Annotated in this window: 44 protein-coding genes (1 of these 44 running past the window's edge); 30 read left to right on the forward strand and 14 right to left on the reverse strand. The window is 63.9% G+C overall.

What is annotated here, in order from left to right:
* The first annotated feature begins 9 nt into the window (after positions 1-9).
* The 4 genes from HV711_RS14265 to HV711_RS14280 all read left to right on the forward strand — a co-directional run bounded on the left by HV711_RS14265 (position 10) and on the right by HV711_RS14280 (position 5,544).
* Complete coding sequence (locus tag HV711_RS14265; RefSeq protein WP_035477655.1) at positions 10-1,248, forward strand: mechanosensitive ion channel family protein; 1,239 nt, start codon at positions 10-12, stop codon at positions 1,246-1,248.
* 304 nt (positions 1,249-1,552) lie between these two features.
* A complete protein-coding gene (otsA, locus tag HV711_RS14270; protein ID WP_035477653.1) occupies positions 1,553-2,962 on the forward strand; it encodes an alpha,alpha-trehalose-phosphate synthase (UDP-forming) in 1,410 nt (469 codons plus the stop codon).
* A gap of 85 nt (positions 2,963-3,047) precedes the next feature.
* Entirely contained in the window at positions 3,048-4,211 is a 1,164-nt protein-coding gene (locus HV711_RS14275; protein WP_035477652.1) for an AAA family ATPase, read from the forward strand.
* Between the two features lie 265 nt (positions 4,212-4,476).
* Positions 4,477-5,544: a glycosyltransferase family 4 protein gene (locus HV711_RS14280; RefSeq protein WP_013588331.1), complete on the forward strand. Its 1,068-nt coding sequence runs from the start codon at positions 4,477-4,479 to the stop codon at positions 5,542-5,544.
* Between the two features lie 180 nt (positions 5,545-5,724).
* On the opposite strand, the gene HV711_RS14285 is transcribed toward HV711_RS14280, so the two are convergent.
* The 3 genes from HV711_RS14285 to HV711_RS14295 form a co-directional block, all read right to left on the reverse strand.
* Complete coding sequence (locus HV711_RS14285; RefSeq protein WP_013588330.1) at positions 5,725-6,312, reverse strand: BPSL1445 family SYLF domain-containing lipoprotein; 588 nt, start codon at positions 6,310-6,312, stop codon at positions 5,725-5,727.
* 364 nt (positions 6,313-6,676) lie between these two features.
* The gene (locus HV711_RS14290) at positions 6,677-7,129 is read right to left on the reverse strand and encodes a membrane protein (protein ID WP_035482612.1); all 453 of its coding nucleotides are present in this window, start codon (positions 7,127-7,129) and stop codon (positions 6,677-6,679) included.
* Positions 7,130-7,408: 279 nt separating this feature from the next.
* Positions 7,409-7,702, reverse strand: a complete 294-nt coding sequence (locus HV711_RS14295) for a PsiF family protein (RefSeq protein WP_013588328.1) — start codon at positions 7,700-7,702, stop codon at positions 7,409-7,411.
* A gap of 467 nt (positions 7,703-8,169) precedes the next feature.
* Between HV711_RS14295 and HV711_RS14300 the strand changes: the two genes are divergently transcribed.
* Both HV711_RS14300 and HV711_RS14305 read left to right on the forward strand, forming a co-directional pair.
* A complete protein-coding gene (locus HV711_RS14300; RefSeq protein ID WP_028363153.1) occupies positions 8,170-8,466 on the forward strand; it encodes a YciI-like protein in 297 nt (98 codons plus the stop codon).
* Between the two features lie 624 nt (positions 8,467-9,090).
* Positions 9,091-10,614, forward strand: a complete 1,524-nt coding sequence (locus HV711_RS14305; protein ID WP_035482608.1) for a DUF6566 family protein — start codon at positions 9,091-9,093, stop codon at positions 10,612-10,614.
* Between the two features lie 130 nt (positions 10,615-10,744).
* Here HV711_RS14305 and HV711_RS14310 read toward each other — a convergent pair whose 3' ends face one another.
* Complete coding sequence (locus tag HV711_RS14310; protein WP_035482606.1) at positions 10,745-12,292, reverse strand: mannose-1-phosphate guanylyltransferase/mannose-6-phosphate isomerase; 1,548 nt, start codon at positions 12,290-12,292, stop codon at positions 10,745-10,747.
* Positions 12,293-12,988: 696 nt separating this feature from the next.
* Between HV711_RS14310 and HV711_RS14315 the strand changes: the two genes are divergently transcribed.
* The 10 genes from HV711_RS14315 (at position 12,989) to HV711_RS14360 (ending at position 26,130) form a co-directional block, all read left to right on the forward strand.
* A complete protein-coding gene (locus HV711_RS14315; RefSeq protein WP_035482604.1) occupies positions 12,989-14,386 on the forward strand; it encodes an undecaprenyl-phosphate glucose phosphotransferase in 1,398 nt (465 codons plus the stop codon).
* A gap of 30 nt (positions 14,387-14,416) precedes the next feature.
* The gene (locus tag HV711_RS14320; RefSeq protein ID WP_035482603.1) at positions 14,417-15,883 is read left to right on the forward strand and encodes a UDP-glucose dehydrogenase family protein; all 1,467 of its coding nucleotides are present in this window, start codon (positions 14,417-14,419) and stop codon (positions 15,881-15,883) included.
* 76 nt (positions 15,884-15,959) lie between these two features.
* Entirely contained in the window at positions 15,960-16,424 is a 465-nt protein-coding gene (locus HV711_RS14325) for an arsenate reductase/protein-tyrosine-phosphatase family protein (protein WP_035482600.1), read from the forward strand.
* Positions 16,418-17,647 (forward strand): polysaccharide biosynthesis/export family protein, encoded by a 1,230-nt coding sequence (locus tag HV711_RS14330; protein WP_035482599.1) that lies wholly within the window; start codon positions 16,418-16,420, stop codon positions 17,645-17,647. The genes HV711_RS14325 and HV711_RS14330 overlap by 7 nt, the downstream gene beginning before the upstream one ends.
* Positions 17,648-17,690: 43 nt before the next feature.
* Complete coding sequence (locus tag HV711_RS14335) at positions 17,691-19,889, forward strand: polysaccharide biosynthesis tyrosine autokinase (RefSeq protein WP_035482596.1); 2,199 nt, start codon at positions 17,691-17,693, stop codon at positions 19,887-19,889.
* Between the two features lie 57 nt (positions 19,890-19,946).
* Entirely contained in the window at positions 19,947-20,879 is a 933-nt protein-coding gene (locus HV711_RS14340) for a glycosyltransferase family 2 protein (RefSeq protein ID WP_015002587.1), read from the forward strand.
* A gap of 75 nt (positions 20,880-20,954) precedes the next feature.
* Positions 20,955-22,151, forward strand: a complete 1,197-nt coding sequence (locus HV711_RS14345; protein ID WP_035482616.1) for a glycosyltransferase — start codon at positions 20,955-20,957, stop codon at positions 22,149-22,151.
* A gap of 63 nt (positions 22,152-22,214) precedes the next feature.
* Entirely contained in the window at positions 22,215-23,672 is a 1,458-nt protein-coding gene (locus tag HV711_RS14350; protein WP_244142644.1) for a glucose-6-phosphate isomerase, read from the forward strand.
* Complete coding sequence (locus HV711_RS14355; RefSeq protein ID WP_035482591.1) at positions 23,669-24,898, forward strand: glycosyltransferase family 4 protein; 1,230 nt, start codon at positions 23,669-23,671, stop codon at positions 24,896-24,898. The genes HV711_RS14350 and HV711_RS14355 overlap by 4 nt, the downstream gene beginning before the upstream one ends.
* A gap of 65 nt (positions 24,899-24,963) precedes the next feature.
* Positions 24,964-26,130: a glycosyltransferase family 4 protein gene (locus tag HV711_RS14360; protein ID WP_035482588.1), complete on the forward strand. Its 1,167-nt coding sequence runs from the start codon at positions 24,964-24,966 to the stop codon at positions 26,128-26,130.
* A gap of 149 nt (positions 26,131-26,279) precedes the next feature.
* Here the strand turns inward: HV711_RS14360 and gmd are convergent, their stop codons facing one another.
* The 3 genes from gmd to HV711_RS14375 are packed head-to-tail and all read right to left on the reverse strand — an operon-like array spanning position 26,280 to position 29,221.
* Positions 26,280-27,323, reverse strand: a complete 1,044-nt coding sequence (gene gmd, locus HV711_RS14365) for a GDP-mannose 4,6-dehydratase (protein ID WP_015002582.1) — start codon at positions 27,321-27,323, stop codon at positions 26,280-26,282.
* A 39-nt stretch (positions 27,324-27,362) separates the two neighbouring features.
* Complete coding sequence (locus HV711_RS14370; protein ID WP_035482586.1) at positions 27,363-28,115, reverse strand: SGNH/GDSL hydrolase family protein; 753 nt, start codon at positions 28,113-28,115, stop codon at positions 27,363-27,365.
* Entirely contained in the window at positions 28,112-29,221 is a 1,110-nt protein-coding gene (locus HV711_RS14375; RefSeq protein ID WP_035482584.1) for an acyltransferase family protein, read from the reverse strand. Before HV711_RS14375 ends, HV711_RS14370 begins: the two co-directional genes overlap by 4 nt.
* Before the next feature lie 533 nt (positions 29,222-29,754).
* Here HV711_RS14375 and HV711_RS14380 point away from each other — a divergent pair.
* From HV711_RS14380 to HV711_RS14390, 3 genes are all read left to right on the forward strand, one after another.
* Positions 29,755-31,956 carry an NHL repeat-containing protein gene (locus tag HV711_RS14380; RefSeq protein ID WP_035482581.1) on the forward strand — a complete coding sequence of 734 codons (2,202 nt, stop codon included), beginning with the start codon at positions 29,755-29,757 and terminating at the stop codon, positions 31,954-31,956.
* Positions 31,957-32,052: 96 nt separating this feature from the next.
* Complete coding sequence (locus tag HV711_RS14385; RefSeq protein WP_028363137.1) at positions 32,053-33,519, forward strand: flippase; 1,467 nt, start codon at positions 32,053-32,055, stop codon at positions 33,517-33,519.
* Positions 33,516-35,960 carry a glycosyltransferase family 4 protein gene (locus HV711_RS14390; RefSeq protein ID WP_035482579.1) on the forward strand — a complete coding sequence of 815 codons (2,445 nt, stop codon included), beginning with the start codon at positions 33,516-33,518 and terminating at the stop codon, positions 35,958-35,960. Before HV711_RS14385 ends, HV711_RS14390 begins: the two co-directional genes overlap by 4 nt.
* Before the next feature lie 179 nt (positions 35,961-36,139).
* Here the strand turns inward: HV711_RS14390 and HV711_RS14395 are convergent, their stop codons facing one another.
* Positions 36,140-37,393, reverse strand: a complete 1,254-nt coding sequence (locus tag HV711_RS14395) for an acyltransferase family protein (RefSeq protein WP_035482578.1) — start codon at positions 37,391-37,393, stop codon at positions 36,140-36,142.
* 223 nt (positions 37,394-37,616) lie between these two features.
* Between HV711_RS14395 and HV711_RS14400 the strand changes: the two genes are divergently transcribed.
* Together HV711_RS14400 and galU are read left to right on the forward strand one after the other, a co-directional pair.
* The gene (locus tag HV711_RS14400; RefSeq protein ID WP_156946671.1) at positions 37,617-37,787 is read left to right on the forward strand and encodes a hypothetical protein; all 171 of its coding nucleotides are present in this window, start codon (positions 37,617-37,619) and stop codon (positions 37,785-37,787) included.
* A gap of 284 nt (positions 37,788-38,071) precedes the next feature.
* On the forward strand, positions 38,072-38,998 hold the full coding sequence (gene galU / locus HV711_RS14405; protein ID WP_051224440.1) for a UTP--glucose-1-phosphate uridylyltransferase GalU: 927 nt from the start codon (positions 38,072-38,074) through the stop codon (positions 38,996-38,998).
* A gap of 82 nt (positions 38,999-39,080) precedes the next feature.
* On the opposite strand, the gene HV711_RS14410 is transcribed toward galU, so the two are convergent.
* Together HV711_RS14410 and HV711_RS14415 are read right to left on the reverse strand one after the other, a co-directional pair.
* Complete coding sequence (locus HV711_RS14410; RefSeq protein ID WP_035482577.1) at positions 39,081-41,252, reverse strand: malate synthase G; 2,172 nt, start codon at positions 41,250-41,252, stop codon at positions 39,081-39,083.
* A gap of 158 nt (positions 41,253-41,410) precedes the next feature.
* On the reverse strand, positions 41,411-41,815 hold the full coding sequence (locus HV711_RS14415) for a heme-binding protein (RefSeq protein WP_013588304.1): 405 nt from the start codon (positions 41,813-41,815) through the stop codon (positions 41,411-41,413).
* Between the two features lie 235 nt (positions 41,816-42,050).
* Between HV711_RS14415 and HV711_RS14420 the strand changes: the two genes are divergently transcribed.
* Complete coding sequence (locus HV711_RS14420) at positions 42,051-42,932, forward strand: MOSC domain-containing protein (protein WP_035482576.1); 882 nt, start codon at positions 42,051-42,053, stop codon at positions 42,930-42,932.
* Between the two features lie 88 nt (positions 42,933-43,020).
* Here HV711_RS14420 and cobA read toward each other — a convergent pair whose 3' ends face one another.
* Entirely contained in the window at positions 43,021-43,800 is a 780-nt protein-coding gene (cobA, locus tag HV711_RS14425) for a uroporphyrinogen-III C-methyltransferase (RefSeq protein ID WP_035482575.1), read from the reverse strand.
* 1,009 nt (positions 43,801-44,809) lie between these two features.
* On the opposite strand from cobA, the gene HV711_RS14430 reads away from it, so the two are divergent.
* From HV711_RS14430 to HV711_RS14455, 6 genes are all read left to right on the forward strand, one after another.
* Complete coding sequence (locus HV711_RS14430; RefSeq protein ID WP_035482573.1) at positions 44,810-46,177, forward strand: MFS transporter; 1,368 nt, start codon at positions 44,810-44,812, stop codon at positions 46,175-46,177.
* 121 nt (positions 46,178-46,298) lie between these two features.
* Positions 46,299-47,009, forward strand: coding sequence for a type IV pili methyl-accepting chemotaxis transducer N-terminal domain-containing protein (locus HV711_RS14435; protein ID WP_035482571.1), 711 nt, complete (start codon positions 46,299-46,301; stop codon positions 47,007-47,009).
* Between the two features lie 250 nt (positions 47,010-47,259).
* Positions 47,260-48,714, forward strand: coding sequence for an aldehyde dehydrogenase (aldA, locus tag HV711_RS14440; protein WP_035482613.1), 1,455 nt, complete (start codon positions 47,260-47,262; stop codon positions 48,712-48,714).
* 161 nt (positions 48,715-48,875) lie between these two features.
* The gene (locus HV711_RS14445; protein ID WP_035482570.1) at positions 48,876-50,246 is read left to right on the forward strand and encodes an MFS transporter; all 1,371 of its coding nucleotides are present in this window, start codon (positions 48,876-48,878) and stop codon (positions 50,244-50,246) included.
* Positions 50,247-51,464: a mandelate racemase/muconate lactonizing enzyme family protein gene (locus tag HV711_RS14450; protein WP_035482567.1), complete on the forward strand. Its 1,218-nt coding sequence runs from the start codon at positions 50,247-50,249 to the stop codon at positions 51,462-51,464. It abuts the gene before it with no gap.
* Between the two features lie 65 nt (positions 51,465-51,529).
* Complete coding sequence (locus HV711_RS14455) at positions 51,530-53,191, forward strand: GMC family oxidoreductase (protein WP_035482564.1); 1,662 nt, start codon at positions 51,530-51,532, stop codon at positions 53,189-53,191.
* A 104-nt stretch (positions 53,192-53,295) separates the two neighbouring features.
* Here HV711_RS14455 and HV711_RS14460 read toward each other — a convergent pair whose 3' ends face one another.
* Together HV711_RS14460 and HV711_RS14465 are read right to left on the reverse strand one after the other, a co-directional pair.
* Positions 53,296-54,228, reverse strand: a complete 933-nt coding sequence (locus HV711_RS14460) for a LysR substrate-binding domain-containing protein (protein ID WP_035482560.1) — start codon at positions 54,226-54,228, stop codon at positions 53,296-53,298.
* Between the two features lie 215 nt (positions 54,229-54,443).
* Positions 54,444-54,809 carry a hypothetical protein gene (locus tag HV711_RS14465; protein WP_015002563.1) on the reverse strand — a complete coding sequence of 122 codons (366 nt, stop codon included), beginning with the start codon at positions 54,807-54,809 and terminating at the stop codon, positions 54,444-54,446.
* A 328-nt stretch (positions 54,810-55,137) separates the two neighbouring features.
* On the opposite strand from HV711_RS14465, the gene HV711_RS14470 reads away from it, so the two are divergent.
* The gene (locus HV711_RS14470) at positions 55,138-55,761 is read left to right on the forward strand and encodes a glutathione S-transferase family protein (RefSeq protein ID WP_035482558.1); all 624 of its coding nucleotides are present in this window, start codon (positions 55,138-55,140) and stop codon (positions 55,759-55,761) included.
* 142 nt (positions 55,762-55,903) lie between these two features.
* On the opposite strand, the gene fabV is transcribed toward HV711_RS14470, so the two are convergent.
* Positions 55,904-57,100, reverse strand: coding sequence for an enoyl-ACP reductase FabV (gene fabV / locus HV711_RS14475; protein ID WP_035482557.1), 1,197 nt, complete (start codon positions 57,098-57,100; stop codon positions 55,904-55,906).
* A gap of 265 nt (positions 57,101-57,365) precedes the next feature.
* On the opposite strand from fabV, the gene HV711_RS14480 reads away from it, so the two are divergent.
* A protein-coding gene (locus HV711_RS14480) for a penicillin-binding protein 1A (protein WP_035482555.1) crosses the window boundary here: on the forward strand, positions 57,366-57,671 show its 5' end (the start). 2,238 nt of this gene lie beyond the right edge of the window; the window shows 306 of its 2,544 coding nt (coding positions 1-306); the start codon lies at positions 57,366-57,368; the stop codon falls past the right edge of the window.

The following is a 57,671-nucleotide window of genomic DNA, read 5'->3' on the forward strand; positions in this document are numbered from 1 at the left end:
CTGTCCTATATGGCTTTTCTCGATCGACTCGACCAGCTGGACCACATCGCTGAAGCGCCGTTGCACAGCTGGCCCGGCGCGTTGCTGGTCACTGTCCTCGCCGTGCTGATCGGCATTGGCGTGCACCGCGTGGGCGCGCGCGTCGTCACGCGGATCGCGCGGCCTTATCCGCTCACGAGCGTGGTGCTGCGCTATATCGACAAGCCGTCGCTGTTCGTCGTTCTGATTCTGGCGCTGGAAGCCGTATGGTGGGAGGCGCCGGACGCGCTCACCTTCATCGCGCCGCTGCGCGACGCCGCGGCCATTGCGCTGATCGGCGCGCTGACGTGGCTTTCCGTGCGTTCGGCGGCCGCCATCGGCGAGGCGATCATTCAGGCCCATCCGCTCGATACCGCCGACAATCTGCACGCGCGCCGCATCCACACGCAGGCAAGGGTGCTGGCGCGCTCGGTCATGTTCGTGATCGTGATTGTCGGCGTCGGCGGCGCCTTGATGACGTTTCCGAATGTCCGGCAGATCGGCGCGAGCCTGCTCGCCTCCGCTGGCGTGGCCGGGCTGGTCGCCGGTATTGCCGCGCGCCCGGTGCTCGGCAATCTGATCGCGGGTTTGCAGATCGCGCTGTCGCAGCCCATCCGGCTCGACGACGTCGTCGTCATTCAGGGCGAGTGGGGGCGCATCGAGGAAATCACCGGGACCTATGTGTCGGTGCGCCTGTGGGATCAGCGGCGCCTGATCGTGCCGCTGCAATGGTTTATCGAAAATCCCTTTTCGAACTGGACGCGCAGCAGCTCGCAGATCATCGGCACGGTGTTTCTTTATGTCGATTACCGGATGCCGCTCGCCCCGCTGCGCGAGGAGCTCGCGCGCATCGTCGAGGCGGCGCCCGAGTGGGACCGGCGCGTACAGGTGCTGCAGGTGACAGAAGGCACCGAGCGCTCCATGCAGTTGCGCGCGCTCGTCAGTTCGCTCGATTCGGGCCTGAACTGGGACTTGCGCTGCCGTGTGCGCGAGGGGTTGATCGACTTCATCCAGAAGCACTATCCGCAGTATCTGCCGCGCACACGCGCCGAAGTGTCGGCGGAACTGGAGAACGGCAAGGGCGAGCCGCTCGACTGGGTGCCGCGCGGCGCGCGCGCACCGGCTGGCAGCACGGCGGCGCATACCGAGGCGGACCCGGTGGCGAGCCGTCCGGGCCCCGGCGCGGCGCCCGCGGTGCCGTTGCGCGATGAGGCGAAGGAAACGGCTTAGTAGGCCGTAGGGGTTCGCGCGACCTTGCTGCTAAAAGGCGAAGCCCGGCCACGAACGGGTGGAGCGGGCGGCCGGAACAGGCTGAAAGTGACCGCCGCCGCCCTTCGAGACCTGGCCGATTGGCCAATCGACGCAACCGATCGATGCAACCGATCGCTCGTCAAAGGGTCGAACCGTCCACTCACTGAATCAATCCGGCGCGGCATGGCGTGCAGCCCGCGCGACGTTGTCGAGGCGCCCGTTGCGTGGCGGGCGTTGGCTGCATGCATGGCAGATGCCGCGCGAAACAAGGAGGACTTGCAACATGGGCCGACTGATCGTCGTGTCGAATCGCGTCGCAACGCCGACGGAAACCAAAGGGTCGGCGGGCGGCCTCGCTGTCGGCGTGTTCGGCGCACTGAAGGATGCGGGAGGCGTGTGGTTCGGCTGGAGCGGCGACGTGGTGAGCGAGACTGTCGCCAACGCGGGGCCGACGCTCGAGCAGGACGGCGCCGTCACCTTTGCGACCGTGGGTCTCACGCGTAAGGACTACGACCAGTATTACCGCGGCTTTTCGAACGCGACGCTATGGCCGGTGTTCCACTATCGCAACGACCTCGCCCGCTATGAGCGCGAGGAGTATGCCGGCTACCGGCGCGTCAACGCGTGGCTCGCGCACAAGCTCATCAAGCTGCTCGAGCCCGACGACGTGATCTGGATTCACGACTATCACCTGATCCCGTTTGCCGAGGCGTTGCGCAGCGAAGGCATCACGAATCGCATCGGCTTTTTCCTGCACATTCCGTTTCCGTCGCCGCAGATCCTGCTCAACATTCCGCCGCATGAAGAGCTGGTGAAGTCGCTGTCCTGCTACGACCTGCTGGGCTTCCAGACCGCGACGGACGAACAGGCCTTTCACGACTACGTGACCCGCCACGCGCGCGGCACCGTGTCGAAAGGCGTGGTGGAAGCGTTCGGGCGCAAGCTGCGCACGGGCGTCTATCGCATCGGCGTGTTTCCCGACGAAATTGCCGAGCAGGCCAAGCGCTACGAAAGCCGTCAGCACGTGCTCGATCTGAAGCAGAGCCTGGAAGGCCGCAAGCTGATCATGAGCGTGGATCGGCTCGACTATTCGAAAGGGCTCGTCGAGCGATTTCGCGCGTTCGAGCATCTGCTGGAGCGCTCGCCGGAATGGCGCGGCAACGTCACGCTGGTGCAGATCGCGCCGCCCACGCGCTCGGACGTCGCCACCTATCAGAAGATCCGTCAGGACCTGGAGTACGAAGCAGGGCGCATCAACGGGCGCTATTCGGGCCTCGACTACACGCCGATCCGCTATCTGAACCAGCAATACGACCGCTGGAAACTCATGTCGCTGTTTCGCGAGTCGCAGATCGGCTTTGTCACGCCCTTGCATGACGGCATGAACCTCGTCGCGAAGGAATATGTCGCCGCACAGAATCCGGACGATCCGGGCGTGCTGGTGCTGTCCATTTTCGCGGGCGCCGCAGCCGAGCTCTCGGGCGCGCTGCTCGTCAATCCGCATGATGCGATCGGCATGTGCGAAGCCTTGCAGCGTGCGCTGCAAATGCCGCTCGACGCGCGCCAGCGGCGTCACGAGATCAACATGGCCGCGTTGCGCAAGAACGACCTGGGCGTATGGCGCGACAGCTTTTTGCGCGACCTGCGCAGCATGCCGGTGCAGAGACCGGCCGCGGGCGGCGGCCACGCATGATGAGGGCGCCGAAAGGGCAAATCATGCGCGCAGCCGGCGACGGTCCCCGCGCGCCCCGGCATGCGAACCACCCGCGGATAGTCGCGTGCTGAGCGCACTCGCCATCGCCGGTTACCGGTCCCTGCGCGAGCTGATCGTGCCGCTCGGGCGGCTGAATGTCATCACGGGCGCCAACGGCAGCGGCAAGTCGAGCGTCTATCGTTCGCTGCGTCTCGTCGCCGAAACGGCGCGCGGCGGCGTCATCCCGTCGCTCGCGCGCGAAGGCGGCTTGCCTTCCACCTTATGGGCCGGTCCCGAACGCTTTTCGCGCGACATGCTGAGCGGCGCAGCCGAGGTTCAGGGCACGAGGCGCAACGCGCCCGTCAGCCTGCGGCTCGGCTTCGCGGGCGAACCGTTCAGCTACGCGATCGATCTAGGGTTGCCGGTTCCGGGTGCGAGCCGCTTCACACTCGACCCGGTGATCAAGCGCGAGTGCATCTGGAGCGGCCCGTTGCTGCGGCCCTCGGCGCTGCTCGTCGACAGGCAGGGCGCGGCGCTCCGTACGCGCGATGAAAGCGGCGAGTGGCAAACGGTCCCCCAGCCGGTCGCGAGTTTCGACAGCATGATGACGGAGTTTGCCGACCCGCGCACGGCGCCTGAGATGATCGCGGTGCGCGAACAGATCCGCTCATGGCGTTTTTACGATCACTTCCGGACGGACGTCGACGCGCCCGCGCGCATGCCGCAAGTGGGAACGCATACGCCGGTGCTGGCGGACGACGGCGCGGACCTTGCCGCCGCGCTGCAAACCATCCGCGAGATCGGCGATCCGACCGCGCTCGACGCCGCTATCGACGACGCGTTTCCAGGGGCCCGGCTCGAGATTGCCGCGCAGGACGGCCGCTTTGAGGTACTGATGCATCAGCACGGCCTGCTGCGTCCGCTCAAGGGGGCGGAGCTGTCGGATGGCACATTGCGCTATCTGCTGCTCGTGGCCGCGCTGCTAACGCCGCGGCCGCCGGCGCTGCTGGTGCTGAACGAACCTGAAACGAGCCTGCACCCGGACCTGTTGCCGGCGCTCGCGCGGTTGATCGCGCGAGCCGCGGCGCACTCGCAGATACTCGTCGTTTCGCATGCCGCGCGCCTCATCTCCGCGCTGGAGCGCGAGGAGGCGAGCGAGTCGCTCGTGCTGGAGAAGCACTTCGGCGCCACGCGCCTTGTGGATGCCGACGAGCGCGACATGCCGGCGTGGAAGTGGCCGTCGCGCTGAACTGCGCGCTGAAACACGCGGTGTGCGATGCGTCCTTTATTTCGTTGCGCTGCAGCTTGTAAGCTGACTGTAACAGCGCCCAGGAAATGCAATAACGGGCGCTTTTTAGCCCTCGCCAGGGAATAATGCTTCGATGCCGGCTGCGCACGCGTGCGGCACAGTGCATTGGATCGTAGACCGGCGCCTACAGGGCGCCACTGACGGCGCCTTACAGCGCGAGCTCGGAACAAGCCGGGCCGCGGGCCGTCAGTTCATGGAGACAACTATGAAGATTGCGCAGATCGCCCCGCTGACCGAGTCCGTGCCGCCGAAGCTTTATGGCGGCACCGAGCGCGTCGTGTCGTACATCACCGAGGCGCTTGTCGAGCTCGGCCACGACGTGACGCTGTTCGCAAGCGGCGATTCCGAAACCAGCGCGAAGCTCGAGGCCGTATGGCCGCGCGCGCTGCGCCTCGACCCGGGCATTCGCGATCGCGTCGCGCCGCACATGCTGCTGATGGAACTGGTGCGCCGCCAGGCCGAACAGTTCGATGTCCTGCATTTCCACCTCGACTATTACTCGTTCTCGGTGTTCCAGCGGCAGGAGACGCCGTTCGTCACGACGATGCACGGTCGCCTCGACCTACCCGAGCAGCAGCCCGTGTTCGACACGTTCAGCACCGCACCGGTGATTTCCATTTCGAATGCGCAGCGCCACCCGCTGCCGCAGGCGCGCTGGCTCACCACGGTCTATCACGGCCTGCCGGAGCAGCTCTACACGCCGCAGCCGGTCGAGCAGAAATACCTGGCGTTTCTCGGGCGCATATCGCCGGAAAAACGGGTCGACACCGCGATCCGGATCGCCGGCCGCTGCGGCATGCCGATTCGGATCGCCGCGAAGGTGGACGCCGCGGACCGCGAATATTTCGAACGCGATATCCGGCCGCTGCTCGACTTGCCGCATGTCGAGTTCATCGGCGAGATCGCGGATCACCAGAAAGCGGAGTTTCTCTCGGGCGCGCACGCGCTGCTGTTTCCGATTGACTGGCCCGAGCCGTTCGGCCTCGTGATGATCGAGGCGATGGCGTGCGGCACGCCGGTCGTGGCGTTCAACCGCGGCTCGGTGCCGGAGGTGCTGGAGGACGGCCTGACTGGCTTTATCGTCGAAGACGAGATCGGCGCGGTGGCGGCTGTCAACCGTCTGCACAAGATGCCGCGCGCGGGCGTGCGGCGGCGCTTCGAAGAGCGCTTCACGTCACACCGCATGGCGCAACAGTATGTCGATGCTTATCAGTCGGTGATTCGCGCGCAGAAACGCTCGCGCTTCAAGGTCGTGGATAGCTCGGGGCGTTGACGCCCGCGAGCGCAGGCGAGCCGGCTTCACGGAGTCGGCCCGCCGACAGTCCGTAAAACATCGGCTCGCCCGGCCGGCGCCTGTGATGAGCGCCGGCCTTGCTGCAAGAGCTCAGGTCGCGAGCCGCCTGAATGGCGTCGTCGCGACGGTTACGCGGAAGTCGCGTTTTTCACGCACCTCTCAGATCTTCAGGCGCGAAACCTTCGTGCCTTGCAACGACAGATCGCCCATCAGCCCGGCGTTGGTCAACACGAATACCTCGACCGGAGCCGTGGCCGTGTTCGAATCGATCGCGCCGTTGGCGCCCATTTTCACGAGTGCGACGGACGCGTCGCCGCCCACGGACCAGCCGTCTGCGTTGCGGAATTTGTCGAGCGCGTCCTGCGTCATGAACAGGAAGATGATCGCCTTCGACTGCGCGCCTGCCTGCAGTCCGAACGAGCCGGAAATCGTGCTGTAGTAGCCGACCGTGCTGCCGCCCACGCGGAGCGCGCCTTCGCCGTACTGACCGCCGACAATAAAGCCCGCCTGCAGCACCGACGGGAACACGAGCACGCCGCGCGCCTTGGAGACGAGTTCGCGCGAACCCTTCACGGTCGTGTACAGCCGCGACAGGGTGCCGTCGACGTCTGCGTCGATCGAGCGGCGTTTGGAGGAATCGGTGGCGGCGGTGTCGTGGCCGCCGGTGTTGGTGGTACATCCGGCGAGAGCAAGGCCTCCGAAAGCGAGCGCAGCGGTTGTCTTCAACATGAAGTGTCGTCTTTGCATCGTTTTTCTCCGTATGGTTCCGGGTCGCAACCGCGAGAAAGCGCGTGGTTGCCTTTGAGTTATATCACACGGGAGGTCAAAAGGCGCCCTCGCTCACAGGGCGAAAGCCTTATGGGGCGGGGCTTTGCGGCACATCGAAAAAGCACGCTGTAAATTTGACCGGCCGCGCGGCAACCGTGGCTGGCGGCGCGCGGGCATGGTCGAGCGCGGTTTTGTGCAGTGAATTTTCAGCGGGCGAGTCGCCGGAAGGTGAACCGCGGCACGGGTCCTCGCCCATTTTTACCGACTCGGGCGTGCGGCGTATCGGCTTCGCATCGGCTCAAAAGTGTTGCCTGCATGCCGCACAAGGAGCGACTCGCGCGGACTATCCGCCGTGGTTGGCCGGCCTCTTGACTGCGGGCGGGCGTCTCAGCGCGCGGCGCACTCCGCCGATCAATACGCCGATGACGAGTAGCGTGAGCGCCGGTACAACCCAATAGCCGACGAACGCATGCCACAGATAAACCATCAGGGTAGAGCGGCGCACGCTGTATTCGTTGCGGGCGTCCTGCTGGCGCGGCGCGTTAGCCGCGAGTACGTCGGCGGGACAACCGGCGGCCTGCGCCTCGTCCGGCTTGCCATGGCAGCGCGCAGGGGCGCCGGCCGCACGTTGCGCGTCGGTGAAATTCCAGGTGGTCAGCGCGCGGTCCAGGTCGACGGTGTTGTAGGCCATCTCCTCGCGAATTTCGCTGACTGCAACGATCGCCACGGGCACCGCCCAGAACACGATGACGACCAGCCACCGCCTCAACCAGCGGTTTTTATGCTTCGATACCATCCTTGCCTCCGATCGATGCTTTGCGGCATCAACGACAAGATGGCGGCCCGTATGAATGTTGTGTGGGGTGGGCCGTCTCCGCAGCCATCATAGAAGAAAAACGGCGCGTTCGGGCGGGAGCACGGCGAAGGGGGGCGAAGCGCTCAACGGAAAAGCGCAAAGGGACGACGTAAAACGAGGCGACGTAAAACGAAACGATGTGAGCGGAGCGATGCAAAGCGAAGCAACGTCGGTATGCAGCGCCGCGCAAGTCGCGCGGCGCGTGGGCGATGCCGCGGATCAGTTGGCCGGAGCCGACGAGAGGCAGCTCTTCATGAACGCCTTGCGCTCGTCGCCTTTCTTGCCGGCGGCTTGCGTGTTGCAGGCCTTCATCTTGTCCTGCTGGCTCATGGGCGCGGCAGCCGGTTTCGCCGACAGGCAGCTCTTCATGAACGCCTTGCGCTCGTCGCCTTTCTTGTCGCCGGCCTGCTTGTTACAGTCGGCCATTTTCGTCTGCTGGCTGTTCTGCGCGAACGCGGGCGAAACGAGGACGGCGCCGAGTACCATGGCAGCGATTGCGGATTGGATTTTCATGTGACACTCCATCGGTGTGGAAACGTTTTTGGGTCGTCATGCACGTGGGCGTCGACGGCATCCGGCCCTCGGCAAGTCCATTATGGCAAATGCTGTCTGCATCAACGGTCAAAACTGCGTTCCCGTTGACAACGGCGCCCGCTGGTTTTCCCTGACGATGCAGCGTGCGCCGAAATTGGATGGATGAAATTGCCGAATGCGGGCAGGCAATAATGTTATGCATTGCAGATTAAATGACGATGCAATTCGACTGTAATTCGCGGCCTGCGCCGGCCGTCAGCAAGGGTGTGGAAATTCGCCCTGCATTGTTCCGCACGCGCGAACATTTGCTGCGAGTGCACATGAATGAGAATTGGTAAGGAAATCCTGAGGGAAATCCTTAACGAGAATCGCTCTCCCGTCACGTCTTTTTGCGGTTTAGGCGCTGCGCGGTGTGATTAAGCTGTATTAACCCGGAGGACCTTGCCATGCACTTTTTGTTGACCTATGAGCTCGTGCCGGACTACCTGGAGCGGCGCGGCGAGTACCGCGACTCGCATCTGAAACTCGCATGGGCGGCGGCGGAGCGCGGTGAACTCGTGCTTGCCGGTGCACTGACCGAACCGGTGGATACAGCAGTGCTGCTTTTCACCGGCGACACGCCTCGCGCCGCCGAGGCCTTTGCCCAAGCCGATCCTTATGTGCAAGCGGGCCTCGTCACACGCTGGCGCGTGCGCGAATGGACCACAGTGGTGGGCGAGGGCGCGGCGACGCCGGTCCGTTAGAAGGCTCGCCCCAAGCCCGCTAGCCGGCAAGCAAACGAGCGCCAGCCTGCGGCGCGGCGGTATCCTTGCGACAAGCCGCGGGCCCGCATTGCCACATCGGTGTCATCGGCCGGGCGCACCGTGGACTCAGTGCGCACGCAACGAAGTCGCGCATGCGGGCGCCCGAGAAATTCGCAGGAATGTATCGCATCATGGTGCTGTCGAATTCGAGCCGGCCATTCATTGCCTTTGCCGTTTTTTTTGGCAGGTATTTGCGGCGTTTTTGCCGGTCCGATGTTCCGCATTAGCCATTCCGTCGCTATGACAAGAAGCATTTCCGTTACGGCATGACGTGAATTAAGCGAGTGAAAACGACAAGTTTGTTTCTATCCGTAACACTTGTCGCAACGATATTCACGCAAACCCTGGTGATGGTATGCTTCGTGCACAATTCTCCCATGCACGAGTGAGACCACGTTTTGTGCTTCGCAATAGGGATAAACCGCACTAACCCGGGGCGGTGTTTGCCAGCCAACAGAACGTACAAAACATATTTGTGCAACCGAGGGTGACACACGGATCGTGAAGGTTGAATCCGTGGTCCACCCAACGCCGCGGCCCGGCCAGGCTGCGTGGAGAAAATCCATGTTTTTCGATGAGCTAAGCAATGACGAATGGGCGCTGCTATCAGCGCTTGTCTCCGATGAGCCGGCCGTCCGTCTGAACCGACGCGGGCGGCCCCGCGCCGACCCACGTGTCGTGGCCAATGCCGTTTTGTGGATCCTGACCACCGGAGAGCCCTGGTCGAAGCTGCCGGGCCGCTATCCATCGGGCCCGACCTGCCGGCGCCGTTTCGAGGAATGGCAACTGAACGGCACGCTGCTGGAGATGGTGCGGCTTCTGTCGAGCAAGGGCCGCACGTTCGCTTATATCCCGCAGCCGGCGCCGCCTGTCGCGGCCAAGCCCGCCGCAGCCGTCGTGGAAGCGCCCAGCACGCGCGAGGAGAGTGCCCGCGGCGTGTCGTGGCGAAGCCCCGAGTCGTGGCAGGCACCGGGCTCGGGCGGCAACCGGTCGAGCGCGTTTGACCCAGGCCATATGTCCAACATGTCCAATATGCCCCATGCGTCGCTTGCGTCGGATACCTCGCCGGCGCGCGCCTGGGGGGCGGCCGATCCGATTGCGGACATCACGCGTCAACTGGCAGGTTTCGATCATGCCGCGCCCGGCGCAGCGCAGGCCACCCGGGCATCGCAGGCCACGCACGCCATACCGCGCGCGCCGGCCTTGCCCACGCCGTCCGTCGCTTATGCACCGCGCCCTGCGCTGCGGACCGACTTGCGAGCCATGAACGAAGCGGGCGCGGTCGGCGCGGCAATGCAAGGCCTTGATGCAGCCATTGCATCGGCACGCGCTGGCTCACAGGCAGCGCTGCCACATAGCCCGCTGTCGACCGCTCTCGCGCCGCGCGGGAGGCAGGTCGCCGAGCGGCATGGCTATCTGATCTATGTGGCCGCCGAGCGCGTGCCCAATGCGATGTACCGCGCGTGGGCGGAGATCATGAAAGACGGCAGGCGCGTCGAACGCTCGGGCCTCGTCGGTCCGCGCTTCGCGGACGCCGCCGCGGCCGAGCATTATGCGTTCGAATGGGCGGCGCAGTGGATCGAACGCGAATGCGCGACGCGGTCGGCATCGCAAGCAGTCCGAACCACCCACGCAGCGGACCCAGCGCCGCAAGTCCGCGTAACGCATGTGCAAGCGCACGCGCACACTCACGCCACGTCGCTATACGCGCAGGCGCACAAGCCGGCAGCCATGCAGAATGTCCCTGCCACTCACGCGTCTTATGCAGCGGCGCCGTCCCGTCTCATGGCGGGCATGCGTCATGTGCCCGAGCCGGTTGCCACGCCTCACGGCGCGCCTTTGCATGGTGCGTTGAATGCGTTTCGTGGACCGCTGCGTCGCTATACAGGCGAACCGGCAGCGGGCGCGAGCGGCGCAGGGAAGGGCTTCAATGAGGCGGGCTTCAACGAGGCGGCAAACTTTGCACGCAGCCCGGCAGCAAGCGCAACGACTTTGATCAATGGCGCACCGGCAGCACTCGCGGGCACCGAGCGCGACAAGGCCGAGCGTTATCCGTCGCACACAGAGCTCATCTCCCATGCGGGATGAGCACAAGGCTTAAGCGCAGTACCCCGCGGCTGTCGGAGCAACCGCCGCAGGTTCCCGCTTCATTTGCTGTATTGCAACGCTGTAATGCAACGCTGTTCCTGCAACTGACTCGCGTGCCTGATTCAGGGCTTTACTCGCGCCCGTAGGTGTCGTCGAAACGCACGATGTCGTCTTCGCCGAGATACGAACCGGATTGCACCTCGATCATTTCGAGAGGCATCTTGCCGGGGTTCTCGAGACGGTGCGTGACGCCGAGCGGGATATAAGCCGATTCGTTTTCGGAGACGATAAAGCGCTCTTCACCTCGCGTGACGAGCGCGGTGCCGCGCACGACGATCCAGTGCTCGGCGCGGTGATGGTGCATTTGCAGCGAGAGGCGGGCGCCCGGTTTCACGACAATGCGCTTCACCTGGAAACGCTCGCCCGTGTCGACGGAATCGTAGTTGCCCCACGGGCGATGCACCTTGCGATGGTTGGCCGCTTCCATGCCGCCTTCGCTGCGAATGCGTCCCACGATCTTCTTGACGTCCTGCACACGCGATTTGTCCGCGACGAGAATCGCGTCGGCAGTTTCGACGACGACGAGGTCCTGCGTGCCCACGCAGGCAATCAGGCGTCCTTCGGAATGCGCGAAGGTGGAGGCGGCGCCTTCGAACATCACGCGGCCGCGGCCCACGTTGTCCTCCGCGTCTTTCTCGGAGATGTCCCAGATCGCGTCCCACGAGCCCACGTCCGACCAGCCCGCCTGCAAGGGCACGACCACGCCCGAGGCGACGTTCTGATCGTGGCCGAGCTGTTCCATCACCGCGTAGTCGATCGAATTGGAAGGCGACGCACCGAATGCATCGCGCTGCAGGCGGAAGAAGTCGCCGTCTGCCTTGCCACCCTCGTAGGCCGCAGCACAAGCTTCATAAATGGCCGGCTGGAAGTGGCGGATCGCCTTGATCCATGTCGATGCCCGCATGATGAAAATGCCACTGTTCCACCAGTATTCGTGCGATTGCACATAGCGCTGCGCAAGTTCGAGATGCGGCTTTTCGACGAAGCGATCCAGCTTATGCGCGGTGACAGAGACGTCCTGTCGAACTTCATCAGGATTGCCAGGCGTAGCGATCGCGTCGCCGATCCGGATATAACCGTAGCCCGTTTCCGCGCGGGTCGGCACGATGCCCATCGTGACGATCTCGCCTGCCGCTGCATGTTGCACGCCTGCTGCGACTGCGGCGTGAAATCCTTCGATGTCGGTGACCGCGTGGTCCGCGGGCATGACCACCATGATGCCGTCCTCGTCCTGCGCGGCGATCGACAGCGCGGCCACCGTCAGCGCGGGCGCTGTATCGCGGCCCACCGGCTCGAGGATCAGGCGGGTCGGCTTGCCGCTCGTGCGCAGCTGCTCAGCGGTCGTGAAGCGTTGCTCTTCGTTGGCGACCACGACGAGTTGACCGGTGAGCGGATAGCCGGCGTCCAATCCGTCGAGACGGCGCGTGGTGGATTGCAACAGCGACTCGTCGCCGAGCAGGCCGATCAACTGTTTGGGGTGCTGTTCGCGCGACATCGGCCACAGCCGCGTGCCCGAGCCGCCCGCCAGAATCACAGGATGAATCTTCAGTTTGACGTGTGCGAGCGTGGCTTCTCTCGGCAGAGTGTTGGCGGACGCGACCGTAACCGGAGCGGTCATGATGGACTCCTCAGGACTGGTTGAATGCGTCGAGTTTTATCACGAACATTCAAGTCAATAAAAGCTCGTTAAATGAAAACTAGATGGATTGTCGGATAAGGCGATACCTTGATGAATCAAAAATGTCGCCATTAATTTCATAAAAAGATAAATTAGGTTGAAAAAATTCGTGGGCATTTTTTTACACCACCGCTTGCGTGAGCAATGGATGAGAGGGGTGGCGTGGCGACAACCCGAAATCCCATGCGCAACGCCACATTTTGCCGCGGAAAGACCGCAAAAAGCGTCGTTCGCCTCTCGGCTCCGGTAAAACTTGCCACATAAAATCCATCAAAAATAGTGTAATTTCGCCCGATACATTTTGAGATTTTTGCGGCCTTGCGGCGCGAATTTTAATAGCGCTTTATCTATACCTGTAGAAAGACATTCACTCATTCCGAGACACGTTTTTCGCAAGCGGTCGAGCGGCCGGTTTAGCAAAGCGGAATACGTAAATTGCAATTAGCACAGCTTCTATCGGCTTCGCGTCCGGCAATGGCATCGCCGGCGCGCATGCCGGCGTGGCGCGTGCGGCAACCGGAACGACTGATCCTGGGGATTCAGCTGGGCGGCCAGATGGATGGTCCACTGAATGCCGAACTGAAGAGCGGACTAACGAACGGGATGGCACTTGACTGACGAACTGAGGGGCAGCGCATGCTGAGCGTTCTATCGAGACTCATCGACGTCGCGATGGTCGCGCTCGGCGCCGCCATCGCGGCGGCCGTGCACAGCGGAAAAGCGGTGTGGCTGGACGACATGCAAAGCGTGTCGCTCGCGTTCGACGTCCTGCTCGTGGTCGTGTTTTTTCCGGCGCTCGGCATCTATCGGTCATGGCGGGGCAAGCCGCTCTACGACCTGCTGTGCCGCGTCGCGGGCGGCTGGGCAATGGTCGAGGTGACCGGCGTGCTGATCAGTTTCAGCCTGCATCGCGCGGACAGTCTGTCGCGGTTGTGGCTCGTCTATTGGGCGCTCGCCACGATCGTGCTGCTGATCGTCACGAAGATGATCGTCTATTCGATCCTGCGCGGACTACGCCGCGAGGGCTTCAACCAGCGCGCTGTGGCGATCGTGGGCGGCGCGCCCTACGGACGCTTTTTGATCCAGCAGATGCGCAGCCGTCCGGAAGCCGGTTTCAGCCCCGTCGTCGTGTTCGACGAGGACGGCACGATCAACCCTTACGAAGACCCCGACGCGGCCGATGCAATCGAAGGCGTGCCCGTCGAGCGCGACTACGGGCGCATGATCCAGCTCGTGCGCCAGCGCGCGATTCGCGAATTGTGGCTCGCCTTGCCGATCTCGAAGGAGAAGGAAATACATCGCATTGTGATGGACCTGCGCAACGACTTCGTCAATATCCGCTTCATACCGGACGTGCGCAGCCTCACGCTCTTCAATCAGCCGATGGTCGAGCTGCTCGGCGTGCCGGCGATCAACCTGGCGGCATCGCCGATCACCGATCTGCACGTGCTGCCCAAGCGCATCTTCGACCGGCTCTTCGCGCTCGCCGCGTTGACGGCGCTCGCGCCGCTCATGCTCGTGATCGCCGTGCTCGTCAAGCTGAGCTCACCGGGGCCGGTGTTTTTCCGCCAGAAACGCAAGGGTATCGACGGAAACGAGTTCGAGATCTACAAATTCCGCTCGATGAAAGTGCACAAGGAAGAGGCCGGCAGGCTCACGCAGGCCACCCGGCGCGATCCGCGCATCACCGCTGTCGGCGCGTTCCTGCGGCGCACGAGCCTCGACGAACTGCCGCAATTCATCAACGTGCTGCGTGGCGAGATGTCGGTGGTCGGGCCGCGCCCGCATGCGCTGGAACACGACGACATCTACAAGGATCTGGTGAAAGGCTATATGCATCGCTACCGGATCAAGCCGGGCATCACCGGATGGGCACAGATCAACGGCTATCGCGGCGAGACGGACCGCATCGAAAAAATGATGGGCCGCGTGAAGCTCGACCTGTACTACATGCAGCACTGGACCTTCTGGCTCGACATCAAGATCGTCGTGCTGACGCTGTGGAAGGGCTTTGTCGGCAGCAACGCATATTGAACACTTACTCAAACTCCTGCGAGGTAATACATGAACCTGACGATCATCGGTAGCGGCTACGTAGGCCTCGTGACGGGCGCCTGTCTGGCCGACATCGGCCACGACGTGTTCTGTCTCGACGTCGATCAGCGCAAGATCGACGTGCTCAACGGCGGCGGCGTGCCGATTCATGAGCCGGGTCTGCAGGAGATCATCGCGCGCAATCGCAAGGCCGGCCGCCTGACGTTTTCGACGGACGTGGAAGCCGCCGTCGCGCACGGCGACATCCAGTTCATCGCGGTCGGCACGCCGTCGGACGAAGACGGCTCGGCGGACCTGCAATACGTGCTCGCCGCGGCGCGCAACATCGGCCGCCACATGACGGGCTTCAAGGTGATCGTCGACAAATCGACGGTGCCGGTCGGCACCGCCTCGCGCGTACGCGAAGCGATTGCGCAGGAGCTGGCTGCGCGCAATGCGAGCCACATGTTCTCCGTGGTCTCGAATCCCGAGTTCCTGAAGGAAGGCGCGGCTGTGGAAGACTTCACCCGGCCCGACCGCATCGTGCTCGGTTGCGATGAGGACGTGCCAGGCGAAAAGGCGCGCGAGTTGATGAAGCGTCTCTACGCGCCGTTCAATCGCAATCGCGAACGCACGCTGTATATGGACGTGCGCTCGGCCGAATTCACCAAGTACGCGGCCAACGCCATGCTCGCCACGCGCATTTCGTACATGAACGAACTCGCGAATCTGGCCGACCGCGTCGGCGCGGATATCGAGGCCGTGCGCCGCGGCATCGGCTCGGACCCGCGCATCGGTTACGACTTTCTGTACGCAGGCTGCGGCTACGGCGGCTCGTGCTTCCCGAAAGACGTGCAGGCGCTGATTCGCACGGCCGCCGATCACAACGCGAACCTGCGCATTCTCGAGGCCGTGGAAGCAGTCAACGACACGCAGAAGAAGGTGCTTGGGCAGAAGATCGTCGCGCGTCTGGGCGAGGACCTGTCGGACCGCACGTTCGCCGTGTGGGGCCTCGCGTTCAAGCCGAATACCGACGACATGCGCGAGGCGCCGAGCCGTCCGCTGATCGCCGAACTGCTGCGCCGCGGCGCGCGCGTGAAAGCCTACGACCCGGTCGCGATAGACGAATCGAAGCGCGTATTCGCGCTCGACCTGAAGGACGTGCCGCAGCAGCACGCGCGCCTTGAGTTCATGAACGAAGAGATGGAAGCGGCCGAAGGCGCCGATGCGCTCGTGATCCTGACGGAGTGGAAAGTCTTCAAGAGCCCGGACTTCAATGCATTGAAAACGATGCTGAAAACGCCGCTTATTTTCGACGGACGCAATCTGTATGAGCCGGACGCGCTGCTGGAACTCAGCATCGAGTATCACGCGATCGGGCGGCAGCATGCGCTGCGCAATGCACCGGCGCGGGTCGGTGCAAGCGGCCTAAGCGGCGCAAGCGGCGCGCCGCTCATGCATGCCGATGCGCGCGCCGCGGCTCACGTCGGCCAGTAGGGCGCTCGCGATGTCCTGTGCCGGCCAGCTCGCGAGGCAATTTGCAGGCACGCCGCCCATTGCTACGGATTTCTAAATGTTCGCCAACGTTCTGATCGTCTGCCACGCCAACGTGTGCCGCTCGCCTGCCGCCGAAATGCTGTTCAAGGCGCGGCAGGCGGCGCAAGCGCCCAGCGCGCAGACGTCATCAGTGCCGATTGCGTTTCATTCGGCGGGCATCCGGGCGATGAACGGCCATGGCATGGACCCGGTCATGCGGCGCCTGCTCGCCGAGCGCGGCGTCGCATCGGGGTCGCATCATTCGCGGCGTCTCGACCGGCAACTGGTGAGATCCGCGGATCTCGTGCTCGTGAGCGAGCGCGCGCAGGTGAGCGAAGTCGAAGCGCTCGACCCGGCTTCGCGCGGCAAGGTCTTTCCGCTCGGCAAGTGGGACGATCTGCCCGACGTCGCCGATCCGCAGGGCGGCGAGGAATCCGCTTATAGGGAAAGTCTCGTGCTCATCGAACATCTGGTCATGGGATGGCTGAAAAAAATATGCTGAAGAAAACACTCGCTACACACTGCTCCACCAACCCGAAAGCGAACTTCACAACGAAGTTCGCGGCCACGCTCGTGCTGACGTCGCTGTTGCCGGCCTGCGCCACCGCACCCGGCAACTACCTAGACACATCGCGGCTGAAAGACGACGGCCAGCATGAAAGCCAGGCCGCCGAAACCTATCCGGTTCACGTAATCGACGCGAGCGTCGTCGCCGCGCAGGCGCAAGCCGAGGCGAGTGCGCCGCCGCGGCCGCTGCCCACGTCGGTGTTCGCCGATCCGTCGCAATACGTGTACCGGCTCTCGCCGCAGGACATTCTCGGCATCACCGTGTGGGATCACCCTGAACTGACCACGCCGCAGGGCAGCACGCTCTCGGCGGGCGGCACCAGCACGCAGACCATCGCCGGCGCGCTGCAGCAGCCGTACACGGCCGCGTTGCCCGGCGAGGCCGATCCCTACGGACAGACCATTGCCGCCGACGGCACGATCTATTTCCCCTTCGTCGGCCGCATCAGGGCCGCGGGCAAGACCGTCGGCGAACTGCGCGATCAGCTTGCAAGCGGCCTCGTGCGCTATATCCGCAATCCGCAGGTCGACGTGCGCGTGCTGTCGTATCGCGGCCAGAAAGTGCAGGTCACGGGCGAGGTGAAGACGCCGGGACCGCTCGCGGTGAGCGATGTGCCGCTCACGCTCGTCGACGCGCTCACGCGCTCGGGCGGCACGACCGCCGACGCGGACATCCAGCGCGTGCGCCTCACGCGCAATCACAAGCTGTATGTGCTCGACGCGAACCGCATGCTGGATGCCGGCGACACGACCCAGAACGTGATGCTGCAAAACGGCGACGTGATCAACGTGCCGGACCGCAGCAACAGCCGCGTGTTCGTGATGGGCGAGGTGAAGACGCCGATCCAGGTGCCGATGTTAAAGGGCCGTCTGACGATCGCGGACGCGCTCACGCAGGCCGGCGGCATTCTCGACACCGACGCCAATCCGCGTCAGATCTTCGTGATGCGCGGCATGCGCGAGCATCCGACCACGCCGGACGTGTACCGCCTCGACATGACGCAGCCCGACGCGATCATGCTGTCCGCGCAGTTCCAGTTGCAGCCGATGGACGTCGTGTATGTGGGCACCGCCGCATCGACCACGTTCAACCGCGTATTGCAGCAGGTGTTGCCGAGCGTGCAGACGCTCTTCTACCTGAAACAGCTGACGCGCTAACCAGACCCGGGATCGAATTGTGAGCAATCAAATCTCTCCACACATGGCCGGTCCGCTCAGGACCGAAGAAGAGGACGTGGTCCTCGGGCAACTGGTGCAGGTGATCCTCGACGACATCTGGTGGCTGATCGCGATCGCGGCGACGGTCGTCGCGATTGCAGGCGCCTACTGCGTGCTCGCGAAGCCGATCTATTCGGCCGATGCCCACGTGCGCGTCGAGCAGGCGGACAACACTTCGCAAGCGCTCACGCAGACGCAGACCGGCGCCTCGATCATGAGCGGCTCGAGTTCGTTGCCCACCGACGCCGAAATCGAAATCATCAAGAGCCGCGGCGTGGTCGGCCCCGTCGTCGAGCAGATGAAGCTGAACTTCAGCGTCACGCCGAAAACCATACCGCTTCTCGGCAGCATCGCCGCGCGTATGGCGACGCCCGGCGAGCTCGCGAAACCGTGGCTCGGCCTGTCGTCGTATGCATGGGGCGGCGAGGTGGCCGATGTGGATTCCATCGACGTGCTGCCCGCGCTGGAAGGCCAGAAGCTGACGATGAAAGCGCAGGCGGGCGGCCGCTATGAACTCTACGCGGAGAACGGCGCGCTGCTCTTGCGCGGCGAGGTCGACCGGCAGGCGCAGGGCGGCGGCGTGACGATGCTCGTCAACAGGCTGGTGGCGCGGCCCGGCGAAGAGTTCACCGTGATCCGCGCGAACGACCTCGACGCCATCAGCGCATTCCAGTCGGCGATCACCGTGCAGGAGCAGGGCAAGCAGACCGGCGTGATCCAGATCTCGCTGGAGGACAAGAACCCCGAGCATGCCGCGCTCATCGCCAATGCGCTCGCGCAATCGTACGTGCGCCAGCACATTTCGAACAAGCAGGCCGATGCGAGCAAGATGCTCGACTTCCTGAAAAGCGAGGAGCCGCGCCTGAAGGCCGATCTCGAACGCGCCGAGGCCGCGCTCACCGCGTACCAGCGCCAGTCGGGCTCGATCAACGCGAGCGACGAGGCCAAGGTGTATCTGGAAGGCAGTGTGCAATACGAACAGCAGATCGCCAGCCTGCGTCTGCAGATGGCGCAATTGACCGAGCGTTACGGCGACGATCATCCGATGCTCAAGGTCGCGCGCGAGCAGATGGCCGAGTTGCAGGCGCAGCGCGCGAAATATGCGGACCGTTTCCGCGATCTGCCCGCCACCGAAGTGAAGGCCGTGCAATTGCAGCGCGACGCGAAAGTGGCGGAAGACATCTACGTACTGCTGCTGAATCGCGTGCAGGAGTTGTCGGTGCAGAAGGCCGGCACCGGCGGCAACGTGCATATCGTCGACGCCGCGTTGCGCCCGGGCTCGCCCGTCAAGCCGAAGAAGGCGCTGATCCTGTCGGCCGCGACGATTCTCGGCTTGATCGCGGGCACGGGCTTCGTGTTCCTGCGCCGCAACATGTTCAAGGGCATCGACGATCCTGAGCATATCGAGCGTGCGTTCCATCTGCCCGTATTCGGTCTCGTGCCGTTGAGCGCGGAGCAGGCGCTGCTCGAGAGCGGCATGCAGCGCGGCGGCGAGCGCCTGCGCTCGGTGCTCGCGAACGCGCGGCCGAAGGACGTCACGGTGGAAAGCCTGCGCAGTCTGCGCACGTCGATGCAGTTCACGATCATGGACGCGAAAAACCGCATCGTCATGTTGACCGGTCCAATGGCGGGCGTCGGCAAGAGCTTCCTCACGGTGAACCTCGCGGTGCTGCTCGCGCATTCGGGCAAGCGCGTGCTGATGATCGACGGCGATATGCGCCGCGGCGTGCTGGAGCGCTATCTGGGCGGCGCGCAGGAGAACGGCCTGTCCGAATTGTTGAGCGGCCAGATCTCGCTGGAAGAGGCTGTGCGCACGTCGAATGTCGAGAATCTCAGCTTCATTTCATGCGGGCGCCGCCCGCCCAACCCGTCCGAACTGCTGATGTCGCCGCGCCTGCCGCAATACCTCGAAGGTCTCGGGAAATGCTACGACGTGATCCTGATCGATACGCCGCCCGTGCTGGCGGTGACCGATGCGTCGATCATCGGCGCATATGCCGGTTCGACCTTCTTCGTGATGCGCTCGGGCATGCACAGCGAAGGCGAAATCATCGACGCGCTAAAGCGCCTTCGCGCGGCCGGCGTGCACGTGCAGGGCGGCATCTTCAACGGCATGCCGGCGCGCGCGCGCGGCGGCTATGACCGCAGCTATGCCGCGGTCCAGGAGTACCTGAGCACCTGAGCGCAGCTGGCTTCGCCCGACGAACCCACGAAGAACATCGCAACAAGGACATTTGCAATGAAAGTGACGGTACTGGTTCCGACATACCGCCGCCCGGCCGACCTCGCGCGCTGCCTCGCGGCGCTGCAACGACAGTCGCGCGCGCCGGATGAGGTGGTGGTGGTCGCGCGTCCCGACGACGACGCGACCCACACCTGTCTGCGCGATCCGGCGGTGCCGGGCAAGCTGCCGCTGTCGGTGGCGCTCGTCGACGTGCCCGGTCAGGTCGCGGCGCTCAATCGCGGACTGGACGCGGCGAGCGGCGACGTGATCGCCATCACCGACGACGACGCCGCGCCACATGCCGACTGGCTGCAGCGCATCGCCGCTGCGTTCGAGAGCGATGCGCGGCTCGGCGCGCTCGGCGGACGCGACTGGGTGCATGAAAAAGGCCGCGTGCTCGACGGCGCACGCCCGCTGGTGGGCAAGGTCACGGCCCACGGCAAGATCATCGGCAACCATCATCTCGGCGTGGGCGGCGCGCGCGAAGTCGACATTCTGAAGGGCGCGAACATGAGCTACCGGCGCGACGCGGTGCACAACATCCGATTCGATGCGCGGCTGCGCGGCGCGGGCGCTCAGGTCCACAACGACATGGCGTTCAGCCTCGCGGTAAAAAACGCAGGCTGGAAACTGATGTACGACCCGCGCGTCGCGGTCGATCATTTTCCCGCCGAACGTTTCGACGACGACCGCCGCGACGCACAAACCATGGCGGCACTGCGCAACGCCGCATTCAATTTCCATCTGATCTTGCGCGACCAGTTGCCGCCACTGCGCCGCGAAACCGCGTGGTGGTGGTGGACGCTCGTCGGCACGCGCGTCTATCCGGGCCTCTTGCATGCGGCGCTCGCGCTGCTGTCGAGGCAGGCGCGCCTGAAGCTGTCGCGCTGGCGCGCGGTGCGCAGCGGCGCGCACGAGGCGCGCCGCGCGCTCTCGCGCATGGCCTGAGGAGGCGGCGCAAGCCGCAGGCAGCGGGTTATACGCTAATGCATCGGCAACGGGAGTCTCTGCATGACGACAACGGTGGCGACAAAAGTCCACGTTCATCTGTTTTACGGCGCCGATCCGCGCTTTTATCGGCAGGGCGACAATATCGGTTGCCTATATGGCTATCACCACGCCGAATCCGACGCGTTCGCGCTCACGTATTCGAAGGACGCGCGTGAAAGTAAGCCTGTGCGGCTCGTGCGCCGCGCGCTGAAAGCGGTGCTCGGCTTCGATTTCATTCACACGTGGCGCAATCGCGCGGAGATGCTCGGCTCTGACGTGATCTGGACGCACACCGAGCAGGAATGGCTATCCGCCGCGCTGATGCTGCTGCTCTGCGGCAGGAAGAGCGGCGCGCGCGCGGCGCCGCTGCTGCTCGCGCAGAGCGTGTGGCTGCTCGACAAATGGCCTTCGTACGGAATCCTGCGTAGTTGGCTGTATCGCAAGCTGATGAAACGCGCCGATCAGTTGACCACGCTTGCGAGCGAAAACGCCGCGTTGTGCAAGCGCTATTTCGATCGCGAGGCGAAGCCCTTGCTGTACGGCCTGAACACGCGCGACTTTCCGGTGAAGGCGCCGACCGAATGGAAACCGCATTCGCCGATCCGCATTGCCGCCATCGGCAATGACCGCGACCGCGACTGGGAAACGCTCATCAAGGCATTCGGCCACGACGCGCGCTACACCGTGAAGCTCGCCACGCGGCGCCGGATTCCTGCCTCGCTGCGCGCGCCGAATGTCGAAATCGCGCTCTTCTCGGGGATCAGGAAACAGCACGAGCTGTATGACTGGGCCGACGTGATCGTCGTGCCGTTGCGGCCGAATACGCATGCGTCGGGAATCACGGTGATGCTCGAGGCAGCGGCGGTCGGCAAGCCGATGGTCGTGACCAACGTCGGCGCGTTGCAGGACTATTTTCCGGCGAGCGAGGCTTGCTACATTCCGCCGTTCAATCCGCCCGCGTTGCGCGATGCGGTCGATCAGCTCGCCGCCGCGCCGATGGACGCGCTGCGTCAGGCGCAGGCAGCCGCTGCGGGTCTGCTTGCGCGCGACCTGACCACCGAGCATTACGCCATGCAGCATGTGCGCATCACCGAGGAGATGCTGCGCGCCCGGGCCGCCGCGCGTGGGCGTGTCGCAGCCGACGACACGGCCGCGGGCACGGGCAGCGTCACCCATGCGCGCGCACATGCCCAGGGCGGCGCCGCGCAAGAATCGCGCGGAGGTGTCTGAACGATGGCGAGCTTTCCGCGAGCCGGCGTGCCGCCCGCGCCCGGCATGCCGGGCCTGGGAGCCATGCCAGGAACCACGCGCGCCCGCACCGCCTCGCGTGGTCGGCGCGAGTGGCTTCCGTCGGCCACGTTGTGGCTGATCACGGCGCTGCTGATCGTCGCGCATCAGGGCACGGTGCTCACGCTCGCGTTTCCGGTGCTCGCGATTCTCACGGGGCTGTGGCTCTACTTCAAGAGCCCGGCGCGCTACATCGGCTTCATGTGGTGGCTGTGGTTTCTGAGCCCGGAAGTGCGGCGTCTCGCCGACTGGTCGAAAGGATCGTTCACGCCGACAAGCCTGATCCAGGTCGCGCCGCTTGCGGTCACGATGATCAGCGCCTTCTCGCTGCTGCGCTATTACCGGCTGCTCGGCCAGCGGCGCGGGCTGCCGGTGCTGCTGATCCTGCTCGGGCTCGTCTACGCGTATCTCGTCGGCGTGGTGTCGAGCGGGCCGCTCGCCGCGACCTACGACCTCGCGAACTGGCTTTATCCGATCCTGATCGGCTTTCACATCATGGCGAACACGCGCCAGTACCCGCAGTATCGCGACACCATTGTCAATACGTTTATCTGGGGCATGCTCGTGATGGGCGGCTACGGCCTGATCCAGTTTTTCGTCATGCCGCAGTGGGATGCGCTGTGGATGCTCGGCTCGCAGATGAACTCGCAGGGCGACGCCGTGCCGATGGGCGTGCGCGTCTTCAGCACGATGAATTCCTCGGGACCGTTCGCGTTCGCGATGATGGGCGCGATGGTGTTCGTGATGGCCGCCACCCATCGCGTGCGCTGGGTGGCCGCGGCGCTCGGCTTCTTCTCGTTCGCGCTGAGCCTCGTGCGTTCGACCTGGGGCGGCTGGGTCATCGCGCTGCTGATCCAGTTGGTGAAATCGAACAACAAGGTGCGCGTGCGCATCGTCGCGAGCGCAGTGCTGCTCGCCGGGCTGTGCGTGCCGTTGCTCGCGGTCGGGCCAGTGGCCGAGCGGATGCAGGCGCGTCTCTCGACCATCGTCAATCTGAACGACGACCAGAGTTACGCGGCCCGCAACGAGTTTTACGCGACGTTCGCGAAAACCGCCTTCACCGACGTGTCCGGCGAAGGCATGGGCGCGACCGGCACCTCGACCAAGCTCTCGAACGACGGCGGCCAGCTCGGCCAGTACGGCAACTTCGACAGCGGCGTGATGAACATACCCTTCGTGCTCGGCTGGCCCGGCACGCTGCTCTATATGTCGGGCATTGTCTGGCTGCTGACGCGCGCAGTACTGGCGTCGTTTCGCCTCGCCGGCGACAAATACGTCTCCGCCTGCTTGAGCCTGAGTCTCGCGACCTTCGCGATGCTGGTGTTCACCAATTCGCTCGTCGGCACCGGCGGGCTGCTGCTTTTCATGAGCGTTTTTTCGATTCTTTCCGCGGTGCACTACGAAAAGCTGAACCGCGCGAGCGCGTCGTTACGCACGTCCATTTTCCACGGAGGCACTGATTGAGAGTCGCCATTGTCACGCACGTTGTGCGCCATAACGACGGCCAGGGGCGCGTCAACCACGAGATCGCGCGCGCGGCGCTCGACGAAGGCATCAACGTCACGCTGATCGCCTCGCATGTGGCGCCCGATCTGCTGGTTCATCCGAACGTCCGCTGGGTGCCGATCAGAATCGGCCGCTGGTGGCCCACCAATCTGCTGCGCCAGCAGGTGTTTGCATTGAAGAGCGCGTTATGGCTGCGCGCGCATCGCCGCGACTATGACGTGCTTCACGTGAACGGCTTCATCACGTGGATGCCGGCCGACGTCAACACATCGCACTTCGTGCATAGCGGGTGGCTCGACAGCAAGTACTACCCGTTTGGACTGACGAAGGGCGTGTGGTCCGCGTATCAGTCGATCTATACGCGCTGCAACGCGCTGCTGGAGCGCTGGGCATACCGGCGCTCGAAGGTGATCACGGCCGTCTCCCAAAAGGTCGCCGATGAAATCCGCGCCATCGGCCTCACGCCGGATAACCGCGTCGACGTGATTTACAACGGCGTCGATACGCGAGGCTTCGCCGCGGCCACGGGCGATCGCGCGAGATTCGGCCTGCCGCACGAGGCTTTTTTGCTGCTCTTCGTCGGCGATCTGCGCACGCCGCGCAAGAACCTCGGCACCGTGCTGGCTGCGCTCAGGCATTTACCTGAGCACGTGCATATCGCGGTGGCCGGTTTCCTGCCGGGCAGTCCATATCCCGACGAAGCGAAAGCGCTCGGCATTGCGCACCGCGTGCATTTTCTCGGGCTCGTGAAGGAGATGCCCGTGCTGATGCATTCCGTCGACGCGTTCGTGTTTCCGTCGCGCTACGAGGCGATGAGTCTGTCGCTGCTGGAAGCGATGGCGGCCGGACTACCGGTCGTCACCGCGCGCACCGCGGGCGGCGCCGAAATCATCACGTCGGAATGCGGGATCGTGCTCGACGATCCGGACGATCCGCGGGCGCTTGCCGCCGCAGTTGCGCGCCTCGCCGCCGACGAGCCCGCGCGGCGCAAGATGGGCGTGGCCGCCAACGAACTCGCGACCGGCTTCGGCTGGGCGCGCATGGCCGCGCAATACATCGCGCTATATCGGCAACTGGAAGGGCAGCAGAAAGATCGCCGGCGTAGCGAGGCACAGGCCGCGGTGACCGCGAAGACCGACGCGCTGACGCTCAACACGCTGGCCGGACACGAGAACGTGGAATGACGCGCGTCGCACCCGGCCACCACCATTCACCAAATACCTCACGGAACAGAGAAGGGGCAATGACAATGACGACGAGCTCAATCAAATCGCTGCAGATCGGGATGCACTGGTTCCCCGAGCGGGCGGGCGGCCTCGACCGCATGTATTACTCGCTGGTCGGCGCGCTGCCGGGCGCGGGCGTGGCGGTGCGCGGCGTCGTCGCCGGCTCGCCGAAGGTGGCCGCCGACACGGGCGGCGCAATCAACGGTTTCGGCTCCGCCGGGCAATCGCTGCCATTGCGCCTGATGGCAGCACGCCGCGCGCTGCGCGAGGAAATCCGCCTCTCGCGTCCCGACGTGATTTCGTCGCACTTCGCGCTGTACACGTTTCCCGGGCTCGACGTGACGCGCGGCATTCCGCAAGTCTCGCATTTTCAGGGACCATGGGCCGACGAAAGCCACGTCGAAGGCGCCGATTCGCTCGGCCAGCGCGCGAAGCGCTATCTCGAACAGTCGGTCTATGCGCGCTCGTCGCGGCTCATCGTCTTGTCCGAGGCCTTCGGCAAGATTCTGACTTCGCGTTATCGCATCTCGCCGGAGCGCGTGCGCGTGGTGCCCGGTTGCGTCGACGTCGAGCAGTTCAACCTGCCCATCACGCCCGCCGAGGCGCGCCTGAAACTGCAACTCCCGCAGGACCGGCCGATCGTGCTGGCGGTGCGGCGCCTCGTACGGCGCATGGGGCTGGAAGATCTGATCGACGCGGTCAAGCTGCTCAAGCCGAAGCATCCGGACGTGCTGCTGCTGATCGCGGGCAAAGGCCGCCTCGCGGACGAATTGCAGGCGCGCATCGACGAGGCCGGCCTGCAGGACAATGTGAAGCTGCTCGGCTTCGTGCCCGACCAGCATCTCGCGACCTTGTACCGCGCGGCGAATATCAGCGTGGTGCCGACGGTGGCGCTGGAAGGCTTCGGCCTCATTACCGTCGAATCGCTCGCGTCGGGCACGCCGGTGCTGGTCACGCCGGTCGGCGGCCTGCCGGAAGCGGTGGCAGGGCTCTCGCCCGATCTCGTGCTGCCGGAGACGGGCGCGCAAGCCATTGCGGCGGGCCTTGCCGGCGCGCTGAGCGGCACACTGAAGCTGCCTGAGGCCGACGCCTGCCGCCGCTATGCGCGTGAGCACTTCGATAATTCGGTGATCGCAAAGCGCGTCGCTTCGGTGTATAGCGAGGCGATCGCCGCGGGCGGGGTGCACTGAAGCCTGGCATAACGAACGAAAAAAGCGCCGGCTCCTGTAGCAGAGAGCCGGCGCTTTTTTTTTGCGCTAATTCTTGCGTCGACGTTTGAGCGTACAACAGCCGCTTTGGCCCGCATCATCCGCCATGCAGGCGCACAAGCGGCAGGTGCTCAGAACGTCTCGTGATGCTGATTGCGGCCGAGATCTGCATGAACCATCATGTGGCACAGCTGTTCGAGACTGGTTCGCGGCTCCCAGCCGAGCTTCTCGCGCGCCTTGTCCGCACAGCCGATCAACAGGTCCACTTCGGCCGGCCGGTAGAACTTCGGATTCACGCGCACAAGGGTCTTGCCGGTGGCCACGTCGATGCCGGTCTCGCGCTCTTCCTTGCCCGACCACTCCAACTGGTAGCCCGCCGCGGCGAACGCCATGCGCACGAAATCGCGGACCGTTTCAGTGCGGCCGGTCGCGAGCACGAAGGTGTCGGGCTCATTGGCTTGCAGCATGCGCCACATGCCTTCCACGTATTCGAGCGCGAAGCCCCAGTCGCGCTTCGCGCCCAGATTGCCGAGCTCCAGCACGTCCTGTTTGCCGAGTTTGATCTTCGCGACGCTGTCGGTGATCTTGCGCGTGACGAATTCGCGGCCTCGCAGCGGCGATTCGTGATTGAACAGAATGCCGCTGCTCGCAAAGAGGCCATACGACTCGCGATAGTTGATCGTCGACCAATGCGCGAAGAGCTTGGCGACGCCATACGGGCTGCGCGGATAGAAGGGCGTGTCCTCGCGCTGCGGCACCGCTTGCACGAGGCCGAACATTTCCGACGTCGACGCCTGGTAGTAGCGCGTTGTGGGGCTGAGAATGCGAATGCCTTCCAGCAGGTTCAGTGCGCCGATACCGGTGACCTCGGCAGTGGTCGCCGGCTGGTCGAACGACACGCCCACGAAGCTTTGCGCGGCGAGGTTATACAACTCGTCGGCCTGTGCGCCTTCGAGCAGACGCAGCGTCGAGCCGAGATCGGTCAGATCGTGCTCGACGAGACGCAGATTCGGATGGTCGAGCACGCCCAGCTCGCGCATGCGCCAGAAATTCACGGAACTCGTGCGCCGGTAAGTACCGGTCACGTGATAGCCCTTGTCGAGCAGCAGCCTCGTCAGATAGGCGCCGTCCTGTCCCGACACACCGGTGATGATCGCTTTGCGTGGTTGGCTCATAGCTTGCCTTCGATGATGGGTAAAAGAAAAAAGAGCACCTCAGAGCGTGCCGTCGAGGAGCCGCCGCACCAAAGGTTCGACGACCTGAAAATCCTGCTCGGCCTTCAGCCTGTACAAACCCGGCTTGGGGTGCGCGCCGTCGGACATCAGCGTCTTCCAGTCCGGCAAAGTGCTGATGTACGCGAACTGGTCGACGAGCGGCACGTGCTGCTCGGCGGCGACACGGCGCGTCATCGCGACCATCGCCGCGAGCCGCGCGTTGAGCCGGTTATCCGGCATCGGATTCGACGTCTCGAGCACAGGCTCCTTGCCGAGCGACCGAGCGGTCTGGACGAGCGTGGTTTGCGCTGCGTAGAACTGCCCGGGCGTCTGGTTCTGCATCACCTCGTTGATGCCGTAGTTGATAAGCACGATCTGCGCGGGCGATGCCGCGAGCCTTTCCCGCCACGGCAAACCGGCGGTGGGCCCGGCGCGGCGATTGCCGGTGCCGTCGCGCAATTGCACGGCCATCGTGCCGCCCACGCCATAGTTGACGACGCGCACGCGCTTGCCGTGATGCATCTGCAACGCGTCCTGCAGGAAGGCCACGGCGTTTTGCGCTTGTGGTGCGCAATGGCCTTCGCTGCAGGAGATCCCGAGCGTCGTCGAGTCGCCGTAGGCGTCGATCAGGACTTCGGGCTCGACTGTTTGTGCTGCGGCATCGGCCGCAGTTGTCGAGCCGCTCGCCTCGGTCCCGGACGCGATGAGCGACGCGAGCATTGCCGCCGCGGCGGGCCATGCACGGCCTCTCATGCGCGGCTTTGCGGCACTTGCCGCGCGGTGCCGGGCACGCTTGCAGCCGCGCCGGCAGCCGGGTGCGGGTGCGGCTGCCGTTGGTCGCGCGAACCGAAGATCAGACGCTTTTCAAACGCGAACCATGTGAGGCTCGCATAAGCGATCGTGATCGCGAGCGCGAGGGCCGCCGTGGCATAACGGCTCATCCCGAGCGGCCACAGCGCATACAGCACGCTCAGGTGAATCAGATAGATCGTGTAGCTGATCGTGCCGATGTAGACCAGCACCGGATTGCACAGCAGCCGTTTGACGATGCCCCGGCTTTGCAGGGCGATGACCACGACAGACGTGCAAAGCACCAACGAAATGCTATAAAGCCCCGCGTTCGACAGCGGCGTATTGGCCGCGCGAAACCGCGGAAAGTGCAGATGCAGCCACGCCAGCATCACAAGCGCGGCGACGACACCCAGCACCGCGGCGCCCCTGAACGGCTCGAGCGCGTTGCGATCGCGCCGCACGGCGACCGCGAGCAACGCGCCTGCCGCGAGCAGATCCATGCGAAACGGCGTGAGGTAATAAATCGGCCAGAATGAGTCGAACCACGGCGTGGCCACGGCGCGCAGCACGGGCACGAGCAGAATCAACGCACCGGCGACCCACGCGAGCACGCGCTCGGGCACGAGCAGAATGACGAACGGCCAGACAATATAGAACTGCTCTTCGACGGCGAGCGACCACAGCACGTTCAAGCTGTCGTGGCCGCTCTGATTGAGCGCATCGCCGATATTGGTGGCGAAGAACGCATACCACTGCCAGTGCTGCGCCCAGCCGAAACCGAACAGGACCGACGACACCGCCATCAACAGCAGATACGGCGGCAGGATGCGCCGCGCACGGCGCGCGTAGAAGTAGCCGAAGTACGACTGCCGCTGGGCCTTGCGCTCGAGCAGGATGCCGGTGATCAGAAAGCCGCTCAACACAAAAAACAGATCGACGCCCATCCACAACGGCGCTTTCAATGCGTGCTGCGCGAACACGGCGAGCACGGCGATCGCGCGCAAGCCGTCGAGCTGCACGATGCGGCGTGAATGAGAAGGCGCAGTGGGCAGGGCGCTGGCAGTCATGAACCGTCCATGGTGTGAAGCGAAAGAGCCGCAAGGCATCAAACGAGGCAGGTCGCGCCGCACTGGCCGCGACCAGGATTGCAGTCGATTCTAGGCAAAAGAAAATCGCCAGAAAATGCGAATGAAATAGATAAATGAATCAGATTGCAACAGGGTGTTTCGTTAAGCATTGGCACGTGGATTTCGTGCTTCACGCGCGGGCATGGCGCCGGCGTGAAACCATCGCGCGAATTTGCCGGAGCATGGGTTTTGCCGGCCTGAACAGAGAAACTTCCGGGTGGCGAGCCTGGGCCTCATATACCACGCAACGGGCAAATTTTCTTTTAATCTATTTTTAAATTGATTTATTCGGCGCATTCAAAAATATCGAATATTTTTGAATTATTTTCGATTTTCGTCGCGGCGTTTTTTACGCGTAATGTGAGCCGTGCGGATTGGGCGGCCAAGGACCGCGCGTGCGCGCGTCTCAGCATCTGCGTTTCAGCACCAGCGTTTTAACCGGGCATCGATCCGCATCGACTGGAGGACCTATCTTGCCCCGCTTCATGTTCAAAAGCCGTTTCGCGGTATTCGCGTGCGCCCTCGGCCTGGCCGCTTTATCGGTCGGTGTCGGCGCGCGCGCAGAAACGGTGTTGGACGCGAAAACGTCGTGGATCGGCAATACATTCGGTTTCGGCGACGGCACGTGGACGCAGATCAACATCACGGCAGTCGCGGTGGCGCCCGACGGCAAGGTCTACACGAATGCACCGTGGGACGAGAGCGGTGCGGAGGCGAGCGTCTATCAGAACGGCAAGATGCTCGGCTTCGCGGGCGGCACGCACGGCTGGGGCAACAGCGGGGGCAATGCCATCGCGATCAATCGCAAGTATGTGTTCGTGGCGATTGCGGTCGGCAACGAGAAGGGCCGCCTTGTCGAGCAGGGCGTGTGGCCGGAAAAAGGCAAGCAATGGTTCGGCATTTCGCGCCGGCAGATCGCCGATCCGAAACAGGCCGCGCCGTTTCAGCCCGCGGCGAAGCGTGCGGATGCGCATGCGCAACTCGCAGCCGGCTTCCTGATGATGAACGAAGTGCCCACCGGCACGAGCGCCGAGATCGGCGGACTCGCGGCGAGCGACACGACGCTCTATGCAGCCAACACGGCGCGCGATCGCATTGAGGTGTATGACGCGGAATCGATGCAACAGAAAGCCACGTGGAGCGTGCGCGAGCCTGGGCGCCTCGCGTTGGCGCCCGACGGCACTCTGTGGGTGCTGAGCGGCACGCGCAACGACCACGCGCCGCATGTAGAGCACTACACGTCAGGCGGAAAACGCATTGACGAGAACTTCGAGCTGCCTGCCGATACGCTCGCGGTGGACATCGCCGTGGATGCGAAAGGCCGTGTTCTCATTGCCGATAACGGGCCCCGTCAGCAGGTGCTGTTCTTCAGCAGGAACGGCGGCCGCTACGAGCAATCCGGTTCGCTCGGCGAGCGGGGCGGCATTTTCAGCGGCGTCGCGGGAAAGCCGGGGCCGCAGCGGTTCAACGGACTGACCGGCGTGGGCGTGGATGCGCGCGGGAATGTCTATGTGTCGACCAATGGCATCGGGCCGCGCTACGAGCCGATCGGGGCGGGCCTCGGTGCGACGCTCGAAAGCTACGCGCCCGACGGCAAGCGCAACTGGCTTGTGGAGGGGCTGCTTTTTGTCGACGGCGCGTGGATCGATCCGGCGCGCCCAGACAGCGTGTATACCGGCAACAAGCGCTTCGAACTCGATTTGTCGAAGCCGGCCGGGCAGGACTGGAAATATGTCGGATTCCTGTCTAATCGATTCAGGTATCCGGACGACCCTGTTTTTCACACCGACCAGTACCCGGGCTTGCCGATCGCCCGCAAGCTGAAAGGACACACGTTCCTGTATCTGACGGACATGTACGCGGATCATCTGAAGATCTATCGCTTCGATCCGCAACATGACGGTGAAACGGCGATTCCGTCGGGCTTGATCGCGGGCCGCGAGCGGGCGGTGGCCCAGGTGCCGAACGCACCGCCCGGCGGCGACTGGATCTGGCGCGACGCCAACGGCGACGGCAAATTCAACCCGGACGAGTTCGCGCTCAACACGAGCGGCACCAGGCTCGCTGGCGGGTGGGGCTGGTGGGTCGATACAGCCGGCGACATCTGGCGCACACGCGATACGAAGGGCATCTACCGCTTTCGCTTCGGCGGACTCGATGCGAAAGGCAACCCTGTCTATTCGTATTCGGACATCGCGCAGTACCCGGTGCCGCAACCTTTTGCCGAGCTGCATCGCGCGATCTACGAGCCTGATACCGATACGCTCTATGTGGCCGGCTATACGCCCGAGGCGCCCGGCGACCGCGGTTTCTGGAAGGAAGTGGGCCGTGTGCTCACGCGCTACGACAAATGGTCGAGCGGCAAACCGGTGCAGCGCTATTCGATCGCGTTGCCATGGCAGACGCAGAGCAAGCCCATCGCAACGATTATCGGCGTGACGGTCGAAGGGCAATACATTTTCGGCGTCGAGCCGGTGGGCGCGGTGCATGTGTGGGACAAGGACAACGGCCGCGAAGTCGGCGTGATCCGGCCCGGTCCTGAAGTGGGCCGCGCGTCCGGCTGGGTCGACGTGCCGAACGGCATCAGCGCGGCAAAGCGAAGCAACGGCGAGTACCTCGTATTCGTCGAGGAAGACGCGCGCGGCAAGGTGCTCATGTACCGCTGGAAACCATGACGCAGCGCGCACGGCAAGCCCGCGGCGCTCGTCGCCGCGCGGCAGGAACAGCATGAAAAACCACACCGGCAATCGTAGTCGAACCCAGGGCATCCGATGGACAAAGGCATTCTCAAGAACGTAGCGATCAATTTCTTCGGCCTCGTGCTGCCGACCTTCGTCTCGCTCGTGACCGTGCCGTCGTATATCAAGCTGCTGGGCGTCGAGCGCTACGGCGTCATCAGTCTTGTGTGGACGCTGATCGGCTACTTCGGCATTCTCGATCTCGGCATGAGCATGGCCGCGCAGAACCACATTTCCAAGGCGCGCGCCTCGGGCGACAAGGACGAAAGCGCGCGCGTGTTCTGGAGCGCGACGTGGCTCAATCTCGCAACCGGTGTGATCGGCGGGCTGATCATCTATTTCGGCGCGTTCCTCTACACCGCGTATTTCACGAAGGTGTCGCCCGAGCTGCAGCATGAGGTCTATCGGGCGCTGCCGTGGCTCGCCGTGGCGATTCCGCTTGCGAACGTCTCGTGGGTATTCGCCGGCGCGATCAATGGCGCCGAGCGGTTCGGCGTCTACAACACGAATCAGACAATCGGCACCTTCCTGTTCCAGTTGCTGCCGCTCGGCGCGGCGCTGTGGCTCGGTGCGAACTTGCAGAACGTGCTTGCGGCAGCGGTGTGCGCCCGGCTTCTCGCCGCGATCCTGCTGGGCCGTTCGGCGCTGAAGGTGCTGGACATACGCAGCATCCGGCCGCCTCAACTCGGTGTGGCAAAGGGCCTCTTTAATTTCGGCGGCTGGATGCTGATTGCGAGCGTCACCAACATGGTCGCCGAATCGCTCGACCGCGTGATGCTCGGCACGGGTCTCGGCGCGCGCTTCGTCACGTACTACACGGTGCCGCAAAACCTCGTCACGCGCCTGAACATCGTGCCCACTGCGATGGTGCGCACCTTGTTTCCGAGGCTTTCCGCGGTAGGCCGCGCGGACGCCGACACCATCACGCAACAGTCGCTCGAATTTCTCAACGGCATATTCACGCCCGTTGGCCTCGTCGCGATGCTCGCGCTCGAACCGTTCCTGCATGTGTGGGTGGGCAATGAAATCGCCACGGTGGCCGCGCCCGTGGGACGCATCATGATCATCGCGGTCTGGCTCGTGGGGCAGGCCAACGTGACGCGCATTCTGATCCAGTCGCAGGTCAATCCGGCGACGGCCGCCCGCGTCGGCCTCTTCGAATTGCCCCTGTTTGCAGGGGCATTGTGGTTCGGCATCGCGCACTTCGGACTGACCGGCGCGGCGCTCGCGGTGGCCGGCCGCGCACTTTTCGACTACGTGATCCTGCTGCGGCTCTCCGCGATACGGGCCCGACAGATCGCGCTCGACATGCTGGCGCACCTCGCATTTCTGCTGACGAGCCTCTGGCTCGCGAGCTTCCTTTCCGGCCTCGCCATGGCGATCGTTGCCGGCGTGCTGATGGTCGGCGCCAACATCGTCTGGTCTATCACGATGACTCCCGCATTGCGCGATCTAGCGCGTTCACTGCTGTTGCGACTGAATCCGAGGAAAAGCGCATGAACCACGAAGTCCTTGAAGAAGCAGTGCTGCAACCGCCGACGCGCAGCGCACTGGCCGAACTCACCACCGTTCCTGCAGTAGAGGTGCCGCCGCTGCGCGCCGCCGCACGCAGCGAAAAGGCGCTGCGCATCGCCATCGTGCACGACTGGCTCGTCACCTACGCCGGCGCGGAGAAAGTGCTCGAGCAGATCGTTGCATGCTTTCCGGATGCGGACCTGTTCAGCCTCGTCGACTTTCTCGACGACCGCAGCTTTCTACGCGGCAAGCCCGTGACCACGTCGTTTATTCAGAATCTGCCGCTCGCGCGCAGCAAATATCGGACTTACCTGCCGCTGATGCCGCTCGCCATCGAGCAACTGGACGTATCCGCTTACGACGTGGTGATTTCGAGCAGCCACGCGGTGGCGAAGGGCATTCTCACCGGTCCGGACCAGGTGCATATCAGCTACGTGCATTCGCCGATTCGTTATGCGTGGGATTTGCAGCATCAGTATCTGCAGCAGTCGAGGCTGACGCGCGGACTCAAGTCCGCGTTGGCGCGGCTGATCCTGCATTACATCCGCAACTGGGACATCCGCACGTCGAACTCCGTGGACGGCTTTGTCGCAAACTCGGAGTTCATCGCGCGGCGCATCAAGAAGGTGTATCAGCGCGATGCGCAGGTGATCTTTCCGCCCGTCGACGTGGACGCTTTCACGCTCTGCACGCAGAAGGACGACTTCTATCTGACGGCCTCGCGCATGGTGCCGTACAAGAAGATCGATCTGATTGTCGAGGCGTTTGCGCGGATGCCCGGGCGCAAGCTCGTCGTGATCGGCGACGGTCCCGACATGCACAAGATCCGGGCGAAGGCCGGGCCGAATGTCGAGATCCTGGGTTATCAGCCGTTCAACGTGTTGAAGGACCGCATGAGCCGCGCGAAGGCTTTCGTGTTCGCCGCCGAAGAAGACTTCGGCATTTCGGTGGTCGAGGCGCAGGCCTGCGGCACGCCGGTCATTGCATACGGCAAGGGCGGGGCGCTCGAAACGGTGCGCGATCTGTCCGAGCCGCGTCCCACCGGCATGTTCTTCGACGAGCAAAGCGTGGATTCGATCATCGCCGCAGTGGAGCGGTTCGACGATCAAGTCAAGCGCTTTTCGCCTCTGGATTGCCGCGCCAATGCCGAGCGATTTTCGGCGGCGAACTTCCGCGAACGTTTTTTCGCGCACGTGCGCGCGGCGGTGCCCGCGCTGCGCAATGCGACCTTGCCGCCGTACTTACCCTATCGCGCCGAGCCTGCCGCGAGCGCGCCGCGCATTCTCGCAGTCGACCAGAGCGGTGTGCTGGGCGGCGCTGAACTCTCGCTGCTCGAAATCGTCAAGGCGCTGCGTTCGCGCATCGAAGTCATTCTGTTCGACGACGGCCCGTTTCGCACGGCACTCGACAAAGCCGGCGTGAGCGTGGAAGTGCTCGACGCAGGTGCACTGCGCAGCGTGCGCAAGCAGGGCGGTTCGTTGCCGAAGGGTGCGGCGCTCAAAGGTTTGCTGTCGCTCGTTCGCGCGACGGCCAAACGCGCGCGCAGCGCGCAGGTGATCTATGCCAATACGCAGCGCGCAATGGTGATCGGCGCGGTGGCCGGCAAGCTCGCAAAGCGGCCGGTGGTATGGCATCTGCGCGATATCGTGAGTCCTGAACATTTCGGCGGCAAGCAGCTCGCCATCATCAAATGGTGCGCGCGCCTCGGGCTCACGCATGTGATTGCGAATTCGGCCGCCTCCGCGCGTGCCTTCGCCGAACTCACGCATTTCGACGACAAGCGCATCGACGTCGTCTTCAACGGTATTTCAGCGGCTCCGTTCGACGCCTTGCGCGAGGTGCCGCAAGCCACGCTGCGCGAGCGTTTGAAGCTGCCGGCGGATGCGTTTCTCGTCGGCTCGTTCAGCCGCCTCGCGCGCTGGAAGGGCCAGCATGTGCTGCTGGAGGCGATGGTGCTCAACCCGCACATGCATGCGGTGCTGGTCGGTGCGCCGCTCTTCGGCGAGGACCAGTACGAGATCGAGCTGCATGCCTTCGTCGCCGCCCACAAGCTCGGCGACCGCGTGCATTTTCTCGGCTTCCAGCATGATATTCCGGCCTGCATGTGCGCCGTCGATGCGGTGGTGCACACGTCGATTACGCCCGAGCCGTTCGGCCGCGTGATCGTCGAGGGCATGCTCGCGCAGCGGCCCGTGGTGGCCGCGCGCGCGGGCGGCGTGCTGGAGATCGTCGACGACTACGAGAACGGCATGCTGTGCACGCCCGGCGATGCACATGCGTTGACCGACGCGTTGGCCGAGTTGCGCTCGAACGACGAACTGCGCGCGAGGCTCGTCAAAAACGGTTATAAGACGGCGCTGAGCCGTTTTGGTACCGACACCTATGTCGGGAGCGTCGAGCGGATTCTGAGGCGCGTGGCGAGCTGAGCAAAGGTGGCCCGCGCGTCACGCTGAGGAGGAGATTGTGCCCGGTATGCCGGAAGCGCCGGAAGTGCCGGAAGTGCCGGGCAGGGCAAGGCAAGTCAAGGTTTGACATCGACGGCCAGTCGGCTGAGCGGAGCCTAAGTCAGCGAGACACTCGCCGGACTTCGCTCCGCTTTTTTCAATCACGATTGCTGCAATGCGCTTTTCGTTTTCGGCTTGAGGCTGGCCGACCAGTTCATCGCCGGCAATTCGACGAGGCGGTAGAACACGTAGGCGGCCGGCACGGCGACCAGCATATAGCCGAACGACGGCCAGATCGATATCTGCAGCGACGAGCGGAACAGCAGCGACGAAAGCAGCACGAAAATCGGCAAATGGATCAGATACAGCGAGAAGCTGAAGTCGCCGAAGCGCGACAGTATCCGCATGATCCAGCCGTCGCGCCCGTTGCCGTTGCCGCGCTCGAGCGCCCTGTACAGATAGAACGCAAAGCCGAGCGCCCACAACTGGAAGGCGCCGTACTGACCGAAATGAAAGGCCGCGCAGCCGAGCGCGATGAAGGCCGCGGCGAACACGTAGAGCCACGACGACGAGCGGGTTTGCCGTGCACTGTGCGCTTTGGCGTCGGCGATCCATGCCCCGAGCGTCCACGAAAACCAGTATGACGTGAAGAACTGGATGTCGTGCCGTTCGAGCACATACGCGGACACGACGTTGACGACGGCGACGACCGCGAGCACGGAGGTCATGCCGATGCGCCGGCGCAGCGCGAACAGCAGCGGATAGATCGCATAGAACTGCACCTCGAGCGAGAGTGTCCAGAGCGCGCCGTTCGAACCATAGGTTTTGCCGGCCACGCCTTGCAGCGAAAACAGATTGACGAGAAAAGCACCGATGCCGATTTCGCGAATCTTGTGGCTGACGGGCGGCATGTTGAGGCTCACCGAGTCAAGTGCGAGCGTCAGCAGCAATGCCGCAAGCAGCACCGGATAAATGCGGGCGAAACGGCGCGCCCAGAAGTTCGCGGCATCGAGCCGGTAAGCCGGATTGCCGGCGAGCCGCAAGGCGGCGCTGCGATGAATGCAGTAGCCGCTGATCACGAAAAATATCGGCACCCCGGCCGAGCCCCACGCGATCGGGAACGTCAGATAGGCGGCGAGCGTATCGAGGTTGAACGTATGTCCGGCAGCCTGATGGAATGCTTGCATGCCGACCCATTCGATCTGGCGGCAATGGAAATACGCGACGAGCAGCGCGGCGAAGCCTCGCATTGCGTCGATCACATGTTCCTTGGCGGCGGCGTCGGCGCGGATCTCGCTCTGTGCGCGGCGCACAGCGACGCCCGCGGTGGGCGGCACAGGGGGAGGCAAAACGGGAGAAGGAGTGGCGGAAAGAGGCAGGGGTGAGCCGGCGGCATCCAGTGCTGAATCGCTCATGCGCGGTCCTTTATTCGAAGTCATGCGAGGCGGATTCGCGCGCCGTGCGCGCGCGGTGCATCACATGCTAGTGCACCGCGCGCACAAAAAATGGATAAAAAAATCGGCCAATATTTCTATTAAAGAGGCCATTTTGTGACGAATTGTAATTGCGAATGACAAGGCATCTCGAATAATTATTTGCCGCTTTTGTCGTGCTAATTTCGCGGTACGGATTCTCCTGATGAGAGATGAAATCATGAACCTGCATTTGCTTGCCGGCCTCGCCGTGCTGCTGATTCTCGTCGCCGCCTCCGCCTACCGGGAAGCGCTGCGCAATGAGCCGATCCGCCGTTTCAGAATCCATCCGGGGAAGCTGCCGCAGCTCGACGAAAACGAAGAAGCACGCTCGTAACGGGTGCTGCGGCGAGCCGCTTTTTGCCTCGTTCCCGGTGCGCTAAGCAAGCCCTGTGCGAAGGTAAATATTTCGGAATCGCCCAGTCCGAAACGCTGGCGAAACGTAAATCTTGCTGGCTTTCATATTATGCAAAACGAAATTCGATGTGCACCGGCTTTATCAAGCACCGTTTAAGAAATTTCACGCGTGATCTCGCGTGGCTTTTTTGTTAGCCTTTCCGGCGACGTCGAGCGGCCGTTACGCCCGCGAACCAATTTCTAACCGATCTGGGAATGCCTACCATGCTGAAAGTCACCAAAGCCGTGTTTCCCGTAGCAGGCCTCGGGACACGATTCCTGCCGGCTACCAAGGCGAGCCCGAAGGAAATGCTGCCTATCGTCGACAAGCCGCTGATTCAGTACGCGGTGGAAGAGGCCATTGCTGCCGGCATCACCGAAATGATCTTCGTGACAGGCCGCAGCAAGCGCGCGATTGAAGATCACTTCGACAAGTCGTATGAGATCGAGGCCGAGCTCGAAGCGCGCAACAAGCAGAAGCTGCTCGATCTGGTGCGCAGCATCAAGCCCGCGAATGTCGACTGTTTCTATGTTCGCCAGGCCGAAGCGCTGGGCCTTGGCCATGCGGTGCTGTGCGCCGAAAAGCTGGTGGGTCAGAGCCCATTCGCAGTGATTCTCGCGGACGACCTGCTGCACAGCACGAAGCCGGTCATGAGCCAGCTTGTCGATACCTTCAATCACTACCACAGCTCGGTTATCGGCGTGGAAACCATCGCGCGTGAAGACAGCCGTTCTTATGGCGTCGTGGACGGCCGCGAGTGGGAAGACAACGTGATCAAGCTCTCGGGCATCGTCGAAAAACCCGCGCCGGACAAGGCTCCGTCGAACCTCGGCGTGGTCGGGCGCTATGTGCTGATGCCGACCATCTTCAAGCACATTCGTGCATTGAAACCGGGTGCCGGCGGCGAGTTGCAGTTGACCGATGCAGTCGAGTCTCTGCTCACCGAAGAACAGGTGCTGGCCTATCGTTACTTCGGCACGCGTTTCGATTGCGGCAGCAAGCTCGGTTATCTGAAGGCAACGGTGGAATTCGCGCTGCGCCATCCGGAAGTGAAGGACGAATTCGAAGCGTATTTGCAGGCTTATATGCACGCAAACGCGCAGGCAAACGGAGAAGGTCTCGCGCCGCAGTACACGGCTGAAGCCGCCTGACGAACGCCGCCCGTCTTGCCACCGGTCTTTTTCGCCGCGATTCGAACTGCTAGCCCGTTCGAATCGCGGCTGAACCTCACGCTCAGCCTTTCTTCACCGCGAGACGGAACTTGTGCAGCAACGGTTCCGTGTAGCCGCTCGGCTGCTGGCGTCCTTCGAACACTAGCGCCTGCGCGGCCTTGAACGCGATGGTGTCGAAACCCGGCGCCATCGGCTTGTAGAAGGGATCGGCGGCATTCTGCTGATCGACCACTTTCGCCATGCGCCTGAAGGTCTCTTCGACCTGCTCGCGCGTCACCACGCCGTGATACAGCCAGTTGGCGATGTGCTGGCTCGAGATACGCAGCGTCGCGCGGTCTTCCATCAGGCCGACGTCGTGAATATCCGGCACCTTCGAGCAGCCCACGCCCTGGTCGATCCAGCGCACCACGTAGCCGAGAATGCCTTGCGCGTTGTTGTCGAGCTCGGCGCGAATTTCGTCGGCGCTCCACTTCGCGGTTTCGACGACGGGAATGGTCAGCAGACCGTCCAGCAGCTCGTCGCGCACCTTCGCGTACTCCGTGCGCTCCAGTTCCTGCTGAACCGCCTGCACGTCGACCTGGTGATAGTGCAGCGCATGCAGCGTCGCGGCGGTGGGCGAGGGCACCCACGCGGTGTTCGCGCCGGCCTTCGGATGGCCGATCTTCTGTTCGAGCATGGCGTGCATCAGATCGGGCATGGCCCACATGCCCTTGCCGATCTGCGAGCGGCCGCGCAGCCCGGCGTGCAAGCCGACGAGCACATTGCTGCGCTCATAGGCCGCAATCCACGTGCTCGACTTCATGTCGCCCTTGCGCATCATCGGGCCAGCTTCCATCGCGCTATGCATCTCGTCGCCGGTGCGATCGAGAAAGCCCGTGTTGATGAACGCGACGCGCTCCGCGGCCTCCGCGATACACGCGAGCAGGTTCACGCTCGTGCGGCGCTCCTCGTCCATGATGCCCATCTTGATCGTGTTGCGCGGCAGCTTGAGCAGGTCTTCGACGCGCGCAAACAGCTCGCTCGCGAACGCCACTTCGGCCGGGCCGTGCATTTTCGGCTTCACGATATAGATGGAGCCGGTGCGCGAATTGAGCTTGTTCTTGCGATCGTGCAGCGCGCACAGCGTGGTGATCACTGCATCGAGAATCCCTTCGGGAATCTCCGCGCCGTCTTTCGTCAGCACGGCCGGATTGGTCATCAGGTGGCCGACGTTCCGGATGAAAAGGAGCGAGCGCCCATGCAGCGTGACCGGCGTCTTGCCGTCTGCGCCGATGTATTCGCGATCCGCGTTCAGACGGCGCGTGAAGGTCTTGCCGTTTTTCGTGACCTCTTCCGTCAGATCGCCGTTCATCAGCCCGAGCCAGTTGCGATAGAGCTGGACCTTGTCGTCTGCATCCACGGCCGCCACGGAGTCTTCACAGTCGATGATGGTGCTCACCGCCGCCTCCACCACCACGTCCTTCACCTGCGCGGCGTCGGTCTTGCCGATCGGGTCGTTCGCATCGATCTGGATCTCGACGTGCAGGCCGTTGTGCTTCAGTAGCACTGCCGAGGGCGCGCTCGCATCGCCCTGATAGCCGATGAACTGCGCGGGCGTCTTCAGTTCGCTCGCGCCGTTTTTCAACGCGACGACGAGCTTGCCCTTCTGCACGCTGTAACGCGTCGCATCCGCATGCGAGCCGCTCGCGAGCGGCGCGGCCTCATCGAGGAACTTGCGGGCATAGGCGATAACGGCGGCGCCGCGCACCGGGTTGAAGGTCTTCTGCCGTTCGGCGCCCTCCGTGTCGGGAATCGCGTCGGTGCCGTACAGCGCGTCGTAGAGGCTGCCCCACCGCGCGTTCGCCGCATTGAGCGCATAGCGCTGATTCGACAGCGGCACCACCAACTGCGGGCCGGCCTGTTCGGCGATTTCCGTGTCGACGTTCGCGGTGGTCGCCTTCACGCTGGCGGGCGCGGGCACGATATAGCCGATGCCCTCAAGAAACGCACGATAGGCGCGCAGGTCGCGCACCGGCCCCGGATTGGCGCGATGCCAGGCGTCCAGCTCCGTTTGCAGGCGGTCGCGCTCGGCGAGGAGCGCACGGTTTTTGGGCGCCAGCTCGTGCACGAGGGCGTCGAAACCCGACCAGAATGCGGCGCTGTCGATTCCGGTGCCGGGCAGGGCTTCCGTTTCAACGAACTGGTCGAGATTGGCGGCGACCTGCAGTCCGCCGCGCGGGTTCATCTGAGTCATCGACTGCTCCATCTGTCTGAATGGGGCCGACGTGGGTATCGGCCCGCGTTGGGGCTACTACTGGGACGCTACTTTACGGGTTGCTTAAGCGGGTCCACTGGCCGCGCCGTCACGACGGCATGCGTGACGCGCGGGCAACGGCCGGCGCGCTGGCTCACTCAGAGGCCGAGCGCGGCAATGCCGGCCTTCGCGATCTGCGCGTCCTGATCGGACTTCACGCCCGACACGCCGACCGCGCCGACCACCTGACCTTCCGCGATCACCGGCACGCCGCCTTCGAGCGTACCCGAGAGCGGCGCGCTGAGGAACGCGGTGCGGCCATTGTTGATCATGTCCTCATATACCTTGGTTTCGCGGCGGCCGAGCGCCGAAGTGCGGGCTTTTTCGGTCGCGATGTAGGCGCTCGAAGGCGCGCTGCCGTCGAGCCGCAGCATGCCGAGCGGGTGCCCGCCGTCATCAACCACGACGATCGCGACGGCCCACTTGTTCTTCTCGGCTTCCGCTCGCGCGGCTTCGAGAATGCGGGTCGTTTCCGCAACGGTCAACACGGGTTTGCTCAGCATAATCAGTGTCCTGTCTGGTTCGTGGTAGGAAGGCGTGGGGAAAGCTTCTACAGCAGCATTTGCGATGCCGGTGCCGATCCGTGGAATTTTACGTCCAAGCGCGGCCGGACGAAACGGCCGAACTAGCAAGGGTTTGCGAGGGTTTGCGCGGACCGTGCGAGCATGGTCCGTGGGAAGCGCCGCGCTGCCGATTTACAATCCACCCCTATCACACAAGAACTCTGCGACCCACATCATGCCGACCATCAGCGAGCTTTTCGTCTATCCGATCAAATCCTGCGCGGGCGTCGCGCTGAACGAAGCGCGGCTCTTGGCCACCGGGCTCGAATACGATCGTTACTGGATGGCCGTCGACTCGAACGGCGAGATGCTCACGCAGCGCGCGCATCCGCGCATGGCATTGATCAAGGTGGAGATTGCGGCGCACGACCTGGTGATCCGCGCGCCCGGCATGAGCGAGCTGCGCACGCCGCTCGATGCCGCGCAGCTGGGCACACCGGTCAAGGTGGCGACCAGGGTCTGGCGCGACGCGGCCTACGGGCTCGATACCGGCGAGGCGTGCGCCGCGTGGTTTTCGGCGTTTCTGGGCCTGCCGGTGCGGCTGTTGCGTTTCGATCCCGAACGCGAGCGCATTGTCGATCCGGCTTACACACACAGCGTCGGGGGCGCCGCTACCTGTTTCGCGGACGGCTTTCCGCTGCTCGTGATCGGGCAGGCTTCGCTCGACGATCTGAACACGCGCCTGAACGCGAAGGGCGCGCCGTCCATTCCGATCGACCGGTTCCGCCCGAACATTGTGCTGAACGGGCTCGACGCCTATGAAGAAGACTACGTGGAAACGCTCGGCATCGACGGCACAGAGGCGTCCGAGCCGCGCATCGAGCTGCGCCTCGTGAAGCTGTGCGCGCGCTGCCCGATGCCGACCATCGATCAGGCGAAGGGCGAGCGTCACCCCGAATGGCCGAACGAACCGACCGACACGATGAGCGTCTATCGCGCGAACCCGCAGCGAGACGGCGCGATCACGTTCGGCAACAACGCACTGGTGACGAGCGGGGCAGGCGCGTGGCTGCGCGTCGGGCAGAGCGTGGAAGCGGAACTCGGCTTCGGCGATTAGACTGCGCGCTGGGGCCGCTGGGGTTGATCTACGGCTGCGCTTCTCCTGCTTTACCTGCTTTCTACGTTTCCCTCACGTTTTTGGCGCTTTAAGCTGCACGCGCGGACGCCGCGTCGTCGCACGAGGCCGCGTCTTGCACCCACAGCGCTTGCACGCTTTCGCCGATCGCATCGCCCACCAGAATCACGGCGGGACTGCCGAAGCCGGCGTCGGCGGCATCGGCCGCGAGACGCTCGAGACGCGTGAGCAGGCGCCGCTCGTGGATGCTGCCGGCCCACTGCACGACCGCGGCAGGGGTATGGCCAGGCAGGCTTTCGAGCAACGCGGCGGCGAGGCTGCCGATACGCCGCATCCCCATATAGATGGCGAGTGTGGTGCGCGTCGCCGCGAGCGCGGCCCAGTCGGGTTCGCCGTGATCCTCGGTATGCGCGGTGACGAAAGTCACGCCATGACAATGACGGCGATGCGTGAGCGAAATGCCGAGGGCCGCCGCAGCTGCAAAGCCTGACGAAATACCGTTGACGATCTCCACCGCAATGCCGGCTTCGCGCAGGCTCGCGAGCTCTTCGCCGGCGCGGCCGAAGAGCAGCGCCTCGCCGCCTTTCACGCGCACCACGTGCAGCCCTTTCTGCGCGTAACGGCGCATCAGGCGCTCGATAAATGCTTGTGGGGTCGAGCGGCAGCCGCCGCGTTTGCCGACACGGATCACGCGCGCTTGCGGAGCGAGGCTCACGATCTCGGGGTTCGCCAGGTCGTCGAGCAGCACGACGTCCGCGACTGCGAGCGCTTTCACGGCGCGCAGCGTGAGCAGGTCGAGTTCGCCCGGGCCGGCGCTCAGTAAAGTGACCTTGCCGGAGTTCGTGTTCATAGCGATGTCCTTTAATCTTCCGTGTGGCCGGCGCCTTGACGGGGCGCCGGCGTGCAAACAAAAACGGCGTCCACTCGTGATCACCACGAGGGGACGCCGTTGTCCGATGTTGCTCCAGTGCCAGGTGCTCGAAGCCGTGCGAGGCGCTGCTTTGCGTCTCGCACGGCGGTTCAGTCGCCGCTCGTGCCGCGTTGCATGGAGCGGCGACTCGATGCGCGCCATGCTTACGCAAGGACCAGACCAGGCGATTGCACTAAATGACGAGCCGGCGCTATGAGGCCCCCGGCACGCGCTGGCCGCGCGTGCCAGGAGGCTTTGCCGGGTATAGCTCCGCCAGCGCTTGCCGCATGGCAGGAAGCAGGCCGCGCGACGCATGCGCCCGCTTTTGGCACGGGCGAAGTGCTGCGTCGCACCATCGCTGTGCCGGATTGCCTCGAAATGCGTCGCGCAACGGGCCGGGCGCAAACGGGCGCGTTTGCGCGCGAAGCCCCGCGCCGTCGGGCTGAGAGGCGTAGGAAGCATGATTGGCATGGCCTTTGCATTGAACCCCGCCATCGGATCAACGGCGATCCGCCGCGAGCGCACACAAAGCGCTTGCCGTAACACCAGGTTAAGGACAACGGCGTCCCCGGATTCAGTCAGCGACTGAGCCCGTGGGGCGCCGTTTTCGTTTTCCGCGCCGCTTTGGGAGGCGACGGGGGCGACGGCCCGCACGCTGTCCAGGGACCTCGTGGTTCGCGCCGCCGGTGCAAAGACATGAAGTGAAAAATCGTTTCGGTTTCCGAAATAGCTGGACGGATAAAAGCGATGCGGAAGTATTCGGCGCGGTCCGCATGCATCAGTGGTTTCAGGCTTCAGAAGCACGCAGTTCGGCATCAATAGCGGCCCCCGTGGCATACACGTTGCATTGACAGCGCGGGGTCAAACATTGTGATCGTTCCGGTGTGCCGTGCGGGATGCGGCATGCGGTGAGCCGGTCGATCGAAAATCAGTTTAATTAGGATGTCTGATGAAAAACGTGATGAGCTCGCTTAAGAGCGGCGACTGGCGCGCGTTGGTGGCGTGTTTCCTCTATTTCGACACCGGCTTCACCGTGTGGGTGCTGTACGGCCCGCTTGCGCCGTTCATCAGCAAAAGCATTTCCATGACGCCTGCGCAGCAGGGCCTGCTCGTCGCCGTACCGGTTCTCTCGGCGGCGATTCTGCGCGTGACGCTCGGCAACCTCTATCAGTCGGCCCACGGCAAGCGCATCGCGCTGCTCGGCGTGCTGCTCTCGGCCGTGCCGACCATCGTACTGCCGGTGCTGCCGTTCGTGCCGTCGTACACGCTGTTGCTGGTGCTCGGCGTGTTCCTCGGCGTCGGCGGGGCGAGTTTCGCGGTTGCTTTGCCGATGGCGGGCAGCAACTATCCGCCGAAAGTGCAAGGCCTCGTGCTGGGCCTTGCCGCCGCGGGCAACATCGGTGCAGTGCTGGACGGCTTCCTGTTCCCGCAACTCGCCACGCACTACGGCTGGCAGATGGCGACGGGCGGCGCACTGCCGTTGCTCGCGATCGCTGCGATCACACTCTATTTCTGGGCCAACGACTCGGGCGTGAAAACCGGCAGCGTGCTGCGCGCGTTCGGCAGTTTCGTCGTGACGCTCGTCGGTCTGATCGTGCTCGTGCTGCTCGTCGAAGCAGGCATTTTCGGCGCGGGCAAGACGGGCGTGCTGCTGTTGCCCGTCATCGGCGCGCTGCTCGCAATTGCGGTGCTGCCCAAGCGCTATCGCGCGGTGCTGGCGGAGCGCGATACGTGGGTCATCATGCTCGTCTATAGCATCACGTTCGGCGGTTTCGTCGGCATGTCCTCGTATGTTTCGCTGCTGCTCACCAACCTCTATCAGCTTTCCAAAATCGACGCGGGCCTTTTCATGGCGCTGCTTGCGGCAACCGGCGCGCTGGTGCGTCCGCTCGGCGGCCTGATTGCCGACAAGGTATCCGGCGTGCGCGCACTCACCGTGCTGCTCGCAACGATCTCGCTCGCCGACTTCGTCTTCGCCGCGCTCATGCCGACGCTCGCCGGCGGCATTGCGTTGCTGGTGTGCCTGTATGTGGCGTTCGGGCTCGGCAATGGTGCGACGTTCCAGCTCGTGCCGCATCGCTGGGCTGGCCGAACCGGCTTGATGTCGGGCATCGTCGGTGCAGCGGGCGGGATCGGCGGCTTTTATCTGCCGGTGGTGATGGGCATCGCGAAGGAAAGCACCGGGTCGTATCAGATGGGCTTTGCGACTTTCGGTGCGCTCGCTGCCTGCGCGTTCCTCGCAATCGTTGCGCTGCGCCGGCCGTGGATGGCGTGGTCGATGCAATCGGCCGCTCTGCACGCTCATGCAACCGAATGACGCAACGCGCCCGTATGTCATGCTGAGTGCGAGGCAATAACGCGGTGCATCGACGGCTGCTCCGGCGCGCAACGACAAGCGTGCCGGCGCAGCCGCGCCGATCGGGTCTTCAGAAGTAGCTATGCTCACAACACTAGAACGGTTTCAGACAACGAAGTCCGATGCAGCGGAAGCGGACGGCGTGTCCAACGAAGTATTGAGCTCGTTGATCAACATGGCCGGGCGTCAACGCATGCTTTCGCAGCGCATCGTTTTCAAGGCGATGCTCGCGCTGCGCCACAGCGACGGCGCACTCGCCATTGCTCAGGACACCTTGCGTACCTTCGCGGACAGTCATGCGGCGCTCATGCAAGGCCGCGACGGTTTGCCTGGGCTCTTTTCGCCGGCGCTGCGCGAGGCCTTCCATGGGAAGGAGAACGATACGCGCGACGGCAGGGGTACCGTCGCGAACAAAATCGCCGATTTCATCGCCCTGGCGTCGGCGGCGCTCGACGCGATTGCGCGCGACTCGGCCCGAGCCGATGACGCCGTGCTCGCGCTGATCGCTTCAGCCGATCCGCTGCTGAGCGACCTGCATAGCGTGACAGCGGTCTACGAACAGGAAAGCCGGCGAATTGCGCGCGTGCAGAAGAAGGAACAGCAGCAACTGATCGACCGCATCAAGTCGATCGCAAAGGAAGCGCATATCGTGTCCTTCAACGGTCAGATCGTGGCGAGCCGCACGAATGTGACGGGCCGCGAGTTCGCCGTCGTGGCAGGCGTGATGACTTCCATCACCAGGGAACTCGAAGCCGTGGTGAGCGCGTTCGTGAAGAAGACCGCGTCGGCCTGATCTCTGCGTTGCCGCTTTCCGCCCGGCAGTTTGTCCGGGCGTGCACCGGTATGTGCCGTTCAGCTCGAAGTTCTGGGCTCGCGTATGAGGCACATCCCTGGATAAACGTGATTTTTTCGAATGTTTGTCCCGCGAATTACTCGCTTGTGGCCGCTCATGAGTGCGACAAAAATTCCGTCCATGCACTTTCGCATGCAGCCGGACACCTCCGGCCATGCGTTTCCGCAAGCAGAAAAAGAAGGAGACGAACATGCGACTCGACCGGAACTATGTGAACGGCCGCTTCCTCGAGCCAGCCGCGGACGCGGGCTCACCCGGGAGCCAGGAGCACATCGCCGTCTACAACCCGGCGACCGAAACGCTCATTGCGCACGTCACGGCGGCGACCCGCGCAAACGTCCTTGCCGCGGTAAATGCCGCCGCGCTCGCGCAAAAGGCGTGGCGCAAGCTGCCGTCCGTCGAACGCGGGGCCTGGCTGCACAAGCTCGCGGACGCGCTCACCGAATGCGCGCCGGCCATCGGCGCGGCGCTGGCACTGGAATCGGGCAAGAGTCTCGCCGACGCCACGAACGAGGCGATATACGCCGCTCAGATCACCCGTTACCACGCCGAGTGGGCGCGTCGCATCGAGGGCGAGGTGATTCCGAGCGACACGCCCGACGAAAACCTCGTCCTGCATCGCGAGCCGATTGGTGTGGTCGCTTGCCTGATTCCGTTCAACTATCCGGTCTACACCTTCATGCGCAAGGTGGCGCCCGCGCTGATCGCGGGCAACACGGTCGTCGTGCGCCCGAGCAACAACACGCCGACTTCGGCGTTCGAAATCGCGAAGGCAGTGGAGAAGGCGGGTCTGCCCGCGGGCGTCGTGAACATTCTCGCAATGGACCATGCGAGCGCCGAGACGCTTTGCACGCATCCCCGGGTCGGCATGATCACCTTGACGGGCAGCGTGGCCGCGGGCCGCAAGGTGCTCGAGTATTGCAAGGCCAACATCGCGAAGCCGTCGCTGGAACTGGGCGGCAAGACGCCCGCCATCATCGAGGCGGATGCTGATCTGGAGAAAGCCGCGCGCGAACTGGTCGCCTCGAAAACCACGCACTGCGGGCAGCTTTGCACGGCGATCGAGCGCGTCTACGTACACGAATGCGTGCATGACCGCTTCGTCGCGCTGCTCAAACGCCACATGAGCGCGGTCGAATTCGGCGACCGCAGCGAGCATCCGTCGCTGATGGGACCGCTCGTCAATGAAGCGTCGCGTCAGTCGATTCACGCGATGGTCGAACGCGCCATCGCGGCCGGCGCCACCTTGGAGACGGGCGGCAAGCTGCCGGCGTCGGCGCGAAGTAAGGGCTTCTTCTATCCGGCCACGCTGCTGTCGAACTGCCGCCAGGACATGGAGATCGTGCAGGAAGAGACCTTCGGCCCCGTCATGCCGGTCATCCCATACCGCACGCTCGACGAAGCACTGGAGATGGCCAACGACCACCAGTTCGGCTTGTCCTCGGTGCTGTACACGGAGAACTATCGCAGCGCGATGAAGATCGCGAACGGCATCGAGGCCGGCGAACTGTACATCAACCGCACGCCGGCCGACCCGTATCAGGGCTTTCACGCGGGCTGGAAACGTTCGGGTCTGGGCGGCGACGACGGCAAGCACGGCATGCTCGAATTCACGCAAACGCGTCTTGTGGTCATGAGGTACTGAGTCCGGCCGGCGCGCGCCGCGCCGTGCAGGACTATGTGCAAGGCGCGGCGCGCGCTGGCCCTGCATTCGTCGACACGCAGCGAAACCGCTGCGATTCAAAACAAAAGAGATTGGAGACCTATGGGCCGCGGATGCGGCACGGCGTCTCCCAGGAGGCTCACGTGTCATCTCACCCCGCTCGTCCCGCTTCGAACCCTGCCGCGCTCGCGTTGGGCGCCACAGCGCAAGCTGCGCACCACGACGCCCAGGTCACCAGGGCACGCCGATACACGCAATTGATGCTGCTGGTTCTCGCCGCCGGCGCGATCTATCCGATCCTCTATCTGCGGCAGGTGTATCAGCCGACCATGCTCGAGGTTTTCCATATCACCGACAGCCAGCTCGGCTACCTGTACTCGTCGCTCGGCACGATTTTTCTGCTGAGCTATCTGCCGAGCGGCTGGCTCGCGGATCGCCTCGCGCCACGCATGCTGATCTGTTTTTCGCTGATCGCCACCGGCGCACTGGGGCTCTGGTATTCGACCGCGCCTTCGTTTCAGATGCTGATGGTGATCTTCGGCGGCTGGGGTTTGTCGACGGGCTTGACGTTCTGGGCCGCCGTCATCAAGCGGGTGGCGACCATCGCCGGCGCCGGCGAGCAGGGCCGCTTCTTCGGTCTGCTCGACGGCGGGCGCGGGCTTATCGAGGCGATGCTGGCGACCGTCGCGATTACGCTCTTCGCGTGGGCCACGCAGACAAAGGGGGAATCCGTCGCGACGGGTTTCCGGATAGTCGTCTATCTGTACGCGTTTTTGTGCATCGCGCTGGGTATCGTGCTCGCGCTGGTGAAGGATCCGCAAGGCGGAGTGCACGCCGACGCCGCGCACGGAACGCATGACGCGAATCGTGTCGCAACGGGCACGCGTCGCGGCAACGTCCTTGCGGACCTTGCGACGCTCGCGAAAATCCCGGCGCTGTGGCTCGTGGCGGCCATCGTGTTTTGCGGCTACCAGGTGTTCTGGGCGACTTACAGCTTCTCCGCCTATCTGCACGAAGGCGATATTGGCCTGACGGTCGTGATGGCCGGCACGATTACCACGCTGAAACTGTGGATGCGGCCAATCGGCGGAATCGGCGGCGGCTTTCTCGGCGACCGTTACTCGAAGGTGTCGGTGCTGGTTATCGCGCTGTTCCTCGCAGCGCTGTCGCTCGGTGCACTGATGGCGGCGCCCCGCATTTCGAGCCATGTGCTGCTGGTTTTCCTCGTGCTCTTCATCGGCATTCTGACCTACGCGATTCGCGGGCTCTACTGGTCGCTGCTGGAGCGCTGCAACATTCCCGTCTCGACAGTGGGCCTCGCCATCGGCCTCATCTCCGTACTCGGTTACTCGCCGGACGTGTTTCTGCCGCTCATCAACGGCTATCTGACCGAGAGGTTCCCGGGCGTATTCGGCTATCAGCTGTACTTCGGCTATGTGGCCGCAATGGCGGCGCTCGGCGGTTGTGCCGGGCTGGCATTGAGAAGCCTGCTTAACAGGAAAGAGGGTGCATAAATGAAAGTGGTCTCGCTCGAAACGCATGTGGTGGCCGTGCCGCCGCCGCATCTCGGCGGCATGTACTGGATCTTCGTCAAGCTCAAGACCGATTGCGGCATTGAAGGCGTCGGCGAAATCTATTCGGCGACGTTCCACCCGAAAGCGATGACGCCTATCGTCGACGACGTCTTTGCCCGCTATCTGCTCGACCGTGATCCGCATCATGTTGAGCGGCTGTGGCGCGAAGCCTATTCGAGCGGCTTCACGCAACGCCCCGACCTGACGATGATGGGTGTGGTGAGCGGCCTCGAAATGGCGTGCTGGGACATTATCGGCAAAGCGGCGGGCAAGCCGGTGTACGAGTTGCTCGGCGGCATGGTCAATCCGCGCCTGCGTTCGTACACGTACCTGTATCCGAAGAACGCACGCGGCGAATACGACTACGACGATCCCGACCTCGCCGCCGAATGCGCCGCCGCGAACGTGAAGCGCGGCTTTACCGCGGTGAAGTTCGATCCGGCCGGGCCGTATACCGCGTACTCGGGCCATCAATTGTCGCTGGACGTGCTCGATCGCTGCGAGACGTTTTGCCAGCGCGTACGCGAAGCGGTAGGCAGCAAGGCGGACCTGCTGTTCGGCACACATGGGCAGATGGTGCCCTCATCGGCGATCCGGCTTGCGAAGCGCCTCGAAAAATACGACCCGCTGTGGTTCGAAGAGCCGGTACCGCCCGGTCAGGAAGATGCGATGGCGCAAGTCGCGCGCCACACGAGCATTCCGGTTGCAGCTGGCGAGCGGCTTACTACGAAGTACGAGTTTTTCAGGCTGCTGCAAGCGGGCGCGGCGTCAATTCTGCAATTGAACGTGGCGCGCGTGGGCGGGCTGCTGGAAGCAAAGAAAGTCGCGGCGCTCGCCGAGGTGTACTACGCGCAGATCGCGCCGCATTTGTACAACGGTCCGATCGGCGCGGCGGCCAGCATTCAACTCGCGGCCTGCACGCCGAACTTCCTGATTCAGGAAAGCATCGGCACGTGGGACGGTTTTCATGCAGCAGTGCTGAGGAAACCGATTCAGTGGGAGAACGGCTACATCATTCCGTCGGCCGAGCCCGGCCTCGGCGTCGAATTGAATATGGAAGTCGTTGCGCAGCACACGCCGTACACAGGCGAGCGTCTGCATCTGCAAATGGCCGCGCAACCGGCCGACGTGAAAGACCTGGCGCCGGCCAAAGGCTGAACATGCGTTCAGCATCCTGCTGCATTCAACCTTTTTGAGCTGAGCGCCGTCTGGCGACAAAGAGCATGAACTACGATTACATTATTGTCGGCGCGGGTTCGGCGGGCTGCATTCTCGCCAACCGCCTGTCGGCGTCGGGCCAATACTCGGTGCTGCTGCTCGAAGCGGGCGGCAAGGACAGCTCGTTCTGGTTCCGGGTCCCGGTGGGCTTCACCAGGACCTACTACAACGAAACCTATAACTGGATGTATTACAGTGAGCCCGAAAAGGAACTCGGCAACCGGTCCCTCTACTGCCCGCGCGGCAAGGTGCAGGGCGGCTCGGGCTCGATCAACGCGATGATCTACGTGCGCGGCCAGCCGGCTGATTTCGACGATTGGGCCGCCGCCGGCAACCCCGGCTGGGCATATCGCGACGTGTTGCCGTATTTCCGCAAGCTCGAATCGCATCCGCTCGGCAATTCTCCCTACCACGGCGCCGAGGGCCCCATCCGTATTTCGCCGATGAAAGACGCCGCGCACCCGATTTGTCATGTGTTCCTGAAGGGCTGCGATCAGGCGGGCTATGCACACAGCGAGGACTTCAATGGCGCGCAATTCGAAGGCGCCGGCATTTACGACGCGAATACGCGCAATGGAGCGCGTTCGTCGAGCAGCTTCGAATATCTGCATCCGGCGCTGGCGCGCGAGAATCTCAAGGTCGAACACCACGTATTGGTCGACCGGGTGCTATTCGCGGGCAAGCGGCGCGCGATCGGCGTAAGCGTGACGCAAAACGGCGCTGCGCGGCGTTTCATGGCGAATCGCGAGGTGATTTTATGCGCGGGGGCAGTGGATTCGCCAAAGCTGCTGCAACTCTCCGGCGTTGGCGATACTGCACTGCTCGCGAAACACGGCATCGCGACGGTCAAGGAACTGCCGGCGGTCGGCCGCAATCTGCAAGATCATTTGTGCGTGAGTTTCTACTACCGCGCCAACGTGAAGACGCTGAACGACGAGATGCGGCCGCTTCTCGGCAAGCTCAAGCTCGGGCTGCAATATCTGTTCACGCGCAAGGGGCCGCTTGCAATGAGCGTCAATCAGTCGGGCGGTTTCTTCAGAGGCAGTGAGCAGGAGACGCAGCCCAACCTGCAGCTTTACTTCAATCCACTGTCGTATCGCATTCCGAAGAGCAACAGAGCGACGCTCGAACCGGAGCCGTACTCGGGTTTCCTGCTCGCGTTCAACCCGTGCCGGCCAACGAGCCGCGGTTCGATCGAGATCGCGTCGAATCGCCCGGAAGACGCGGCCAGGATTCGCCTGAACGCGCTCACCACGCAAAAGGATATCGACGAGGTCATTCAAGGTTGCGAGCTGGTGCGCAAGGTGATGGCCTCGCCGGCACTGAAAGCGATCACCGTCGAGGAAATCTCACCGGGGCCGCAGGTGGCGACGCGCGAAGGCTTCCTGCAGTATTTCCGCGAGCAGTCGGGCTCCATCTATCACCTGTGCGGCTCGTGCGCGATGGGCGACGATCCGCGCAGCTCGGTCGTGGATGCGCGTTTGCGCGTGCATGGCATGGACGGTTTGCGCGTGGTCGACGCGTCGATCTTTCCGAACATCACCTCCGGCAATATCAATGCGCCGACCATGATGGTCGCGGAGAAGGGCGCCGACCTGATTCTCGAAGACGCGGCAGCCGAAGCCGCGCGTGCGCGCGATCTGGCGGAGCTGGCCAGCGCGGCTTGACGCCGGTCGCGCCCGTTCCGGCGCGTCAGCGCGCCGCGCCGGCGAGCTCTGGCCGGCAAGCTTCCCCACGCGTGCAACTCCAGCGACCGCACTCGCCGCCGCGCCTACACGTCGCCCAGCGGCACGGCCTCCGAAGTCTCGAACGACCGCTCGCCCAGCCAGATCTCCTGTTGGAGCCAGTCGCGAAACAGCGCCACGTGCGGCAGCTCGTCCTGCCCGGCGCGCGTGACGAGCCAGTACGACTGGTGGCCGTCCGCATGCACGTTCAGCACCTGCACGAGCCGGCCCTCGGCGATTTCGCGGGCGACCATGTAACGATCGGCAATCGTCACCCCGAGCCCGTCGATGGCCGCACGGATCGCATGGTCGAGCAGATCGAATTCGTAACCGCCGCGCGTATCCACGTTGTCGATACCGGCAGCCTTCAGCCAGTGCTGCCACGTGAGGTAGCGCTGGTCTGCGTTGGCCAGCACGTGCAGCAGCGTGAATTCGTTGAGATCGATCGTCGCGCGGCCGGCCTGGCGCGCGAGCAGCGCCGGCGCGCAGACGGCCACGTGGCGCTCGTTCATCAACAGACGATTGTCGAAACCTTCCCATTCGCCATTACCGAAGCGGATCGCGCAGTCGAGCGCACCGGATTCCGCGAGCTGGTCGTCGAGGCGGGTGGACAGACTCAGTTCGAGGTGCGGATGCGCATCACGCAGCCGGCCTAGGCGCGGCATCAGCCAGCGGCTCGTGAAAGTGGGCGGAGCGTTGATGCGCAGCCGGTTGCGATGTGTTTTCTCCTGCAGGCTGCGCACGGTGAGTTCGATGCGGTCGAACGATTGCTGCAGCGCTTGCAGCAGCACGCGGCCGGCCGCCGACAGTTCGAGATGGTGGTGATGGCGTTGCAGCAGTGTCTCGCCGATCTGCGCCTCCAGTTGACGCACTTGCCGGCTCACCGCGCTTTGCGTGACGTTCAGCAATTCCGCGGCGCGGGTAAAGCTGCCCGTGCGGCCAGCCACTTCGAAGGCTTTGAGCGCGTTCAGCGCCGGCATTTTGCGTTTCAAGATATCGGACGGGGAGAGAGAAGCGCGGTGCGCAAGGTGCCCGGTATTCTAGCGGTTGGAGCGCACGGGACGATGCGCTGTCGCGGCGTTTTTGCCGGGCTCCGGCACGGGTTTCCTGCCGCGGTTTGACGAGCCCGCTGGTGTGGGCGCGTGTCGGCGCGCCTTGCCGCGTCTGCTATCCGAAACGGGCGCGGCGCCGCAAATCAGTCCGCCGTGCGCCGGTCCGCCAACGCTTTCTCGCAGTCGGCCAGAACCTGCCGGACCAGCCTCGCGTCCGGATCGAGTTCGTCGGTATCGAGAATTTCCTCGACGGCGTCGCGCGCCCAGTCGGTGTCGACGAAACGCGCGTGTCGGCGCGCGATTTCGAGCGCCGTTGCCGACAACTTCGCAATGGAGAGCCAGTCGGCTTCGCGCGCGCGCCGGTCGAGCCATTTGTGGGCGGCCTGCACGTGGAACGCCGCGTCGGGCCAGTCCTCGTTGAGATAGTAGGCGCCGAGGCTGCCGCATGTGAGCCAGCACAACAGCTCCAGACGGTCCCGCGGGCTCAGGTGGTGGCGTACATCACTCATGGCGACGCTCGCTGCGGTAAAGTGCTCTCCGGGGGAGGCGGCGCGCGGCCGTCCTCCGCATTTATTAACAATATCACGCAGAATTCACCAGCGGCAATTCCCGGGCGTACCCTGGCGCACGCTGCGTTTCCGGCCGCGGCAGGCGTGCTGTCAACGGCGCCTCCCGAGGGCGCCGGCCGGTCTCCCCCGTCGTTCGGCCGGCACGCTGCAACCTCACGGAAGCGCCGTGCGCGGTTCCATGCGCGGCCCGCTGCCGTGCGGCGCCCCGGAGCGAAAAATCCCCGAACGCGCTAACGTAACGTTTTCACCACCGTCTCATTCGACCACCATGCTGCAGATCCTCGGCAAGCCGTCCTCCATCAACGTGCGCAAGGTGCTGTGGACCTGCGCGGAACTCGGGCTGCCGTTCGAGCGCGAAGACTGGGGCGCGGGATTCCGCCCGACCCATGTGCCGGAATTCGTCGCGCTCAACCCGAACGCGATGGTGCCCGTCATCCGGGACGGCGACTTCGTGCTGTGGGAGTCGAACTCGATCATCCGCTATCTTGCCGGCCGTTACGGCGGCGAGTGGCTCTACCCGGTTGACGCGCGCGAACGCGCCCGGTGCGATCAGTGGATCGACTGGCAGGCGAGCGAACTGAACCGCTCGTGGAGCTACGCGTTCCTCGCGCTGGTGCGGCAGTCGCCGGCGCATCGGGATGCAGCGCAGATCGAGGCGTCGCGCGCGAGCTGGGCGAAGCACATGGCGATCGTCGAAGGGCAGTTGCAGCGCACCGGTGCGTTCATCGCCGGCGAGGCGTTCTCGCTCGCGGACATTCCGATCGCGCTGTCGATCAACCGATGGCTGGAAACCCCGATCGCACACGACGATCTGTCGGCAGTCGACGCCTATATGTCACGCCTCGCGGCGCGCGACGGTTATCGCGAGTATTGCCGCAACGGCACGCCGTAAGGGCTGCTGCCTAGGTAACGAAGCGGGGAAAGGGAAGAGCGCTGGAGGCGGGGGCTGACCCGCCCCGCATCCGCGAAAAGAGAAAAAGAGGAAAAGAGGCGCAGCAGAAAAGCAAGAAAAGCGGGCAAAAGCCCGCCCAGACTCAGACTTGAACGAGCCGCGGAATCTGCACGTCCGGATTGACGTCGGCCTCGTAATCGACGCCCTCGATCTCGAAACCGAAAAGACGCAGGAAATCGGTCTTGTAGCCGGCAAAGTCCGTGAGTTCGTAGAGGTTGTCGTTCGTGACCTTGTCCCACAGCGCTTCCACCCGCTGCTGCACCTCAGGGTCCAGTTCCTTGTAGTCGGCGCGCAGACGGCCCTCGTCGTCGAGATGCGGCGCCGGGCCGTACAGGCTCTCCTTGTAGAGCCCATAGACCTGCTCGATGCAGCCTTCGTGCGTGCCTTTTTCCTTCATCACCTTGAAGAGCAGCGACAGGTAGAGCGGCATCATGGGAATCGCGGAGCTGGCCTGCGTCACGACCGCTTTCAGCACCGACACGCGTGCGTCGCCGCCTTTGGCCGCGAGTTTCGCGCGGATACCGAGCACTTTCTGGTCGAGGTCCTTCTTGGCGGCGCCGATCGACCCGTTCCAGTAGATGTCGTGCGTGATCTTCTCGCCGAGGTAGGTGAACGCGGTCGTCTTCGCGCCGTCCGCGAGCACGCCCGCTTCCAGCAGCGCGTCGATCCACATCTGCCAGTCTTCGCCGCCCATCACCGCGACCGTGTGGTCGATCTCGGTTTGGGTGGCCGGTTCGAGCACCGTTTCCTTAATGACTTCCTTGTCCGTGTCGATGCCGCGCAGCGTCACGGCCTTGCCGACCGGCTTCAGCGTGGACGTGAACACCTCGCCCGTTTTCGGATGCGTGCGCTTGGGCGCGGCAAGGCTGTACACGACGAGGTCGACCTGGCCGAGGTCGCGCTTGATGATTTCAATGGTGCGCGCCTTCACGTCGTCGGAAAACGCGTCGCCGTTGATGCTGGTTGCGTACAGGCCCTCCGCGGTGGCGAACTTCTCGAATGCCGCGCTGTTGTACCAGCCGGCCGTGCCGGCTTTGGTCTCGCTGCCGCCGCGCTCGAAGAACACGCCGAGGGTGGCCGCGCCCGAGCCGAACGCCGCGCTGATGCGCGCGGCGAGGCCATAGCCGGTGGACGCGCCGATCACGAGCACCTTTTTCGGACCGTTGGCGATGGGACCGCGTGCCTTGACGTAGTCGATCTGTTCCTTGACGTTGGCCTCGCAGCCCGTCGGATGGGTGGAAACGCAGATGAAGCCACGCACGCGCGGTTTGATGATCATGAAGCACCTCTTGTCGGAATTGGCGACATTATAGTGGCCCCCGGCGGCTGCGGGCAGCGGCGCGGCGGGGCTAGCCGCGTGCGGCGCCTGGCGCGCAGCGTGCCCAGCCGCGCGGGATCGGCGCAAGGCGCGGCAAGCAGACGGCAAGCAGACGGCAAGCAGGCCGCGGGTCGCAGGTGCCCCCCCGGCAAAACGTCCCCGCAAAAATCGGCCCACGTCGCACATCTTGGTACGATTCAGCCTTTTCCCGCAGACGGTAGCCAGTGTGAAGCGTCTTATTCCCCTGATTCTCGAGACACTCGACCGAGGTCTGACCCGCGCGAACCCGCTCGTGGCCGGCGCGCTGTGGCACCTGCGCCACCCGACGCGCCGCGGCTTCCTCAAGGCGTGCGCCGCACTGCCGCTGCTCTTCGTGCTGTATGTGCTGATCCTGATCCCGTTCACACCCGGCATCGGGGACATTCGCAAGGCGAAGATCGAGCAGCCGGCGCGCATTCTCTCGGCGGACGGCAAGCTGCTCGCCGAGTTCAAACCGTCCAATCGCGAGTGGGTCAAGCTGAAGGACATCTCG

This window comes from Paraburkholderia phenoliruptrix, assembly GCF_902859825.1.
Classification (GTDB): domain Bacteria; phylum Pseudomonadota; class Gammaproteobacteria; order Burkholderiales; family Burkholderiaceae; genus Paraburkholderia; species Paraburkholderia phenoliruptrix.

Coding starts and splice junctions, on each gene's coding strand:
- HV711_RS14265 (WP_035477655.1), top strand. CDS start 10: ATGGCTTTTCTCGATCGACTCGACCAGCTGGACCACATCGCTGAAGCG.
- otsA (WP_035477653.1), top strand. CDS start 1,553: ATGGGCCGACTGATCGTCGTGTCGAATCGCGTCGCAACGCCGACGGAA.
- HV711_RS14280 (WP_013588331.1), top strand. CDS start 4,477: ATGAAGATTGCGCAGATCGCCCCGCTGACCGAGTCCGTGCCGCCGAAG.
- HV711_RS14285 (WP_013588330.1), bottom strand. CDS start 6,312: ATGCAAAGACGACACTTCATGTTGAAGACAACCGCTGCGCTCGCTTTC.
- HV711_RS14290 (WP_035482612.1), bottom strand. CDS start 7,129: ATGGTATCGAAGCATAAAAACCGCTGGTTGAGGCGGTGGCTGGTCGTC.
- HV711_RS14295 (WP_013588328.1), bottom strand. CDS start 7,702: ATGAAAATCCAATCCGCAATCGCTGCCATGGTACTCGGCGCCGTCCTC.
- HV711_RS14300 (WP_028363153.1), top strand. CDS start 8,170: ATGCACTTTTTGTTGACCTATGAGCTCGTGCCGGACTACCTGGAGCGG.
- HV711_RS14305 (WP_035482608.1), top strand. CDS start 9,091: ATGTTTTTCGATGAGCTAAGCAATGACGAATGGGCGCTGCTATCAGCG.
- HV711_RS14310 (WP_035482606.1), bottom strand. CDS start 12,292: ATGACCGCTCCGGTTACGGTCGCGTCCGCCAACACTCTGCCGAGAGAA.
- HV711_RS14315 (WP_035482604.1), top strand. CDS start 12,989: ATGCTGAGCGTTCTATCGAGACTCATCGACGTCGCGATGGTCGCGCTC.
- HV711_RS14320 (WP_035482603.1), top strand. CDS start 14,417: ATGAACCTGACGATCATCGGTAGCGGCTACGTAGGCCTCGTGACGGGC.
- HV711_RS14325 (WP_035482600.1), top strand. CDS start 15,960: ATGTTCGCCAACGTTCTGATCGTCTGCCACGCCAACGTGTGCCGCTCG.
- HV711_RS14330 (WP_035482599.1), top strand. CDS start 16,418: ATGCTGAAGAAAACACTCGCTACACACTGCTCCACCAACCCGAAAGCG.
- HV711_RS14335 (WP_035482596.1), top strand. CDS start 17,691: ATGGCCGGTCCGCTCAGGACCGAAGAAGAGGACGTGGTCCTCGGGCAA.
- HV711_RS14340 (WP_015002587.1), top strand. CDS start 19,947: ATGAAAGTGACGGTACTGGTTCCGACATACCGCCGCCCGGCCGACCTC.
- HV711_RS14350 (WP_244142644.1), top strand. CDS start 22,215: ATGCCAGGAACCACGCGCGCCCGCACCGCCTCGCGTGGTCGGCGCGAG.
- HV711_RS14360 (WP_035482588.1), top strand. CDS start 24,964: ATGACGACGAGCTCAATCAAATCGCTGCAGATCGGGATGCACTGGTTC.
- gmd (WP_015002582.1), bottom strand. CDS start 27,323: ATGAGCCAACCACGCAAAGCGATCATCACCGGTGTGTCGGGACAGGAC.
- HV711_RS14370 (WP_035482586.1), bottom strand. CDS start 28,115: ATGAGAGGCCGTGCATGGCCCGCCGCGGCGGCAATGCTCGCGTCGCTC.
- HV711_RS14375 (WP_035482584.1), bottom strand. CDS start 29,221: ATGACTGCCAGCGCCCTGCCCACTGCGCCTTCTCATTCACGCCGCATC.
- HV711_RS14385 (WP_028363137.1), top strand. CDS start 32,053: ATGGACAAAGGCATTCTCAAGAACGTAGCGATCAATTTCTTCGGCCTC.
- HV711_RS14390 (WP_035482579.1), top strand. CDS start 33,516: ATGAACCACGAAGTCCTTGAAGAAGCAGTGCTGCAACCGCCGACGCGC.
- HV711_RS14395 (WP_035482578.1), bottom strand. CDS start 37,393: ATGAGCGATTCAGCACTGGATGCCGCCGGCTCACCCCTGCCTCTTTCC.
- HV711_RS14400 (WP_156946671.1), top strand. CDS start 37,617: ATGAGAGATGAAATCATGAACCTGCATTTGCTTGCCGGCCTCGCCGTG.
- galU (WP_051224440.1), top strand. CDS start 38,072: ATGCTGAAAGTCACCAAAGCCGTGTTTCCCGTAGCAGGCCTCGGGACA.
- HV711_RS14410 (WP_035482577.1), bottom strand. CDS start 41,252: ATGACTCAGATGAACCCGCGCGGCGGACTGCAGGTCGCCGCCAATCTC.
- HV711_RS14415 (WP_013588304.1), bottom strand. CDS start 41,815: ATGCTGAGCAAACCCGTGTTGACCGTTGCGGAAACGACCCGCATTCTC.
- HV711_RS14420 (WP_035482576.1), top strand. CDS start 42,051: ATGCCGACCATCAGCGAGCTTTTCGTCTATCCGATCAAATCCTGCGCG.
- cobA (WP_035482575.1), bottom strand. CDS start 43,800: ATGAACACGAACTCCGGCAAGGTCACTTTACTGAGCGCCGGCCCGGGC.
- HV711_RS14430 (WP_035482573.1), top strand. CDS start 44,810: ATGAAAAACGTGATGAGCTCGCTTAAGAGCGGCGACTGGCGCGCGTTG.
- HV711_RS14435 (WP_035482571.1), top strand. CDS start 46,299: ATGCTCACAACACTAGAACGGTTTCAGACAACGAAGTCCGATGCAGCG.
- aldA (WP_035482613.1), top strand. CDS start 47,260: ATGCGACTCGACCGGAACTATGTGAACGGCCGCTTCCTCGAGCCAGCC.
- HV711_RS14450 (WP_035482567.1), top strand. CDS start 50,247: ATGAAAGTGGTCTCGCTCGAAACGCATGTGGTGGCCGTGCCGCCGCCG.
- HV711_RS14455 (WP_035482564.1), top strand. CDS start 51,530: ATGAACTACGATTACATTATTGTCGGCGCGGGTTCGGCGGGCTGCATT.
- HV711_RS14460 (WP_035482560.1), bottom strand. CDS start 54,228: ATGCCGGCGCTGAACGCGCTCAAAGCCTTCGAAGTGGCTGGCCGCACG.
- HV711_RS14465 (WP_015002563.1), bottom strand. CDS start 54,809: ATGAGTGATGTACGCCACCACCTGAGCCCGCGGGACCGTCTGGAGCTG.
- HV711_RS14470 (WP_035482558.1), top strand. CDS start 55,138: ATGCTGCAGATCCTCGGCAAGCCGTCCTCCATCAACGTGCGCAAGGTG.
- fabV (WP_035482557.1), bottom strand. CDS start 57,100: ATGATCATCAAACCGCGCGTGCGTGGCTTCATCTGCGTTTCCACCCAT.